General features: G+C 28.0%; 53 protein-coding genes. 35 read left to right on the forward strand and 18 right to left on the reverse strand.

Annotation, left to right across the window (positions count from 1 at the left end):
• The 6 genes from ABY298_RS01245 to ABY298_RS01270 all read right to left on the reverse strand — a co-directional run.
• A partial coding sequence (locus ABY298_RS01245; RefSeq protein WP_372744166.1) for an adenylosuccinate synthetase occupies positions 1-659 on the reverse strand: 659 nt, incomplete at its 3' end.
• 19 nt (positions 660-678) lie between these two features.
• Positions 679-1,119, reverse strand: a complete 441-nt coding sequence (locus tag ABY298_RS01250) for a Fur family transcriptional regulator (protein ID WP_372744167.1) — start codon at positions 1,117-1,119, stop codon at positions 679-681.
• Positions 1,120-1,223: 104 nt separating this feature from the next.
• Positions 1,224-3,443 carry a bifunctional (p)ppGpp synthetase/guanosine-3',5'-bis(diphosphate) 3'-pyrophosphohydrolase gene (locus tag ABY298_RS01255; RefSeq protein ID WP_372744168.1) on the reverse strand — a complete coding sequence of 740 codons (2,220 nt, stop codon included), beginning with the start codon at positions 3,441-3,443 and terminating at the stop codon, positions 1,224-1,226.
• 44 nt (positions 3,444-3,487) lie between these two features.
• On the reverse strand, positions 3,488-4,720 hold the full coding sequence (locus tag ABY298_RS01260; RefSeq protein ID WP_372744169.1) for a M48 family metallopeptidase: 1,233 nt from the start codon (positions 4,718-4,720) through the stop codon (positions 3,488-3,490).
• A gap of 106 nt (positions 4,721-4,826) precedes the next feature.
• Positions 4,827-5,621: a TrmH family RNA methyltransferase gene (locus ABY298_RS01265; protein WP_372744170.1), complete on the reverse strand. Its 795-nt coding sequence runs from the start codon at positions 5,619-5,621 to the stop codon at positions 4,827-4,829.
• A 25-nt stretch (positions 5,622-5,646) separates the two neighbouring features.
• Positions 5,647-6,720 (reverse strand): DUF3810 domain-containing protein, encoded by a 1,074-nt coding sequence (locus ABY298_RS01270; protein WP_372744171.1) that lies wholly within the window; start codon positions 6,718-6,720, stop codon positions 5,647-5,649.
• A gap of 237 nt (positions 6,721-6,957) precedes the next feature.
• Between ABY298_RS01270 and dnaB the strand changes: the two genes are divergently transcribed.
• The 4 genes from dnaB (at position 6,958) to bshA (ending at position 12,003) form a co-directional block, all read left to right on the forward strand.
• Entirely contained in the window at positions 6,958-8,481 is a 1,524-nt protein-coding gene (dnaB, locus tag ABY298_RS01275; RefSeq protein ID WP_372744172.1) for a replicative DNA helicase, read from the forward strand.
• Between the two features lie 52 nt (positions 8,482-8,533).
• Entirely contained in the window at positions 8,534-9,778 is a 1,245-nt protein-coding gene (locus ABY298_RS01280; protein ID WP_372744218.1) for an asparagine synthetase B, read from the forward strand.
• Positions 9,779-9,873: 95 nt separating this feature from the next.
• Complete coding sequence (locus tag ABY298_RS01285) at positions 9,874-10,719, forward strand: transketolase (RefSeq protein WP_372744173.1); 846 nt, start codon at positions 9,874-9,876, stop codon at positions 10,717-10,719.
• A gap of 156 nt (positions 10,720-10,875) precedes the next feature.
• Positions 10,876-12,003, forward strand: a complete 1,128-nt coding sequence (gene bshA, locus ABY298_RS01290) for an N-acetyl-alpha-D-glucosaminyl L-malate synthase BshA (RefSeq protein ID WP_372744174.1) — start codon at positions 10,876-10,878, stop codon at positions 12,001-12,003.
• Positions 12,004-12,012: 9 nt separating this feature from the next.
• Here the strand turns inward: bshA and aroB are convergent, their stop codons facing one another.
• Positions 12,013-13,080 carry a 3-dehydroquinate synthase gene (aroB, locus tag ABY298_RS01295; protein WP_372744175.1) on the reverse strand — a complete coding sequence of 356 codons (1,068 nt, stop codon included), beginning with the start codon at positions 13,078-13,080 and terminating at the stop codon, positions 12,013-12,015.
• An 87-nt stretch (positions 13,081-13,167) separates the two neighbouring features.
• On the opposite strand from aroB, the gene ABY298_RS01300 reads away from it, so the two are divergent.
• The 7 genes from ABY298_RS01300 (at position 13,168) to ABY298_RS01330 (ending at position 19,682) form a co-directional block, all read left to right on the forward strand.
• Positions 13,168-14,334 (forward strand): proline dehydrogenase family protein, encoded by a 1,167-nt coding sequence (locus ABY298_RS01300; RefSeq protein ID WP_372744176.1) that lies wholly within the window; start codon positions 13,168-13,170, stop codon positions 14,332-14,334.
• A 150-nt stretch (positions 14,335-14,484) separates the two neighbouring features.
• The gene (gene typA, locus ABY298_RS01305; RefSeq protein ID WP_372744178.1) at positions 14,485-16,254 is read left to right on the forward strand and encodes a translational GTPase TypA; all 1,770 of its coding nucleotides are present in this window, start codon (positions 14,485-14,487) and stop codon (positions 16,252-16,254) included.
• 321 nt (positions 16,255-16,575) lie between these two features.
• On the forward strand, positions 16,576-17,094 hold the full coding sequence (locus ABY298_RS01310; RefSeq protein ID WP_372744179.1) for a hypothetical protein: 519 nt from the start codon (positions 16,576-16,578) through the stop codon (positions 17,092-17,094).
• 347 nt (positions 17,095-17,441) lie between these two features.
• On the forward strand, positions 17,442-17,888 hold the full coding sequence (locus tag ABY298_RS01315; protein ID WP_372744180.1) for a MarR family winged helix-turn-helix transcriptional regulator: 447 nt from the start codon (positions 17,442-17,444) through the stop codon (positions 17,886-17,888).
• A gap of 284 nt (positions 17,889-18,172) precedes the next feature.
• Entirely contained in the window at positions 18,173-18,415 is a 243-nt protein-coding gene (locus tag ABY298_RS01320; protein ID WP_372744181.1) for a hypothetical protein, read from the forward strand.
• 23 nt (positions 18,416-18,438) lie between these two features.
• Entirely contained in the window at positions 18,439-18,579 is a 141-nt protein-coding gene (locus tag ABY298_RS01325; RefSeq protein ID WP_372744182.1) for a hypothetical protein, read from the forward strand.
• 701 nt (positions 18,580-19,280) lie between these two features.
• Positions 19,281-19,682 carry an acyl-CoA thioesterase gene (locus tag ABY298_RS01330; protein WP_372744183.1) on the forward strand — a complete coding sequence of 134 codons (402 nt, stop codon included), beginning with the start codon at positions 19,281-19,283 and terminating at the stop codon, positions 19,680-19,682.
• On the opposite strand, the gene ABY298_RS01335 is transcribed toward ABY298_RS01330, so the two are convergent.
• Positions 19,683-20,915 carry a glycosyltransferase gene (locus ABY298_RS01335; protein ID WP_372744184.1) on the reverse strand — a complete coding sequence of 411 codons (1,233 nt, stop codon included), beginning with the start codon at positions 20,913-20,915 and terminating at the stop codon, positions 19,683-19,685.
• 98 nt (positions 20,916-21,013) lie between these two features.
• A complete protein-coding gene (locus ABY298_RS01340; protein WP_372744185.1) occupies positions 21,014-21,448 on the reverse strand; it encodes a hypothetical protein in 435 nt (144 codons plus the stop codon).
• A 260-nt stretch (positions 21,449-21,708) separates the two neighbouring features.
• Between ABY298_RS01340 and ABY298_RS01345 the strand changes: the two genes are divergently transcribed.
• Complete coding sequence (locus ABY298_RS01345) at positions 21,709-22,149, forward strand: cold-shock protein (protein ID WP_372744186.1); 441 nt, start codon at positions 21,709-21,711, stop codon at positions 22,147-22,149.
• A gap of 72 nt (positions 22,150-22,221) precedes the next feature.
• Here the strand turns inward: ABY298_RS01345 and ABY298_RS01350 are convergent, their stop codons facing one another.
• Positions 22,222-23,721 carry a S41 family peptidase gene (locus ABY298_RS01350; protein ID WP_372744187.1) on the reverse strand — a complete coding sequence of 500 codons (1,500 nt, stop codon included), beginning with the start codon at positions 23,719-23,721 and terminating at the stop codon, positions 22,222-22,224.
• 138 nt (positions 23,722-23,859) lie between these two features.
• Between ABY298_RS01350 and ABY298_RS01355 the strand changes: the two genes are divergently transcribed.
• From ABY298_RS01355 to ABY298_RS01375, 5 genes are all read left to right on the forward strand, one after another.
• The gene (locus ABY298_RS01355) at positions 23,860-24,369 is read left to right on the forward strand and encodes an RNA polymerase sigma factor (protein WP_372744188.1); all 510 of its coding nucleotides are present in this window, start codon (positions 23,860-23,862) and stop codon (positions 24,367-24,369) included.
• A complete protein-coding gene (locus ABY298_RS01360; RefSeq protein ID WP_372744189.1) occupies positions 24,356-24,778 on the forward strand; it encodes a hypothetical protein in 423 nt (140 codons plus the stop codon). Before ABY298_RS01355 ends, ABY298_RS01360 begins: the two co-directional genes overlap by 14 nt.
• 7 nt (positions 24,779-24,785) lie before the next feature.
• Positions 24,786-25,304 (forward strand): DUF4252 domain-containing protein, encoded by a 519-nt coding sequence (locus ABY298_RS01365; RefSeq protein WP_372744190.1) that lies wholly within the window; start codon positions 24,786-24,788, stop codon positions 25,302-25,304.
• A 1-nt stretch (position 25,305) separates the two neighbouring features.
• Entirely contained in the window at positions 25,306-25,851 is a 546-nt protein-coding gene (locus ABY298_RS01370; RefSeq protein WP_372744191.1) for a DUF4252 domain-containing protein, read from the forward strand.
• Between the two features lie 121 nt (positions 25,852-25,972).
• Positions 25,973-28,408, forward strand: coding sequence for a M1 family metallopeptidase (locus ABY298_RS01375; protein WP_372744192.1), 2,436 nt, complete (start codon positions 25,973-25,975; stop codon positions 28,406-28,408).
• A gap of 207 nt (positions 28,409-28,615) precedes the next feature.
• Here ABY298_RS01375 and ABY298_RS01380 read toward each other — a convergent pair whose 3' ends face one another.
• Entirely contained in the window at positions 28,616-29,023 is a 408-nt protein-coding gene (locus tag ABY298_RS01380; RefSeq protein WP_372744193.1) for a helix-turn-helix domain-containing protein, read from the reverse strand.
• 315 nt (positions 29,024-29,338) lie between these two features.
• Here ABY298_RS01380 and ABY298_RS01385 point away from each other — a divergent pair, with 315 nt between their 5' ends.
• The 7 genes from ABY298_RS01385 to ABY298_RS01415 all read left to right on the forward strand — a co-directional run bounded on the left by ABY298_RS01385 (position 29,339) and on the right by ABY298_RS01415 (position 36,478).
• Positions 29,339-30,451 carry a M14 family zinc carboxypeptidase gene (locus ABY298_RS01385; protein WP_372744194.1) on the forward strand — a complete coding sequence of 371 codons (1,113 nt, stop codon included), beginning with the start codon at positions 29,339-29,341 and terminating at the stop codon, positions 30,449-30,451.
• 69 nt (positions 30,452-30,520) lie between these two features.
• The gene (locus ABY298_RS01390) at positions 30,521-31,000 is read left to right on the forward strand and encodes an Lrp/AsnC family transcriptional regulator (protein ID WP_372744195.1); all 480 of its coding nucleotides are present in this window, start codon (positions 30,521-30,523) and stop codon (positions 30,998-31,000) included.
• Between the two features lie 101 nt (positions 31,001-31,101).
• Positions 31,102-33,105 carry a thiamine pyrophosphate-dependent enzyme gene (locus tag ABY298_RS01395; protein WP_372744196.1) on the forward strand — a complete coding sequence of 668 codons (2,004 nt, stop codon included), beginning with the start codon at positions 31,102-31,104 and terminating at the stop codon, positions 33,103-33,105.
• Positions 33,106-33,181: 76 nt separating this feature from the next.
• Positions 33,182-34,351 (forward strand): sensor histidine kinase, encoded by a 1,170-nt coding sequence (locus ABY298_RS01400; RefSeq protein ID WP_372744197.1) that lies wholly within the window; start codon positions 33,182-33,184, stop codon positions 34,349-34,351.
• Positions 34,344-35,405 carry a response regulator gene (locus tag ABY298_RS01405; RefSeq protein WP_372744198.1) on the forward strand — a complete coding sequence of 354 codons (1,062 nt, stop codon included), beginning with the start codon at positions 34,344-34,346 and terminating at the stop codon, positions 35,403-35,405. The genes ABY298_RS01400 and ABY298_RS01405 overlap by 8 nt, the downstream gene beginning before the upstream one ends.
• 110 nt (positions 35,406-35,515) lie before the next feature.
• On the forward strand, positions 35,516-35,959 hold the full coding sequence (locus tag ABY298_RS01410) for an Hsp20/alpha crystallin family protein (protein WP_372744199.1): 444 nt from the start codon (positions 35,516-35,518) through the stop codon (positions 35,957-35,959).
• Between the two features lie 69 nt (positions 35,960-36,028).
• Complete coding sequence (locus ABY298_RS01415; RefSeq protein WP_372744200.1) at positions 36,029-36,478, forward strand: hypothetical protein; 450 nt, start codon at positions 36,029-36,031, stop codon at positions 36,476-36,478.
• A gap of 396 nt (positions 36,479-36,874) precedes the next feature.
• Here ABY298_RS01415 and ABY298_RS01420 read toward each other — a convergent pair whose 3' ends face one another.
• Complete coding sequence (locus ABY298_RS01420) at positions 36,875-37,567, reverse strand: pseudouridine synthase (protein ID WP_372744201.1); 693 nt, start codon at positions 37,565-37,567, stop codon at positions 36,875-36,877.
• Positions 37,568-37,732: 165 nt separating this feature from the next.
• Here ABY298_RS01420 and ABY298_RS01425 point away from each other — a divergent pair, with 165 nt between their 5' ends.
• From ABY298_RS01425 to ABY298_RS01445, 5 genes are all read left to right on the forward strand, one after another.
• Positions 37,733-38,212: a lipocalin family protein gene (locus ABY298_RS01425; RefSeq protein ID WP_372744202.1), complete on the forward strand. Its 480-nt coding sequence runs from the start codon at positions 37,733-37,735 to the stop codon at positions 38,210-38,212.
• Positions 38,212-38,919, forward strand: coding sequence for an OmpA family protein (locus tag ABY298_RS01430; RefSeq protein WP_372744203.1), 708 nt, complete (start codon positions 38,212-38,214; stop codon positions 38,917-38,919). Before ABY298_RS01425 ends, ABY298_RS01430 begins: the two co-directional genes overlap by 1 nt.
• 212 nt (positions 38,920-39,131) lie before the next feature.
• Entirely contained in the window at positions 39,132-39,899 is a 768-nt protein-coding gene (locus ABY298_RS01435) for a sulfite exporter TauE/SafE family protein (protein ID WP_372744204.1), read from the forward strand.
• Between the two features lie 4 nt (positions 39,900-39,903).
• Entirely contained in the window at positions 39,904-40,083 is a 180-nt protein-coding gene (locus ABY298_RS01440) for a CPXCG motif-containing cysteine-rich protein (RefSeq protein ID WP_372744205.1), read from the forward strand.
• A 22-nt stretch (positions 40,084-40,105) separates the two neighbouring features.
• Positions 40,106-40,441 carry a Dabb family protein gene (locus tag ABY298_RS01445; RefSeq protein ID WP_372744206.1) on the forward strand — a complete coding sequence of 112 codons (336 nt, stop codon included), beginning with the start codon at positions 40,106-40,108 and terminating at the stop codon, positions 40,439-40,441.
• A gap of 3 nt (positions 40,442-40,444) precedes the next feature.
• On the opposite strand, the gene trxA is transcribed toward ABY298_RS01445, so the two are convergent.
• Complete coding sequence (gene trxA / locus ABY298_RS01450) at positions 40,445-40,735, reverse strand: thioredoxin (RefSeq protein ID WP_372744207.1); 291 nt, start codon at positions 40,733-40,735, stop codon at positions 40,445-40,447.
• A gap of 64 nt (positions 40,736-40,799) precedes the next feature.
• The gene (locus tag ABY298_RS01455; RefSeq protein WP_372744208.1) at positions 40,800-42,023 is read right to left on the reverse strand and encodes a multidrug effflux MFS transporter; all 1,224 of its coding nucleotides are present in this window, start codon (positions 42,021-42,023) and stop codon (positions 40,800-40,802) included.
• A gap of 103 nt (positions 42,024-42,126) precedes the next feature.
• Between ABY298_RS01455 and ABY298_RS01460 the strand changes: the two genes are divergently transcribed.
• Complete coding sequence (locus tag ABY298_RS01460; protein WP_372744209.1) at positions 42,127-42,735, forward strand: class I SAM-dependent methyltransferase; 609 nt, start codon at positions 42,127-42,129, stop codon at positions 42,733-42,735.
• A gap of 385 nt (positions 42,736-43,120) precedes the next feature.
• On the opposite strand, the gene ABY298_RS01465 is transcribed toward ABY298_RS01460, so the two are convergent.
• Complete coding sequence (locus ABY298_RS01465; protein ID WP_372744210.1) at positions 43,121-43,795, reverse strand: NAD(P)H-dependent oxidoreductase; 675 nt, start codon at positions 43,793-43,795, stop codon at positions 43,121-43,123.
• A gap of 236 nt (positions 43,796-44,031) precedes the next feature.
• Between ABY298_RS01465 and ABY298_RS01470 the strand changes: the two genes are divergently transcribed.
• Both ABY298_RS01470 and ABY298_RS01475 read left to right on the forward strand, forming a co-directional pair.
• Positions 44,032-44,376, forward strand: coding sequence for a winged helix-turn-helix transcriptional regulator (locus ABY298_RS01470; RefSeq protein ID WP_372744211.1), 345 nt, complete (start codon positions 44,032-44,034; stop codon positions 44,374-44,376).
• Positions 44,377-44,438: 62 nt separating this feature from the next.
• The gene (locus ABY298_RS01475; protein ID WP_372744212.1) at positions 44,439-45,164 is read left to right on the forward strand and encodes a class I SAM-dependent methyltransferase; all 726 of its coding nucleotides are present in this window, start codon (positions 44,439-44,441) and stop codon (positions 45,162-45,164) included.
• 21 nt (positions 45,165-45,185) lie between these two features.
• On the opposite strand, the gene ABY298_RS01480 is transcribed toward ABY298_RS01475, so the two are convergent.
• Positions 45,186-46,409, reverse strand: a complete 1,224-nt coding sequence (locus ABY298_RS01480) for a MalY/PatB family protein (protein WP_372744213.1) — start codon at positions 46,407-46,409, stop codon at positions 45,186-45,188.
• Between the two features lie 244 nt (positions 46,410-46,653).
• On the opposite strand from ABY298_RS01480, the gene ABY298_RS01485 reads away from it, so the two are divergent.
• Positions 46,654-47,268, forward strand: a complete 615-nt coding sequence (locus ABY298_RS01485) for a DEAD/DEAH box helicase (RefSeq protein ID WP_372744214.1) — start codon at positions 46,654-46,656, stop codon at positions 47,266-47,268.
• A gap of 35 nt (positions 47,269-47,303) precedes the next feature.
• Positions 47,304-47,939, forward strand: a complete 636-nt coding sequence (locus ABY298_RS01490) for a thiamine phosphate synthase (protein WP_372744215.1) — start codon at positions 47,304-47,306, stop codon at positions 47,937-47,939.
• Positions 47,940-47,964: 25 nt separating this feature from the next.
• Here the strand turns inward: ABY298_RS01490 and ABY298_RS01495 are convergent, their stop codons facing one another.
• Positions 47,965-50,460 (reverse strand): ABC transporter permease, encoded by a 2,496-nt coding sequence (locus tag ABY298_RS01495; protein ID WP_372744219.1) that lies wholly within the window; start codon positions 50,458-50,460, stop codon positions 47,965-47,967.
• A gap of 44 nt (positions 50,461-50,504) precedes the next feature.
• A complete protein-coding gene (locus ABY298_RS01500; RefSeq protein ID WP_372744216.1) occupies positions 50,505-51,194 on the reverse strand; it encodes an ABC transporter ATP-binding protein in 690 nt (229 codons plus the stop codon).
• Between the two features lie 32 nt (positions 51,195-51,226).
• Here ABY298_RS01500 and ABY298_RS01505 point away from each other — a divergent pair, with 32 nt between their 5' ends.
• Positions 51,227-51,958 (forward strand): arylesterase, encoded by a 732-nt coding sequence (locus ABY298_RS01505; protein WP_372744217.1) that lies wholly within the window; start codon positions 51,227-51,229, stop codon positions 51,956-51,958.
• Positions 51,959-52,098 lie beyond the last annotated feature (140 nt).

Below are 52,098 nucleotides of genomic sequence, written 5' to 3' on the forward strand. Positions count from 1 at the left end.
GCTAAAATAGTTTTATTGTTTTTTAAAGCGTTGTTTAAATATTCTTCACTATCAATAAAAGTTAATTGTTTTAAAACGTCAATAGCTTCGCAGAATTCAGCTTCTAATTCTTCTAAATTATATTGAACATCTACATCAAAAAAGTCAATCATTTTAATATGCTTTTCGGTTAGAGCTGCATATTTATCTTTCCAATCTTCTAATTCTAAATCACCAACACGCATTCCGTTTCTACCTGTTTTGTCCATATAAGTTGGACCAATTCCTTTTAAAGTAGAACCAATTTTGGCTTTTCCTTTAGCAGCTTCACTTGCAGCATCTAATAAACGATGTGTTGGTAAAATTAAATGTGCTTTTCTAGAAATAAGTAGTTTAGATTTAAAATCTAAATTAAATACAGATAGGTTTTCTAATTCTTTTTTAAAAATTACAGGATCAATTACAACACCATTTCCTACAACGTTTACTGCGTTTTTATGAAATATTCCTGATGGAATAGTGTGTAAAACGTGTTTGTGCCCATCAAAAATTAATGTGTGTCCTGCATTTGGTCCACCTTGAAAACGAGCAATAATGTCATAATCTTTGGTAAGAACATCTACAATTTTCCCTTTTCCTTCATCTCCCCATTGTAGTCCTAATAATAAATTTACAGCCATGATTGGTTTTTATAATATGTTAGTTGTTTTGTTTTTTTGTTCCGTAGAAATAAAGCGAATGATTTTGAATATCGATATTAAAAGTTTCTTCAATTGTTTTTTTAATAATTTGAATTCGCGGATCACAAAATTCAATAACTTCTCCGGTATCAGTTAGTATTACGTGGTCATGTTGTTTATCAAAATACGATTTTTCGTAATGTGCTTGATTTTGACCAAATTGATGCTTTCTAACTAAACCAGATTCTAGTAATAATTCAATTGTATTGTACAAAGTAGCTCTACTAACTCGGTAGTTTTTATTTTTCATTTGGATATATAAAGATTCTATATCAAAATGATGATTTAGGTCGTAAATTTCTTGTAATATAGCAAAACGTTCGGGTGTTTTTCTATGGCTATTTGCTTCTAAAAAATTAACAAAAACGTTTTTTACAATTTTTTGATTATCATTACTCATAAATTCAACTTTTTACGTTGTAGAACTAAACAACAAATTTACTTCTTATTTTTTAAAATTAGGTGACAAATAACCATATTTATTAACTTATAATTGTTTATAAATTAATGTTTGTAAATTCTATCTACAGTATCAACACCATCAATTTTTTTAAGACTATCACTTAATTTTTCTAATTGGCTTTTGTTTATAACACTTACAGTGATTTTTCCATCAAAAACTCCATCCAATCCAGAAATATTTAAACTTAAAATATTTACGTGCATATTTTTTGAAATAACTTGGGTAATTTCATTTACCATTCCAACGTGATCTACACCATGAATTTTTAAAATTGCTTTAAATTCTTGTTTAGAAGAATCTATCCATTTTGCTGGAATTATTCTATATGCGTAATTAGCTTGTAAACTTATGGCGTTTGGACAATCCTTTTTATGAACCTTAATTCCTTCATTTATAGTAACAAAACCAAAAACTTTATCACCAGGAATTGGATTACAGCATTGCGACATTTTATAATCTAATCGTTCTTCTTCATTTCCAAAAACTAATAAATCATATTTATCTTCAACTTCATTGGTTTCAACAAGTTCTGGATTTTTTGCACTTCTTTTAATTTTATTTTTAAAGAAATTTACAAATGCATTATTTCTATGCGAAATAAAATCTTTTAGTTCATTATTATCTATAGAGCCATTACCCATTCTATAAAATAAATCTAAACTAGTTTTTAATTTAAAATAAACCACCAACTCATTTACTACTTTTTCATTTAAGGTGATTTTTAAATGACGTAGTTTTCTTGTTAGAATTTCTTTTCCTTCTTCTGCTATATTTTTTTGACCTTCTTTTAAAGCGCTTTTTATTCGGGTTCTTGCTCTGGCAGTTACTACAAAATCTAACCAACCAATATTTGGTTTTTGATTTTTTGATGTAATTATTTCTACTTGGTCACCACTAAATAACTCTTGGCTAATTGGTTTTAATTTTCCATTAATTTTAGCACCTCTACAATTCATACCAACTTGAGTATGAATAGAAAAAGCAAAATCTAATGCTGTAGCATTTTTTGGAAGCGCCTTTAATTCTCCATTTGGTGTAAATACAAAAATTTCTTTTGAATATAAATTTAGCTTAAAGTCTTCCACAAAGTCAATAGCGCTACCATCTTGATTTTCAAAAGTTTCTTTAATTTTATTTAACCAATTGTCTAAACCGCTTTCACGTTCATTTTGGTTTTTATATTTATAATGTGCTGCATATCCTTTTTCTGCAATTTCATCCATTCTTGATGAACGAATTTGAACTTCAACCCATTTTCCTTGTGGTCCCATTACTGTAATATGTAAGGATTCGTAACCGGTAGATTTTGGTTGACTAATCCAATCGCGCATTCTACTAGGATTTGGCCTAAAGAAATCAGTTACAATAGAATATATTTTCCAAGCATCAAATTTTTCATTTTTTTCAGTTGATTTGTAAATAATTCTAATGGCAAACTTGTCGTAAATTTCATCGTATGAAACTCCTTGTGAAAGCATTTTTTTACGAATAGAATAAATAGATTTACGTCTACCTTTTATAAAATAGTCAAAACCTTCGGCATCTAATGCTTCTTTTATAATGCTTGAAAAACCTTCTATATATTGATCTTGAGAATCTTTATTCTGACGAATTTTATCTTGTATCTCATTATAAACTTCTGGTTCTGTATATTTTAAGCCTAAATTTTCTAATTCAGTTTTAATATTATACAAGCCTAATCTATGCGCTAATGGTGCATAAATATATAAGGTTTCCGAAGCTATTTTTAACTGTTTATCTGCAGGCATTGCATCCATTGTTTGCATATTGTGCAATCTGTCTGCAATTTTTATTAAAATAACACGAACATCATCATTTAAAGTAAGCAGCATTTTTCTAAAATTTTCTGCTTGTATTGAAGCGTCTTGCTCTTTATTTAAATAGGATATTTTTGTTAACCCATCTACAATTTTAGCTACATTTTCACCAAATAATCGTTCTATATCTTCAGTTGTATAATCGGTATCTTCAACAACATCATGCAATAATGCGGCAATTATAGAAGTTGTATCTAACCCAATTTCATAAGCTACAATTTTTGCAACAGAAATTGGATGATAGATATAAGGTTCACCAGTTTTTCTTCTTTGACTGCTGTGTGCTTCCACAGCAATATCAAAGGCTTTTCTAATTTCCTTTTTATCTTCATCAGTAAAAGTTTGATAAGCACCTTTTAAAAGGTCTTTATAACGCCTAGCAATCTCTTTATTTTCTTCTTCTGTACTGATATTGTATGCCATATTTTAAAAATAATACTTTAAAGTAATTAAACAAAAGTTAAATCCTATTTTTTTAAATTTAAAATTCGTTGTAATAATGTTGGGTGAGAATAATGAAATTTTACGTAAAAATTGTTAGGTGTTAAATTACTTAAGTTGTTTTTTGATAATTTTTTTAATGCTGAAATTAATGACGTGGCATTATAAAATTCTTTTGCATAATTATCTGCCTGATATTCAAATTTTCTTGATAAAATATTCATAAAAAAACCAGTGATTTCGGAAATTGGACTGTATAGAATAGAAAAAGCTATTAATCCAATATGAAAACTTGCTTGTTCAACACCTAAAGCTTGAGATAATAAGTTGTTACCTATTAATAAGGATAAAATATACAATGTAAAACCCATTAAAAGTAACGATAGAATAAGGTTATAAATTATATGTTTCTTTTTGTAATGACCAACTTCGTGTGCTAAAACCGCAACAATTTCATCTGTTTCTAAATCATTTATTAAGGTGTCATATAATGTAATTCTTTTTTGAGCTCCAAATCCAGAGAAATAGGCATTAGCCTTTGTAGATCTTTTAGAACCATCTATAACAAAAATATTATCAATTTTAAAATTTACTTTGTTAGAAAACTTCTCAATAGCAGTTTTTAAATCTCCAGGTTCTAAAGGTGTTTGTTTGTTAAAAATTGGCACAATTAATTTAGAATAAAACAAATTCATAAAAATGGAAAAAACAGCAATTAAAGCCCAAGCATATAACCAAAAATTTGTAGTTGTAATTAAATAAAACCAAGTGATTAATGCAAAAATGCCTCCACCAATAATAGCCATCATAAACCAACCTTTTATTTTATCAAGTATAAAAGTTTTTAAGGTAGATTTATTAAAACCGTATTTTTCTTCAATTACAAATGTTTTATAATATGAAAAAGGCAGCGAAATTATATCACTTGCAAAAACAATAATTCCAAAGAAAACTAATGTAATAATTATTAAGTTGTTGGAGATGTTTCTTGCAATAGTATCAACAAAAGCAAAGCCATCAAAAACAAAAAACAATACAGTTGTTAAAATAGAAAACCCACTAGAAATAGTTGAAAAATTATGGTTTTCTTTTTTGTATGCTTGCGATTTTAAGTACTCATCTTCGTTGTAAATTCCTTCTAATTCTTTTGGTATAGCATCGTTAAAATGTTTTGCATTTAGAGCATCTAAATACGTATCAAATAAATATTTTGCAATTATTATTCCTAATAAGATGTAAAATAGAGTAGTAGGATTCATTAATTTATTTTAAAAGTTTAGTTGATAGAGTTATAAAGGTTAAAAGTTTTAAAGGTACTATATATAATGAACTGACAACTATTAACAATTCTTCTTTAATCTTAATTTATAATATTTGTCGTTGTCTTACAGCTTCAAAAACAATAATTGCTGCACTTACAGACACATTCATAGAATCTATAGCTCCACGCATTGGAATTATAATGTTTTTTGTAGTGTTATCCAACCAATTATCGGTTAAGCCAGTAGCTTCTGTTCCAACTACAATGGCACTTGATTTTGTGTAATCTATTGTTTGATATTCAACTGAAGCTGTTAAAGCAGCACCGTAAATAGCAATGTTTTTTTCTTTTAGATACTCAATAATTTCATTTGTAGAGCCAGTTGCAATATTAGTTGTAAAAACGCAACCAACACTTGATCTAATAATATTTGGATTGTACATATCCGTTTTAGGATTAGCAATAAGTACAGCATCAACTCCTGCAGCATCTGCAGTTCTTAATAAAGCACCAATATTTCCTGGTTTTTCAGGGGCTTCTGCAACTAAAATTAAAGGACTTTTAGAATTAATTATTAAGCTATTTAAATCTAAATTTTTAGTTTTTGCAATGGCTAAAATTCCTTCTGTTGTTTCGCGTAGCGCTATTTTTTTATAAACATCGTTAGAAATTTCAATAATTTCAATGTCGTCACTAAAATTAACTAATTGTTTATGGTCAAAAATAGAGGGATCAAATAAAATGGTTTTCAATTGGTAATTACCTTGTAAAGCCAAATGTATCTCACGAAAACCTTCAATTAAAAAGGTTTCTGTTTTTTTTCGAACACGCGATTTATCTTTTAGTTGCACTAATTCTTTAACAAACGAATTTTGCGTGCTTGTAATCACTTTTTTCATAAGTGCAAAAGTAAATTTAAAATTTTTATAATTGATTAGTTTTATAGTAATTTACAAGCAACACTACCATTTTACTATAACTTTTAATACCATCTTCTTGATTGTTTGCTTTCAGAAAGTTATCATAAAAAATTTTAAAATATTTTTCCGACCAGTTTTGATAGGTTTCCCAAAAATCTTGTTGCAGTTGTAAATCTTTTAAAATACCTTGGTTTAAAGTAGATTTTAACGCTTCAAATGCAGCCGGATTTGTGTGAAAAATCTCGTTTAAACAATAGCGTAAAGCATTAAAATACGCACCGTATTGAAAATAAAGATCAGAAGAATTTATACCAGCTAAGTACCCAACAAAATTAGCTTCGCTTTCAGGTCCAATACCAATTTGATGTGCCAATTCATGACAAACGGTAGATGTATAGGTGTTTTTTGGAATTAAATAATTTACTTGCGCTTCATTTGTAAACGGATTTAAATAACCGGCAAAACCCATGTACGCTAAAGGAACACTAAATAATGAATTTTTAACATGCAATTGATGATGCTGAAATTCAGGAAATTTTTGTTGAAACTCATTATAAACTAGGTACGATTTTTCTCTAATTTGCTTTTTATTTAAAGGGTTTTCAACTAAAATTGTATCGTTTTTTGTAATTAAAATATGGGTTTCATTTATTTTTAAAATTAAACGTTTTGTAAAAAGTTCAAGATCATTGGTTGAATAAGAATCTATTTTAATATTTAATTTTTCAGAAACACCTATTCTATAATAATTTAGTCCCCAATTAAAATGAAATACAAAGAAAAGCACTGAAATAAAAGCACCTAATTTTAATACAACATTTTTAAAATTGAAGGATTTATTTTTTATAAAAAATATTACTTCCTTAATAAGGTAAATAATAAGTAAAAGGTATAAAATATCACCAAAAGAAAAAGGAATCCAACCTAATAAAAACTGATAAATTTTATTTAAAAAAACATATAATCCATTGGAGTAAAATTGTTCAATAAAACTTGGGTATAAGGCAATTAGTTGAATAAAAGCCCATTGCATGATTAATAAAACCACCAAAATTTTAGTTATTTTTTTTTCTTTCATAAGTCAAAAATAATGAATTAAAAAAGAGTTTTACCTAAAAATAGTTATTAACAATTAACGTACTTGTCAACAAAATCTGTTTAAAAAATATTGAAAAATCAGCCTATATTCACCTATTAAAAATTACATTTGCCATTGTGTTAGAAGTATTGAAAAATTTATAGAAAGTTTTAAAATAATTCGGTTCATTTTTTGTATATTCTAACATAAAAATTAAATTTAAAATAAAAATAACTAGTGAAAAATTTACAACCTGTTCCATCAAAAATTATAAAGAAAAGTCCTGTTATAAGCCTTGAAAAAGGTAAAATTCCACCACAAGCACTAGAGCTTGAAGAGGCGGTTTTAGGTGCTATGATGATTGATAAAAAAGGAGTAGATGATGTTATTGATATTTTACATCCAGAAGCTTTTTATAAAGAAGCACATCAATTTATATATGAAGCCATTTATGCCTTATTTCAAAATAGTGAACCAACAGATTTATTAACTGTCGCAAATCAGTTAAGAAAAACCGGTCATTTAGAGTTGGCTGGTGGCGATTTTTATTTGGTGGGTTTAACTCAAAAAGTTTCATCTTCTGCGCATATTGAATTTCACGCGCGTATTATTCTTCAAAAATATATTCAACGTAAATTAATTTCAATTTCTTCGGAAATTATTGAAGAATCGTATGATGAAACTGTTGATGTTTTTGATTTATTAGATTCTGCCGAAACCAAATTATTTGAAGTTACCCAAGGAAATTTAAAAAAGGGTTCTGAAGACGCACAAGGTTTAGTAACTCAGGCAATTAAGAAAATTCAAGAAATATCTAACAAGCAAGGAATGAGTGGTATAGCTACTGGTTTTACGCGTTTAGATGAATTAACGTCTGGTTGGCAACCATCCGATTTGGTTATTTTGGCTGCGCGTCCTGGTATGGGAAAAACGGCCTTTGTAATGTCTATGGCAAAAAATATGGCCATAGATTTTGACCAACCTGTTGCTATATTTTCATTAGAGATGTCATCTGTTCAGTTAATTACCCGTATGATATCAAGTGAAACAGGAATTTCTTCAGGAAAATTAAGAAAAGGAAATTTAGAACCACACGAATGGGAGCAATTGAACGTAAAAGTTAAAAATTTATCAAAAGCACCAATGTTTATTGATGATACTCCGTCGTTGTCTATTTTTGATTTACGTGCAAAAGCACGTCGTTTAGCCTCACAACACGGAATTAAAATTATAATTATTGACTATTTACAGTTGATGACTGCCGGAACCTCTCAAAAAGGAGGAGGGAATAGAGAACAAGAAATTTCTACAATTTCTCGAAATTTAAAAGCATTGGCAAAAGAATTAAGTATTCCGGTAATTGCACTTTCTCAGTTGTCGCGTGCTGTTGAAACACGTGGTGGAAGTAAAAGACCTTTATTATCAGATTTACGTGAATCTGGAGCAATTGAGCAAGATGCGGATATTGTTTCGTTTATTTATCGTCCTGAGTATTATGGACTTACAGAGTGGGATGATGAAGAAAGAACACCGTGCGAAGGACAAGCTGAATTTATTGTTGCAAAACACAGAAATGGTGGTTTAGATAATATTCGATTGAAATTTACAGGTCATTTAGCACAATTTAGTAATTTAGATGAGGATTATGGAAATGAATTTCATTCAAAAATGAATAGTGCCATTTCTCAAAGCCAAATGCCTTCGGCAGAAGATGCTTTTGGAGCTCCTGATAATTTTGATGACAATGATGTACCATTTTAAACTTAAAGTAAAAATAAAAAATATTTTAAAAACAGTGTCAAACGTAAAGTTGATGCTGTTTTTTGCAATTATATGTTCTCAAAATATAATAGCTTCATTTATTTTAATTCCTATGGATGAAGTTTCTCAAACCAATCATTTAAAAGCTTACGGAATTACCTATTGGTCTTTAAATAAAGGAAATAAAGCTAAATGGTTGTTAAATTATGAAGGAGGATCTTTTTTATTGGAAGACAACGAAGCAACCAGAAAAGAATGTAAAATAAGAGGCGTTACTTTTCAAATTATTTCTGATTCTCAGGCTGCATCTATATTAGAGGAAATTAGCAGTCCTTCAAAAAATATGGACGCTATAGATCTTGAAAAAGCACCAAAAATAGCAGTGTATTCACCTAAAGATAAAATGCCTTGGGATGATGCAGTAACTATGGTATTAAGTTATGCAGAAATTCCTTTTGATGTTGTTTATGATGTAGAAGTACTAGAAGATAAATTATTATTATATGAGTGGTTGCATTTACACCACGAAGATTTTACCGGACAATATGGAAAGTTTTATGGAGCATATAAAACCACACCTTGGTATATAGAACAAAAGAAAAGTGCTGAAGAATTAGCTGAAAAATTAGGGTTCAAAAAAGTTTCAGAAGAAAAATTAGCAGTTTCTTTAAAAATTAGAGATTTTGTAATTGGTGGTGGTTTTATGTTTGCAATGTGTTCAGCTACAGATAGTTTTGATATTTCTTTAGCTGCAGAAGGTGTAGATATTTGCGAAACTATGTTTGATGGTGATCCTTCTGAGGCTAATTATCAAGAAAAAATGGATTTCAATAAAACTTTTGCTTTTAAGGATTTTACCTTGGTTAAAAATCCATTAGAATATGAATTTTCTTCTATTGATATGACCTCAAAAAGAACCATTCAGGTAACTTCAGATTATTTTTCACTGCAAGAATATTCTGCCAAATGGGATCCAATTCCAACTATGTTATGCCAAAATCATACACAATTAGTAAAAGGTTTTATGGGGCAAACAACAAGTTTTGATAGCAATGAAATAAAGTCTAATGTGTTGATTATGGGTGAAATAAAATCAAATAAAGAGGCCAGATACATTCACGGAACTAAAGGAAAAGGAATGTTTACATTTTATGGCGGTCACGATCCAGAAGATTATCAGCATAGAGTAGGCGATGCTAAAACAGAGTTAGATTTATTTCCAAATTCTCCAGGCTACAGATTAATTTTAAATAATGTGTTATTTCCTGCTGCAAAAAAGAAAAAACAGAAAACATAACTATTGTTAATAACACAAAAATAAGTTTCTTAAAATATTTTAGTTAAACCAACATCAAAAATGCTATTTTTGCGTTTTTAATTTAAATTATAAAAATGTCAACTACACAACAATTGCAAGATTTTGCGCAACAAGTACGAAGAGATATTGTGAGAATGGTTCACGCAGTAAATTCTGGTCATCCAGGAGGTTCATTAGGATGTAATGAGTTTTTAACGGTACTGTACCAAGATGTAATGGAATATTCAACAGATTTTACAATGGATGGAATAAATGAAGATTTATTTTTCTTATCTAATGGTCATATTTCACCAGTAATGTATAGTGTTTTGGCTAGAAGTGGGTTTTTTCCAGTAGCTGAATTAGCAACATTTAGATTGTTAAATTCACGTTTACAAGGGCATCCAACAACTCATGATGGTTTACCAGGAATTAGAATTGCATCTGGTTCTTTAGGTCAAGGAATGAGTGTTGCTTTAGGTGCTGCACAAGCTAAAAAACTAAATGGAGATACTAAATTAGTGTATTCTTTACACGGAGATGGTGAATTACAAGAAGGTCAGAACTGGGAAGCAATTATGTATGCTGCTGGTAAAAATGTAGACAATTATATTGCAACAATAGATTATAACGGTCAGCAAATAGATGGTTCTACAGATCAAGTTTTACCATTAGGTGATTTAAAAGCTAAATTTGAAGCTTTTGGATGGATTGTGTTAGAAGTTGAAAAAGGAAATGATATTGACAGTATAAAAGCTGGTTTAGCAAAAGCAAAATCACTAACAGGAAACGGAAAACCTGTATGTATTTTATTAAAAACAGTAATGGGTAATGGTGTTGATTTTATGATGCACACACACGCTTGGCACGGAAAAGCACCAAATGATGAGCAATTAGAAGTTGCGTTAAATCAAAATCCTGAAACTTTAGGAGATTATTAATATTCTTGTTATAACACAAGTTAAACTATAAAAGCCTCTTTCATACCTGTTTATGAAAGAGGCTTTAATTTTTAAGCTATTTATAACGCATCTTTTTAAGTTATTTGTAAGATTACAGTTATATTTACGTCTGTTCATAAAATTTTAATTTATTACATGAAAATAGGTATTGTTTGTTATCCAACATTTGGAGGAAGTGGAGTAGTAGCAACTGAATTAGGAATGGCTTTGGCTCAAAAAGGTCATCATGTTCATTTTATAACATATAAGCAGCCAGTTAGGTTAGATTTTATATCCAATGATATTCATTTTCATGAAGTTTTTGTTGAAGAATATCCATTATTTCAATTTCAACCATACGAATTGGCTTTATCTAGCAAAATGGTTGAAGTGGTTTTAGCACATGACTTAGAAATTTTGCACGTTCATTATGCTATTCCACACGCGTATGCAGCATATATGGCAAAACAAATGCTAAAAGAAAAAGGTGTTGATATTAAAGTAGTTACAACCTTGCATGGAACAGATATAACTTTAGTTGGAAGTCATCCAAATTATAAAACAGCAGTAGAATTTAGCATTAATAATTCTGATGTTGTTACCACAGTTTCGGAAAGCTTAAAAAGAGATACTTTACGTTTGTTTAAAATAACAAAAGAAATTAAAGTTATTCATAATTTTATTGATTTTGAAAAATATCCACAAATTTCAGATTCAGAGTGTCAACGAAGTAATATAGCAAGTGAAAATGAGCGTATTATTACTCATATTAGTAATTTACGCCCTGTAAAAAGAGCGAAAGATGTTATTGAAATTTTCTATAAAATTCAAAAAGAAATACCTTCTAAATTATTGTTAGTTGGTGAAGGACCAGATAGAGAAAATATTGAAAATTTAGCAAAAGACTTAGGAATTCTAAATAAAATTTTATTTTTAGGAAATAGCAACGAGGTAAATAAATTATTGTGTTATTCCGATTTGTTTTTATTGCCGTCAGAAACCGAGAGTTTTGGATTGGCAGCCTTAGAAGCTATGGCAGCTAAAACTCCGGTAATTTCAACAAATTCAGGAGGTTTGCCCGAAGTTAATATTCAGGGAGTTACAGGTTTTTTAAGTAATGTTGGTGATACAGATGAGATGGCTAAAAATGGTATTTTTATATTAAAAGATAACACAACTTTACAGCAATTTAAACACAATGCCTTTGAACAGGCAAAGAAATTTAGTATGCAAAATGTATTACCTGGATATAAAGAAATTTATAAAGAGGTTATGGAAAACTAATTTGAGATATTATTTATTGTAAAAGTCTAATGCCGCAATTAAAAGTTCTTTTTCAACTTTACAATCTAACTTAAACTTTTCAAAATCAGAAAGTAATACAAAGTTAACTTTTCCACCCACATTCTTTTTATCATGAATTAACAAATCTAAAATAGGTTGGTAATCGGTAGTTTCAATTGTTACTTTTCCATAAATTTTAAGCAACACCTCTTTAATTTCTATTAATTTACTTTCTGGAAAATTTAATAATTTTTGAGAAATAAAAGTTTCGGTTATCATACCTATAACTATAGCTTCACCATGCGTTAATTTTTCTTTAGATTCTGTTTCTAAAAAATACGATTCAATAGCGTGTCCTAATGTATGTCCAAAGTTTAATATTTTACGCAATCCAGCTTCTTTAGGATCTTCGGTTACAACTTCATTTTTAATTTCTATAGAGCGATGAATTAACTTAGTTATATTTTTGATTGTTAAATCATTATATGCTTTTATCTCATCCCATAATTTAGCATCATAAGAAATGCCATATTTTATAATTTCAGCCAATCCAGAACGCAATTCTCTCTCGGTAATTGTTTCTAAATATGCAGTGTCAATTAGTACCATTTCAGGGTCAGAAAACAACCCTATTTGGTTTTTTAAAACACCTAAATCAACACCTGTTTTTCCACCAACAGATGCATCAACCATACTTAATAAGGTAGTTGGAATATTAATAAAAGCAATACCGCGTTTAAAACATGAAGCAACAAATCCACCTAAATCTGTAATTACACCACCACCTAAATTTATAAGCAAACTTTTTCTATCAGCACCCAATTCAGTAAGTGCATGCCAAACACCAGAACAGGTTTCTAAGTTTTTATTTTCCTCTCCAGATTCTATTTCAATAATTTCAATAGTAGTTTCACATTCAAGTAGTTGCATTAAGTTAGGTAAGCAATTTTCATTTGTGTTTTCGTCTACTAAAACAAAAATAATAGAAGGTTTGTATGATGCTACAAAACTGTTTAATTTTTTGTATCCTTCTTCTTGAAAGTTTACATAATAATTATTGGATAATATCGGTGTCATTTTAGATAAAATTTGCGCAAAATTAAAGATAAAAATTTAAAAATATGAACTCTTTGGTAAGTATCTTTGTGTATATATACTTTTATAATGGAAAAAATATTTAATAATACTGAAGTAGCTTTTGCTTTAAAAACTAATTCAGAGCTAGATAGGGCTTTTTATTTGTTTGAAATGATAAAAAGAGAACCTTTAGTTAAAATTGGATCTGCATTAGCAAAATTTGCATTAAAAACGCACCTTCCTGTTGAAGGTATTATTAGAGTTACCGTTTTTGATCATTTTTGTGGTGGTGTAACTGAGGAAGATTGTATGCCAACTATTGATAAAATGTACACTAAAAATGTGCATTCTGTGTTAGATTACTCATCCGAAGGAAAAGAAATTGAAGGTCAGTTTGATTTGGCAATGGAAAAAACATTAAATACCATAAAATTTGGTACTGAACGTAAAAGTATTCCGTTTGCTGTTTTTAAACCAACCGGATTTGGAAAATTAAGTATTTATCAAAAAGTTACTGAAGGAACTCCGTTAACTGCTCACGAAGAAGTGGAATGGAGACGAATAAAAGAACGCTATGAAATTGTAAGTAAAGCCGCATTTGAAAGAGATGTTCCTTTATTAATTGATGCTGAAGAAACTTGGATGCAAGGCGCTGCAGATGATTTAATTGAAGAAATGATGAAAAAATACAATAAAAAGAAAGTTATTGTATTTGGAACTTTACAATTATATCGTTGGGATAGGTTAGATTATTTAAAAGACTTACATGCAAGAGCCAAAGAACAAGGATTTAAAATTGGTATGAAATTAGTGCGTGGCGCTTATATGGAAAAAGAACGTGAACGTGCCGAAGAGTATGGTTACAAAGATCCTATTTGTGAAAATAAAGCCGCAACAGATAAAATGTTTGATGATGTGTTAACCTACATGTTTAAAAATATTGATGATATGGCCATTTTTGCAGGAACTCATAACGAGGAAAGTTCATATCTTTTAATGGATTTAATTGCAAAATCTGGATTAGATAAAAATGATAAAAGAATATGGTTTGGGCAATTATATGGTATGAGTGATCATATTAGCTATAATCTTGCAAATGAAGGGTATAATGTAGCAAAATATCTTCCTTTTGGTCCGGTAAGAGATGTTTTACCGTATTTAATTAGAAGAGCAGAAGAAAATACATCGGTAGCTGGACAAACTTCCAGAGAACTAAATTTGTTAAAAACAGAACGAGAAAGAAGGAAAATTTAATTTAAAAATTAAAACAAAAAAGAAGAGCTATTTAAGGCTCTTTTTTTATGCTATTGTAAATCAGTATATTAAATTAAAATTAATATTTAAAAATTCATAGTAAAAAACAAAATAAATCAACTACTTTTGCAGCTGCTTAAAAAATCATATATGCAATCTATTAGAAACATAGCCATTATAGCTCACGTTGACCACGGTAAAACTACTTTGGTTGATAAAATTATTGACCAAGCTCACATTTTAGATGAGCGTAAAGTTAGAACCGATTTATTACTAGATAATAATGATTTAGAAAGAGAAAGAGGTATTACAATTCTTTCAAAAAACGTTTCTATCATTTATAAAGATGTAAAAATCAACATTATAGATACTCCTGGTCACGCTGATTTTGGTGGAGAAGTAGAACGTGTATTAAAAATGGCCGATGGTGTTTTATTGTTGGTAGATGCTTTTGAAGGTCCAATGCCACAAACTCGTTTTGTACTTGGTAAAGCGTTAGAACTTGGTTTAACTCCAATTGTAGTAGTTAATAAAGTTGATAAACCTAACTGTACACCAGATATTGTACACGAAAAAGTTTTCGACTTAATGTTTGCTTTAGATGCAACCGAAGAACAATTAGAGTTTAAAACTATTTATGGCTCTGCTAAAAATGGTTGGATGAACGATGATTGGAAAGAAGAAACAGATAATATTGTTCCTTTATTAGATGCTATTATTAAATACATTCCAGAAGCTCCATATTTTGAAGGAACTCCTCAAATGCAAATTACATCGCTAGATTTTACATCATTTGTGGGTAGAATTGCCATTGGACGTGTATTTAGAGGCGATTTAATGGAAGGTAAAGATTACATGCTTTGTAAAGCAGATGGATCAACTAAAAAAGTGCGTATTAAAGAATTACATACTTTTGAAGGTTTAGGAAAAGATAGAGCTGAAAAAGTAAGAAGTGGTGATATTTGTGCAATTACAGGAATTGAAGGTTTTGATATTGGAGATACTATTGCAGATGTAGAAAACCCAGAAGCATTACCAAGATTAAAAGTAGATGAACCTACAATGAGTATGTTGTTTACTATTAACAATTCTCCATTCTACGGAAAAGAAGGTAAATATGTAACTTCTAGACACTTAAGAGATAGATTATTTAAAGAAATTGAAAAGAATTTAGCTTTAAGAGTTGAAGAAACCGATAGTGAAGATAAATTTAACGTTTTTGGACGTGGAATTTTACATTTATCAGTTCTTATTGAAACAATGAGAAGAGAAGGGTACGAATTACAAGTAGGAAGACCAAAAGTAATTATAAAAGAAATTGATGGCGTTAAATGTGAACCTTATGAAACATTAGTAATTAATGTTCCAGAAGAGTCTGCAAGTAAAGCTATTAACTTAGTTACCTTAAGAAAAGGAGATTTATTAGTAATGGAGCCAAAAGGCGACTTACAGCATTTAGAGTTCGATATTCCATCACGTGGTTTAATTGGTTTACGTAATAAAATATTAACGGCAACTCAAGGTGAAGCTATTATTAACCACAGATTAAGAGGTTTTGATGCTTTTAAAGGTGAAATTACTACATCAAATAATGGTGCTATTATTTCTTCTGAAACCGGAAAAGCTACAGCGTATTCAATAGATAAATTACAAGATAGAGGTAAGTTTTTTATAGACCCTAACCAAGAAATTTATGCAGGTCAAGTTGTTGGAGAAAACAACAAACAAGAAGATATGGCTGTAAACCTTATTAAAGGTAAAAAATTAACAAACGTTCGTGCTTCTGGTACTGATGATGGTGTTAAAATTGCACCAAAAACAGATTTCTCTTTAGAAGAATGTATGGAATATATTAAAGATGACGAATATTTAGAAGTAACGCCACAAAGTTTACGTATGCGTAAAATTTCTTTTAAATAGAAAATAATACAATCAAAAAGTGAAGAGCTCTCAAATTAAATTTGAGAGTTTTTTTTTTGTCTAAATTTCAAAATAAAATGCGGAAACTTTTGTTACAATTTAAAAATTAAACCATTTGTAAATAAAATAGTCAAATGTAGTAACAGATTAGTTTTAAAATTTTACAATAAAAATTAATAGTTATAGAATTGGAGATTTATTATTTTTAAGAAAAAAAGGAAAATTAACCATTGATGATTACATTTTCTATAATGAAAAATATAATTTTAATACCTTTAAATATAATTTCTCTATTAAACAATATAATTAAAAAAATGCCAAATGAAATTTTTACAAATTAGTTTAGTAATGTTTATACTTTTATTTAGTAGCTGTACTAATGAAAAAAAAGAAGTAAAGTCAACAGAATTAGAAGTTGCGCACAATAATACTACAGAAGAAGGATTAATTTTAATGAAACAAAATTGTTACGCTTGTCATTCTGTAACATCAAAATCTCACGATGAAATAATTGCACCTCCAATGGCAGCAGTAAAAAGAAGATATTTAATGACTTATTCTGCAAAACCAGAATTTGTTGAAGCTTTTACAAATTGGGTTTTAAATCCAACCCATGAGAATGCTTTAATGAGGGGTGCGGTAACAAGTTTTAAAGTAATGCCTCAAATGAATTTTAAAAAAGATGATGTTATAGAAATTGCAGAATATATTTTTGATAATGAAATTGAAAAACCAGTTTGGTTTCAATCTCAATTTAATTCAATGCATCAAAATGGAGGTTTTGGAAACGGAAATGGAAACGGAAAAGGGAAGGGAAGAGGAAGAAATCTCAACTTTTAACAAATTTAATAACCTAAAATATTACATAAATTTGTGATTTTGATATGTTTTTAAGTAAAAACATTGAAAATAATATCATATTTTCAATAATATTTAAAAATATGATAATTATCAGGAATCGTAAAACTTCAGCTGTTATAAAAATGTGGAACCCCTTTATTTTATTAGGGATTTTGTTTTTTACACATTTTACTGCATAGTGTTATAATCAATGTAAAAACTTTCTTTGCTAATTTTTTTTAGAAAATATGTTAAAATTTTAACAAAAAAACTTGTTTAATATTATAATTGTATATACATTTGATGTCTATACAATAAATGTATAGAAAATTGTTGTCCCCCTGAAGTTGAATAAATATGAAAAAAAGGATAAGTTAAACTTACCTGGTTATACAATTGATAACATATTACAAACAGGTAACTGGATGACTGAAAGCTACTCAGAACATCTAAAACAATATTCTTTATCTATTCAACAATATCAAGTGTTACGTTCTTTGAGAGAATTAAATGGCGAACCTACAGATTTATTAACCTTATCAGAACAAATGGTTAGTAAAAACAGTAATACTACACGCTTGGTTGAAAAATTGAGATTAAAAAAATTAATTTCAAGGGTTCAAAATGAAGAAAATAGAAGGAAAGTAGATATAACTATAACAGACAAAGGTTTAGCCTTGTTATCGGAAATAGATGGCATTCAAACAGAGTTTGAAAATAGAGTAGTAGCTAATTTATCCGAAACTGAAATAAAAACATTTAATTTATTATTAGAGAAAATTAGAAGTAAATAAATCACCCCAGAGATTCCTATTTATTAAGTTTATTGTAAACCCCAAATGAGTTTAATAAATAGGGAAAATATTAGTAAGAATAGTAAGAATGAAAAAAAACATGAAAAAGTAAATTAACTACTTAAGAGGTAGTCACACTGTAGTCACATACTTTATAAAGTGATCCGAAAATGCTTTAAAAAGTTAGATGGTTAGTAAGAACTTTGTTTCTACCTCTTTTATTAAAAAATTAATTAGTGTAAGAATAAGTCAACCCCAAACAACTGCCAAAACCCCGAAAAATTATGAGATTATTTATTTTAAATAATTTAAAAGTAACATCTCAAATTAGAAATGTAATTTATCGTTTCTACTTATCACAATCATTTATCACATCATTTAAAACTTTAATTTACAGTGCATTTGTAAAAATGTATATGTTTATTGAAGTTACACGTATTTTAAAATCAGCCACAGTATTTGTATCAAACACACCGTCCCCACAATGGTTAAGAAGATACTATTGTGGCTGCATTTTAACAGTTTAAATAAAAAATAAAACGTTAAATAAATGAAATTTTTAAAATTATCCATAATTATCATAGTAGTTAGTGCTGTTTTTTTAAACTCTTGTACATCAGAAGATGATGGAATATATTTTGAGCAATTAGAAAATGAAAATACATTACATTCAAGTATAGAAATGCAATAGATGTGTTTTGAAAAGGTGAAAGGTATAATGTATTTTGGTTTTGTAGTTAACAAGTTAAAATCTATACTAAAATATGGTTTTAATTATTTTGAAATTTTAATTGCTTTAAGATTAGCTAATTATGATAATTAAAGGATTAATATTTATTAAGAAATTAAAATTAAGGATTATGTTTTTACTGCAAGAAAAAGTTCAGAATCAACTTGATATTAAAAAGGCAAATAATGTAAAACGTTATTATATTAACACACTTATGCCACATTTCAATTTTAAAAATAAATCATCAAAAAAAATAAATACTGATAAATATTGTTCGGAATTGTAAAAAGCTGTGGTTAAAAAATATAAAACAGTTGTGAAAAAATCATAAGAGTGTCGTCCCCACAACTGAAGTATAAGATTCTACCACACAACTGTTTTTATATTTTTCAAAAAAACAGTCGCAAACTTGGAAAAAACTGTCGTCCCCACGATAATTTTTTTAATATACAAGAATTACGACTGTAATATTTTTTTAATATAATTAAAATTATACTTAAAAAATTTAAGGTTCTTGAACTTTTTAGGTATTGTAAATTTATATTTTATATTTAAAAAATCCAATTAATTTTTGTTTATAATATGTTGATAGAAATTTTAGGATTTATTAGTCGTTTTATTTTGTTCCATTTATAAATTTTTTTAGAAGTAAAAATTAGAATATGAGTGATTTAACTTATGAATTTAAACTTGAAGTAAAGGCAAGTGAAATAGATGATTTAAACCATGTAAATAATATAAATTATTTAAATTGGGTTCAATTAGCGGCAAATAAGCACTGGAAAGAGCTAAGTAATTCTAAAATTGATGAGAAATATGTTTGGGTTGTATTAAGGCACGAGATTGATTATTTTCAACCTGCTTTTATAAATGAAACTATTTTAGTGAAAACGTGGGTAGGATCTTCGTATGGTGTAAAATCTGAAAGATTTGTTGAAATTAGAAGAAATGATGAGCTTTTAGCCAAAGCAAAAACCATTTGGTGTTTGTTAGATAAAGTTTTAATGAAACCAGTTAGAATTCCATCTGAAATTTTACAAATTTTAAAGGTTAAAGAAGTATAACTATTTTTTATTTTTTTCTTCAATCCATTTAGACATAAATTTTGTGCTTTTTAAGGTATGATGTTTTAACATAGTTCCCATAAAATTGTTAGTTCTATGTAATTGAAAGTTTAATTCTATTCTTTTTATATATGATAGAAATTCTTTTGAGTATTTTTCTTTTGAATAACAAGCTTTTAAAATTGTGTAACCGTGTTGTTGTGATTCTTTCCAAACACCTTCATTAGTGTATAATTCTATAGCTTTTTCAGCAAATATTTTATTAGAATCTTCAATAAAACCATTCCAAGGCAAGTTATTGTGCATACTTTCTGCTCCAATAGAGGTTGTTACACTTGGTGTACCAAAAACCATAGCATCGAATAATTTTCCTTTTAATCCAGCTCCAAATTGAATAGGAGCTAAGCAAACTCTACTATTTTCAAAAGCCGTTTTAGCGCTCTCAATCCATCCTTTTATATAAAAACCATCCTTTTTATTTTGTAATTGCAATACTTTTTCTGTTACATAAGAGCCATAAACGTGCATTTCTGCTGATGGAATTTTGGCTTTTATTAATGGCCAAATATTGTTTTTTAAATTAATAACTGCTTGGTAATTAGGTTCATGTTTAAAATTTCCAATAGTCATAAAATTTTTTCTTTCAGTAAAAGAAGGACTTTTTATATTTATAAAAAAATCATTGGTATCTATTAAAAATGGAAGATAAATTAAAATAGCTGCATTAATATTAAATTTTTCAAGCAGTAATTTTTCTTCATATTTAGAAATAATTAAGGTTAAATCGCATCTATAAATACTTGCAATTTCTCTTAAAGTAATATCATTTATTAAATATTTTTCTAAATTATTGGTGTTCTTTTTTATTGCTAATTGGCGTGCATATCTTAAAAAGTGTAAATCTTCTGTATCCAAAATTTTAATTGCATTTGGACAAAAATCATCAACTCTCCATCCAAACTGTTCTTCAGTTAAATATCTATCAAATAAAACAATAGATGGATTTATTTCAAGTAATAGTTTATCAAAGTTTGAATTGTTTAATTCAATATTTATCGATTTAATTCCTAAATTATCAAGATTATAAGATTGATTGTTTTTTGCTGCTGTGCTAACAAAAGTAATGGTATATTTTGCTTCAATAAAAATATTTATAAGTTGTAACATTCTACTTCCTGCAGCAGTTGAAGTTGGTTCTGGCCAAACAAATCCAATAATTAAAAGTTGTTTCATAATAATCAAAAGTATAAAAGTTACATTTGTTTTTGGAAATTTTAAACATAAAAAAACCTGAATACTATATTCAGGTTATATATTTTAAGTATTGTTTATTAATAAAGTAGTTGTTTTTTTAATGCATTTTTTGAAAACCATACCAAAAATGCAGCTATAACTATAACTAAAAGTGGCATTATAGCATTATTTATACTAATTACAATAAACTTTTGAATAAAAAATGTGTAAACAGATTGTGCTATAACGGTTATAAATGATAATATAAATATTGGATTTGCCCATTTTTTTCTTAACAACAATCCTAAACAGCCTAAAGTGCCAGCAAAAACAGCAATTGCAAAAGCTGCAGTAACCCACATTGGTAGGTTATTATAATAAGCTTGTTCACTTTCTGGAAGCATTGCTTTAGCTTCATCTGTTAAATAAGCTTGTCTTAAATAAGCAAAAACACCTAAAAGATTCCATAATAATGCAATACTGCTAACTATCCAAAATGATAATTTTGGTTTAGACTTTGATAAATTGGACATAATATAAAGATTTGATTAATTTTTTGAAGTTAATAAATTCTCTGAAAATTAGCAACTTACAAATTTTGATAAATTGCTCTAAAAGTTATATTAAAATATAAAAATTATTTTTATGTGAAAATACATTTCAAAATGTCAAAACTTAGTTTTATATTTGTGCAATTCAAATTTTTTTAATATTATTAATCAAATACAACACTATTAATAGTATTAGTAGTAAAACATAAATATAAATTCATTTAAAACATTTAAAAACATTAATGGCTGGATCACAAGAAACCTTTGGTAAAAAAGAAAGAGAAAAAAAACGTTTAAAGAAGAAACAAGATAAACTTCTTAAAAAAGAGGAGCGCAAAGCTAGTGGTCAGGAGAGCGAGTTTGTATATGTAGATGAATTTGGACAGTTAACAGATACACCGCCAGATCCTTCAAGAAAAATAAAGGTTGATGCGGCAAGTATAGAAATTGGAATTCCTAAAAAAGAGGATAGAGAAGAAGAACCAGAATTACCAAAAGAAGGTAAAGTTTCATTTTTTGATACTTCAAAAGGATTCGGATTTATTTTAGATTTAAATACACAGGAAAAATATTTTGTTCACGTTAGCGGATTATTAGAAGAAATTAAAGAAAACGACAAGGTAACATATGATCTTGAAAAAGGTTTAAAAGGTTTAAATGCTGTTAGAGTTAAGAAAATTTAATTGCTTACATACAATAAAAGAAAAACCCGTAAATTTAAATTTACGGGTTTTTCTTTTTAAATAAGTTCTTTATTAATTAAATCTATTTAATAAACCATCTGGAAGTTTTTTATCAATATGCATTCCAGTATTATATTTTGATTCTCCTGTATATTCTTTAAAATCATTTAGGAAAATAGAAGGTTTCTTACTTGTTGCCGCTTTTCCACTTGGAGAAATTTGCTCAATTGCTTTGGCTAATAAAGGCTCTGTTTCTAGTCCTAACTCTTGAAAATCAGAAACATACTCAATAATTTCTATTGTTGGATCAAAACCATCTTTATCATTTACTCCTAATTTATTTACAGTTTCTAAAACAATTGGCTGTAATGCCCAAGTATGATTAGCATTTAAATTACTTCCACTTCTTCCAAAAGTATCAGAATCATATAATGTAATTGATCCGGTATATTTTCCTGATGTTGTTGTTCCAACAGTTACCACATCAATATAAGGGTTTAAGCCATTGATAATTAACTCGCTAGCTGATGCGGAGCTTCCTGTAGTAATTACATATACTTTAGTTAAATTTAAACTATTTATTGGGTATTCTACTGAAACATCAGAATCATCGGTTACAACTAATGTATTTGTAAAATTGTTTTCAACCCAATCTGGATGATTTGTTTCAAACCAACTTTGTAATTCTGTATTCCATTTTTCTTTTGCAAATAATTGACCATTAAACTGACCAGTAATCATACTTGCTAAATAAACAGATGTTTGCACAGAACCACCACTGTTATAGCGTAAATCTAGTACTAATTCTGTTGCTCCTTCAGCTTTTAATTGTGCAAAAGCATCGTTTAACTCCTTATCAAAAGAACTTGTAAACGCATTATACATTAAATAACCTATTTTTTTTCCACCAACTTCTAATGTTTTTGTAATATAAACAGGATTTTCTTGATATTCGCTTTTTGTTAATGATACAGATTTTCCGTTAGAAATTGGGTTTCCACTGTTTAAATCAGCAAAATTCATAGTATAAGTGTCTTGAGCAAGTAAAGTACTGTAATTGTCTATTGTTAATTGCACGCCGTCAATAGCATTAAATACATAACCTCTTTTTACATCTTTTGTAGAAGCATCAGAATTTGGTAAAATATAACGTACGTAGCCTAAAATATTGTAATCACTGCCAGACTCATAAGATAATCTATATTCTACACCATTACTAGTGCTAATTCCATCAAATGAATTTTCTAACGCAACATAATCATCAACAATCCAAGACCATTTATCTACAGAAGATCTATTATAAATTAAACTTTCAAAAAATTCTTCAGGATCTGGATACGATGATAAATAAGTATAATAACTATTTGTATAATCATCTTTAGAATCTGCTAAATTTGCAATATTATCTTTCCATAAGTAATAACTATTCATTGCTTCCCAAATAAAATCCTGAATTTCAATTTCAGAATAATCAATGCTTGTTGTTATTGTAGGGGAATCATTACTTTTAGTACACCCAATAATAAATAAAAGAGATACAAATAATGATAGTTTTAAACTAACTTTTTTCATGTGAATTATTTTAATTTTATGTTATATGTCGCAATATATTAATTATTATTACATTTTTTTAATGTTATTGTTACAAAAACGAATGTTATTCGTCATAATTGTGTAATCGACTTAAAAAAGTAAATCCAAACTTAAAAAATGAAGCAGTCAGATTTTTTAAAAACTGTAATGCCTTTTAAAGATAAGGTATTTCGCTTGGCAAAACGGTTGTTAGTTTCTACCGAAGAAGCAGAAGATGCTACACAAGAGCTATATTTTAAACTTTGGAAAAACAGAACTAAGTTAAAAGATTACAATAGTGTTGAAGCATTTGCTATGACTATGACAAAAAATTATTGTTTTGACAGGTTAAAATCTAAACAAGCTAGTAATTTAAAATTGGTGCATAGTAATTATCAAGAAAACGGAACACCTTTACAAACACAAGTAGAATTAAATGATAGTGTAAGTTTGGTTCAAAAATTGATTGAGAACTTACCAGAGCAACAAAAAATTATAATACAATTAAGAGATATTGAAGAATACGAGTTTGAGGAAATAGCAGAAATGCTACAAATAAATCCAACAGCAGTAAGAGTTTCACTATCAAGAGCAAGAAAAACAATAAGAGAACAATTAACAAAGCAACATAATTATGGAATTAGCTAACATAGAAAAGTTGTTGGAAAAATATTTAAATGCAGAAACTACCATTGCAGAAGAAAAAGAGTTGAAAAACTATTTTTTAAAAGGTAATGTAGCGCCACATTTAAAAGAATATGAAACACTATTCGGATATTTATCAACTAGTAAAAATGAACGATTTACAAAAACCATTCAATTAAAAACTAAGAAAACGAATTGGAAATGGTTATCTGTAGCCGCATCAATAGTTTTACTAGTAAGTGTTTACATTGGATATCAAAAAAACCAAGAGCGAAAAGCTGAAAAAATTATGGCCGAAACACAAATGGCTTTAGAATTACTTTCAGTTAATTTAAACAAAGGAACTGTTGCAGTAACACATTTACAACAGTTCGAAACCACAAAAAACAAAGTATTTAAACAACCTAAATAAGTAAAAAATGAAAAAAATAATAATAGGAATAGCAATTGTAGCCTTTTCAATTTCAAATTATGCACAAACCTCTGTTTTTGATAAATTTGAAGAAATGAATGATGTTACTACAGTTGTAGTAACTAAGGAAGCTTTTAAAATGGCAAGTAAATTTGGTGGAAATAGTCCGGAAGCCAAAGATTATATGGATATGGTAAAAGGATTAAATAATTTAAAAGTTTACACTACAGAAAGTACATCTATTGCTAAACAAATGAACGATGTAGTAAATGGATATTTAAAATCTTCAAAACTGATAGAATTAATGCGTGTAAAAGATAAAGATGCCAATGTTAAAATTTACGTTAAACCAGGAAAAGATGATGATCACGTTAGCGAATTATTAATGTTTGTAAGTGATATGACAAATAGAGCAAACCAAGAATCTGTAATTTTATCTTTAACCGGAGATATTGATTTGAATAAAATTGCAAAATTAACAGAAGGATATATTCCAAACAGTGGAAAACAATTAAAAAGGCATTAAAATGAAAATATTTTTTAAAAGTATAGGGTTATTTTTAATTGCAATTGCCACTTTTAGCTGCAACTCCAGTCCATCATTACAACAGTATTATGTAGATAGTAAGGAGAATAATGAATTTATTTCAATTGATTTACCTTCAAGTATTTTACAATTAAAAGAAGAAGAAGTTTCTGAAGAAGTAACAAATACATTAAAAACAATTAAAAAAGTAAATTTTTTAGCATTGCAATTAACCGATTTAAATAAAGAACTGTTTGCATCGGAAAAAGAAAAAGTAAAACAAATTTTAAAAAATCCAAAATACAAGCAATTAATGCGAATGAATGGAGGAAAAGGAAATGTAAGTATTAATTATTTAGGAGATGAAGAAGCAATTGATGAAGTTGTAATATTTGGAGCAGATAATACTAAAGGTTTTGCATTGGTAAGAGTTATTGGAGAAAACATGAATCCAGCTGATATTTTAAAAATTTCTCAGCAAATTAAACTAGATGGAAATTCCAATCAGTTACAACAACTAGAGGGATTGATGAAAAGCATCAATTAAAATTGTAGTATAACAAAAATAATATAAAAGCCATACTGTAAAGTGTGGCTTTTTAACTATCTATTAACTTCAAAAAGCAATAAATATGTTATTTTTGAACCTTTAAATTTAATAGTATAACATGAAAAAAATAATAATAGCATTAATTTTATTATTGACCTTACAAATAACAGCTCAAAATAAAATTTATCAAGCTGAACGAGAAAAAATTAACAGTTTAGTTCATACAAAATTAAAGGTTGATTTTAACTTTCAAAAAAGCCAATTAAATGGAGAAGCGTGGATAACTTTAGAGCCATATTTTTACCCAACAAACAAAGTTGTTTTAGACGCAAAATCATTTGAAGTTAAAGAGGTTAAGGTGAATAATGTAAAGGCAAGCTTTAATTATTCTGATAACGAAATTACTATAGATTTAGGGAAAACGTATAAAAAAGGAGAACAATATCTTGTGTACATAAAATACATTGCAAAACCAGAAGAAGTTACTCAAAAGGGTAGCGCTAATATTACGGAAGCAAAAGGGTTGTATTTTATAGATCCAAAAGAGGAAGATCCAAATAAACCAACGCAAATTTGGACACAAGGAGAAACAGAATCTAATAGTTGTTGGTTTCCAACAATAGATTCGCCAAATCAAAAAACTACTCAAGAAATTTACATGACTGTTCCAAATAAGTTTGTAACACTCTCTAACGGAACCTTAAAAAGTCAAACCAACAATGCTAACGGAACACGAACTGATTATTGGAAAATGGATCAGAAACATGCGCCATATTTAGTTTTTATGGGTGTTGGAGAGTTTAGTGTTGTAAAAGATAGTTGGAAAAATATTCCTGTAGATTATTATGTAGAGAAAGAATATGAAAATGTAGCGAAAGATATTTTTGGCAAAACGCCAGAAATGTTAACTTTTTTCTCTGATTTAACAGGTATTGAATATCCTTGGGATAAATACAGTCAAATGGTTGTGCGCGATTATGTAAGTGGAGCTATGGAAAATACAACGGCAGTAATTCATGCAGAAGATGCGCAACAAAGAAAAGGACAGTTAATTGATAATAATGAATGGGAAGGAACCATTGCTCATGAGTTATTTCATCATTGGTTTGGAGATTTAGTAACTACAGAAAGTTGGGCTAATTTAACAGTAAATGAATCTTTTGCAACCTATAGTGTTTATTTATGGTTTGAGCATAAATACGGTAAAGATAGAGCTGCAGCACATATGTATGAAGATGTACAAACGTATTTACAAAGTGAAAGTGAAGACAAAAATTTAGTTCGTTTTTATTATCATGATAGAGAAGATATGTTTGATACGGTAAGTTACCATAAAGGAAATGCTATTCTTCATATGTTACGAGATATTTTAGGTGATGATGCATTTTTTCAGGGAATGAATACTTATTTAACCGAGCATAAATTTGGAACAGCAGAGGCACAAGATCTTCGTTTAGCTATGGAAAAAGTGAGTGGTAAAGATTTAAATTGGTTTTTTAATCAATGGTATTATGGTAATGGACATATAAAAATGAATGTTACTTATGATGTAAACACCATTAACAAAAAAGTTACCGTAAACATTCACCAACCAGGAAAAGTATTTAAATTTCCTATAACAATTGATGTTTATGAAACTACCGGAAAAAACAGCTATAATGTTTGGGTAGATAGCGAGCAAAATTCATTTACATTTCCTTTTACAAAACTACCTGAACTAATTAATGTTGATGCAAAACACGTACTTTTAGCAGAGATTTCTGATAAAAAAACAATAGATAATTATATCTATCAGTTTAATAACGCGCCGCATTATTTAGATAGAAGATTAGCTTTAGAAGAGATTGTAAAAGAGCAATCTACAAAAGAAGCTTATGAAACGGTTTTAAAAGCCTTAAATGATCCGTATTATGAAATTAGAGTAATAGCTTTAGAAAACATTGACTTGTTTCAAAAATACAATAAAAAAGATGCCATTTTAAAAATAGAAAATTTAGCTCAAAAAGATAACAGCACTTTGGTACAAGCTGCAGCTTTAAAGGTTTTAGGAAAATTATTAGATCCTATTTATAAACCTTTATTTGAAAAAGGAATAAACAATCCTTCATTTGCAATTACAGGAAGCTCATTAATCTCGTTGTATCAGTTAGATAAAACAAGTGCTTTAAATAAATTAAAATCTTTAGATAAAGATACAAAAGAAAGTTTATCAGATGCTATTACAACTATTTACATCAATGAAAAAGATAAAAGCAACTTGCCATTTATTGCAAATCATGTGTTAAAGGGAATGTTTTTATCACAAGATGCCAGAACTCAATCATTATATGGTGAGGCTTTTAAATGGATTGCAGAAAGTGACAACAAAGAAGCTATTAGTAATTTAACTAATGATTTTGTGAAATTAGGATTACAATATAAAAAGTATAATTTTGATAAAATGGCTGTTAATATGCTAAATCAAATGGTACAAAAGCAATTGTTATCTTCTAACAAAAATAAAGACGAACTTATTTTAATATTAAAAACAGGAATGGCTAAACTTATTGAGTAGTTATATTCTTAAATAATAAAAAAGGCTTCTAATATAAATTAGAAGCCTTTTTTTTATGTTAAAAAATCTGGTAATTATTTTTAGAATGCAATTTAATTATATCAGTATTTTTTCATTTTTAAAAACAGAATTTATTATAAAGTAAAATTTAACTCTTCAAATTAATTAATACCTAAGCAATGGTATTTAATTTTTTAAACAAACATATTAACCTGGTTTATAATTTTTAAAAGTTCCGTTTTTATAAAAAATTACAATTCTATCAATCTCTTCATTTTTAGAATAATTATCAGATGCAATTTTTTCATTCACTATTTCAATTGGTTCTTGTGTTTTTTCTTCCTCTTCAGAAAATAGTGTTGGAGTAGGTTTAAATGTTTGATTTTTAATTTTTGGAAAATTACCAATACCATTTAAAAGCCAGTATAATTCTACTTCAGGAAATTCTTTTAATATTTTAAGAACAAAATCTAAACTAGGTTTATTTCGCCCCGATAGGATATGAGATATACTTGAGCGTTGTACATCAATTTTTTCAGAAAATTGAGCAGCAGATAATTCATAATAATCCATCACTTTATTCAATCGTTCCGCAAATTTTTCAACATTTACCATTGTTTACAAATGTAATTTAATTCCTTGTCACAAATGTAATCATTTCCAGTGAATTAATCAATAAAGTGCCATAAAAAAGATTTTAAAACCCTCAATATACCTATATTTCAACTTTATATGAATGTATATAAAGTATTAAATAACAGTACTATACAATATTTACATAAAATATATCTATACACTTAAATATTCAGTTGTTTTAGTAGAATTTATGAATTAAAATTACAATTACATTTGTAAAAAGAGTGTGAAAAAAGACTTGTTACAATTGTAAACTATCTTATATTTACATTTGTAACCAGATAAAAACAGAGAATGAATTTAATAAATAGCAAACAGTTAGATAATTGGTATAAAATCAATTTTGAATCGGAATTAAAAGGACGTAGAATTTTATTTGAAGATATAGAACCATTTATAAATAAATTATCTTCAAAATTTAAAAAGGAAATAATTGGTTATTCAGAAAATAATATTCCTATTTATAAAATATTTATAGGAACTGGAGCTATTAAAGTGTTAACATGGTCGCAAATGCATGGTAACGAAAGTACAGGAACAAAAGCATTATTCGACTTATTTAACTTTTTTGAATATCCAACAGCGGAGTTTGAAACCATCTCAACTACTATTTTAGACTCTTGTACGCTACAATTTATTGTAATGTTAAATCCAGATGGAGCCATTAAATTTACAAGAGAAAATGCCAATGATATTGATTTAAACAGAGATGCTGTTGATAAAAAAGCGGTTGAAAGCAAGCTATTGCGCAAGCATTTGGACAAATTTAAGCCTAAATTTTGCTTTAATTTACACGATCAACGCTCAATATTTAATGTTGATGGAACTGGAAACCCAGCAACAATATCGTTTTTAGCGCCATCTGAAGACTTAGAACGAACAATTACCAAAGGAAGAACCGAAACAATGAGCGTTATAGTAGCAATGAATGCTTTGTTGCAGCAAATAATACCTAATTGCGTTGGTAGATATACAGATGAATTTTATCCAACGGCTACCGGTGATAACTTTCAAAAGTTAGGTTACAACACCGTTTTAATTGAAGCAGGCCATTATAAAAACGATTACGAAAGGGAAATAACACGTAAATTCAATTTCTATGCTCTTTTGCAAGGAATCTATTTTATTGCAACAGATAAGGCATATAATAATTATGAACCTTACTTTAAAATTCCTAATAACAATAAAATGTTTTTAGATAAAATTTATAAAAACATAGAAATTATTGAAAATAATGAAACCGTAAAAAGAGATATAGGAATTCAGTATAAGTTTAAAGTAATTAACGGAAAATTAGAAAGATACGAAGCTATTGAACAAATTTCAGACTTATCTAAATACTATAGCGATAACGTTGTAAATGCGGAAAATTTAAAATTTGATGAATTAAAATTATCAAATTCGTAAATATTTTGTTTAATTATCCGATTTTTTTAATATTTTTGCTAAATATTTTATATTTAACAATAACAAAGTATGAAAAAATTTATGTTAGATGAGATTGATCATCAAATTCTAGATATTCTTATAGAAAATGCAAGAACCCCTTTTACAGATATCGCAAAAAGTTTAGTTGTATCAGCCGGAACTATTCATGTGCGCGTTAAGAAAATGGAAGATGAAGGTATTATTAAAGGTTCAACCCTTACATTAGATTATGAAAAAATGGGTTATTCTTTTATTTCTCATGTGGGTATTTACTTAGATAAAACATCAAAAACAATGCAAGTTGTGAACGATTTAAAGAAAATACCAAACATAACTGTTGCGTATATTACTGCAGGAAAGTTTAATGTTTTCTGTAAAATTAGAGCAAAAGACACAACTCATGCAAAAGAAATTATTTTTGAAATTGATGATATAGATGGTGTTTCAAGAACTGAAACAATGATTTCTTTAGAAGAAAGTATAAATGATAAAACACGTTTAATGCATTCTATTTTTAGAGAGCTTTAAATACTTATATACAAATATTTATAAATACCTTATCATTTTTTATGATAAGGTATTTTTTTTTACCACAAAAGTGTAAATTTGATAAGTAACTATAACTACTAATGAGAACACACTTAGGCTCAGTAACTAAACTTGTTTATTCAATTGGAGATTATTCAAATTCCCAATTATTAGATTTGTATAAATCAATGTTAAAACCTCGTTTAATTGAGGAAAAAATGCTCATTTTATTACGCCAGGGAAAAATTTCAAAATGGTTTTCAGGAATTGGACAAGAAGCCATTGCTGTAGGTGTTACAAAAGCATTAAGCTTTGATGAATATATTTTGCCAATGCACAGAAATTTAGGTGTTTTTACCGAAAGAAATGTGCCATTATTCAGGCTTTTTGCACAGTGGCAAGGAAAAGCAAGTGGATTTACAAAGGGCAGAGATCGTTCTTTTCATTTTGGAACTCAGGATTATAAAATAATTGGAATGATTTCGCATTTAGGACCGCAATTAGGTATTGCAAATGGAATTTCATTAGCCGATTTGTTAAAAAATCAACCAAAAGTTTGTGCTGTTTTTTCTGGTGAAGGCGGAACAAGTGAAGGAGATTTTCATGAAGCATTAAACGTAGCTTCGGTTTGGAATTTACCTGTGTTATTTTGTATTGAGAACAATGGTTACGGTTTGTCTACTCCTGTAAAAGAGCAATTTAAATGCGAAAATATTGCCGATAAAGGAATTGGATATGGAATGGAAAGCTACATAATTGATGGGAATAACATTTTAGAAGTCTATTCTAAAGTTACAGAAATTGCTGAAAGTGTTCGTGAAAATCCACGTCCAATATTATTAGAATTTAAAACCTTTAGAATGCGCGGACATGAAGAGGCTAGTGGTACTAAGTATGTTCCAAATGAGTTAATTGAAAACTGGGCACAAAGAGATCCTATAGATAATTTTCAACATTTTTTAATGATAAACAATATACTTACGCCAGAAATGGAAGTTTCTATGAAGGAAGAAATATTGTTTGAAATACAAGAAAATTTAGAACTAGCTTTTGATGAAGATCCGATAGAATCTTCTATTGAAAATGAATTAAATGATGTTTATAAAAAGTTTAATTTTAAAGAAATTGTAAGTTCATCTAAACCTTTAAATATACGGTTTGTAGATGCTATTTCTCAAGGGTTAAAGCAAAGTATGGAGCGCTATAATAATTTAATTATTATGGGACAAGATATTGCAGAATATGGTGGTGTTTTTAAAATTACTGAAGGGTTTTTAGAGCAGTTTGGTAAAAATAGAGTTAGAAATACACCAATTTGCGAATCGTCTATTATAGAAACTGCTTTTGGACTTTCTATCAACGGAATTAAATCTGTTGTGGAATTACAGTTTTCTGATTTTGTTTCGTCAGGTTTTAATCCGGTAATTAATTTGTTGGCAAAATCCTATTACAGATGGGGACAAAATTCTGATATTGTATTAAGAATGCCTTGTGGTGCTGGAGTAGGCGCAGGACCTTTTCATAGCCAAACAAATGAAGCTTGGTTTACAAAAACTCCAGGTTTAAAAGTTGTGTATCCTGCTTTTCCATATGATGCAAAAGGTTTACTGGCAACAGCTATTGAAGATCCAAATCCGGTATTATTTTTTGAACACAAAGCATTATATCGTTCTATATATCAAGAGGTTCCAGAAGAGTATTACACAATTCCTTTAGGGAAAGCATCCGTTATTAAAGAAGGAAATGATTTTACACTAATAACCTACGGAGCTGGCGTTCATTGGGCAATTGAAGTTGTTGAAAAGTATCAGTTTTCGGCGGATATTATAGATTTAAGAACCTTACAACCTTTAGATGAAACTACAATAATTGAATCTACCAAAAAAACAGGAAGAGTATTGGTTTTGCATGAAGATACTTTATTTGGCGGTATTGGTTCAGATATTGCTGCGCTTATATCAGAGAAATGTTTTAACTATTTAGATGCTCCTGTAATGCGCTTAGGTAGTTTGGAAACTCCAATTCCATTTGCAAAAAACTTAGAAAATAATTATCTGCCAAAAAATCGGTTACATTCAAGTATTATAAGTTTGTTGAAATTTTAATTTTTTTGAACTATTTGATTTTTATCATACTATAAGAATCCTTTAACCTTTAACTTTAACTTAAATTGTTAAAGCTATGGAATTAAAAGAAAAAATTGGATTTTACAAAGTTTGCTTCGATTCTATGCAAGCAGGTATTTTGGTATTTAATGATTTTGGCGAAATTGTTATAGCAAATACGCCAATTTCTATTTATTTTGAATATTCTACTTATGAACTTCAAAACTTAAAAGTTTGTACATTATTTAAAGATTGTAGTGTTTTTAAAAATTTTCAGCAAAATCCAGAAAAGAAAAAATTTAAATCGCTGGTAGAATTAACTGGAGTTAAAAAAAGCGGTGCAAAATTAATTGTTGAAGCTAGTTTTGGTAAAATTTCTTATGAAGGAAACAACTACTTTAAACTGTTATTAACAGATATTACAAGAAGAAAAAAGAAAGAAATTAAAATTCAATCTTTAAATGTTCAATTAGAAGAAGAAGTTAAATTACGAAATATAGAACTGGAAAGTGTTGTTCAAAAATTAAGAAAATCACTTAGTAAAGAAAAGGAATTAAATTTTTTAAAAACCAAATTTATAGCATTAGCATCGCACGAATTTAAAACGCCATTAGCGGCAATTTTAAGTTCAACAGAATTGATGGCAAAGTATAGCGATTTAGATAATGTTGAAAAGCGAAATGAGCATTTAAAGAAAATAAAATCTATGATAAGTCATTTAAACCACATGTTAGATGACTTGTTAACACTTGAAAACATTGAGGCTGGTGAAATAAACTTAAGTTTATCTAATTTTAAATTGAGTGATTTAATAAAAAATATTTCAGCAAACACAAAACCTTTTTTAAAGAAAAAACAGCAATTAATTTTTGAAAATGAGCAGGATTGTGAAATTTATCATGACAATAAAATAATTACAATTATTCTTAAAAATTTAATTTATAACGCCATTAAATATTCTAATGAAAAAGAAACAATAAAGGTTTGTGTATTAACTAATAAAAGAAATATTTATTTTACAATTGAAGATCACGGAATAGGAATTCCTATAAGTGAACAAAACTTAATTTTTAACCGGTTTTTTAGAGCTAAAAATGCTTTGTACTATCCCGGAACAGGAATTGGTTTAAACATTGTAAAAGGATATGTGCAAAATTTAAATGGTACAATTTCATTTGAAAGTGTTGAAAATAAAGGAACAATTTTTAAAGTTCAATTACCAAAAATGAATAATAATCATGGCTAAAAAGGTACTTTTAATTGAAGATGATAGAATTGTAAGAGAAAACACCTCTGAAATTTTAGAACTAGCAAACTATAAAGTTAAAACTGCTGAAAATGGTAAGTTGGGTATTTCATTGGCAAAATCTTTTTTACCAGATATAATTGTATGTGATATTTTAATGCCCGAACTAGATGGTTATGGTGTTTTGCAAATTATTTCTAAAATACCAGAACTAGATCAAATTCCGTTTATTTTTTTATCTGCAAAAACACATCATCAAGATTTAAGAAAAGGAATGGAATTAGGAGCAGATGATTATATAAACAAACCTTTTGAAGAATCTGAATTATTAAGAGCGCTAGAAACACGTTTAAAAAGGGTAGAAGCTTTTGATAATAAATCAAAAACAACCAAAAATAAACCACTGTTAAATCAATCTGAAACAACGTCTGCCATAAATATTAAAGATTTAGATCAGTTTTTAAGTCATAAACAACTATTTAAATACAAAAAAGGAGAAACCATTTATTGCCAAGGAAATAAAAGCAATCATATATTTTTTATAAAAAAAGGAAGCGTTAAAACCTATAAAATTAATGAATTTAGTAAAGAGCTAATTACAGGGTTTTATTCTGAAAATCAATACTTTGGATATGCTTCATTTATTGCTCGTCAACCACATGCAGAATATTCAAAAGCTATTATAAATACAGAATTGTATAAAATAACTTATGATGAAATTTCAGCAATTATAAATAACAACCATAATATGTTATTTGAATTTATCGATTTTATGGTTAGTAAAAACGTTTCTTATAAAGATAAAATGTTATTGTTTGCGTATGGTTCTGTTCGTAAAAAAACGGCAGAAGTATTACTTAATTTACATAAGGACTTAAATTTAAATGCCAAAAAAGAAATAAGTATTAGCAGAAGCGATTTGGCTGATTATATTGGTATAGCTAAAGAAACTTTAGCAAGAACACTGCACGATTTTAAAGAGGAAAAACTGGTAAAATTCACCTCTAAAACTATTACTATTTTAGATACTAAATTGCTTAAAAAAGTACAGTAAAAAAATGTAATAATTGACAACAATCATTTTTTGTATTGATTTCAATCATTGTAATTTTTGAATTCTGGTAGTACTTTAGACCTACTAAACTGAAACTAAATATATTTATTATGTCACTAATAAGATTTAACCGACGTTTTCCTATGTTCGATGCTATGTTTCCTGAAATATTGGATACAGATAGTTTATTTAACGAGGATTTAGTTTTAAGTAATAACTGGGTACCTGCAATAAATGTAAAGGAAAACAAAAAAGACTTCGAGATTGAAGTAGCTGCACCAGGTTTTTCAAAAAAAGATTTTGAAGTGACCATTAAAGATGAGATTATAACAATTTCAGCTGAAAACAAAAATTTAAAGGAAGAAAAAGAAAAAGATTATTCACGTAAAGAGTTTTATTACAATTCATTTAAACGCTCATTTACATTACCAAAAGTAATTGATTTCACAAAGAAGATTGATGCTAAGTATGAAAATGGTGTTTTAAAAATTCATTTAGAAAAATTGGATGTTTTAAAAAATGAAGAACACAAAAAAGTGATTGAAATAAATTAATCTTCTTTTATGGAACCCAAGAAGATGCAAAATTCTCTTGGGTTCTTTAAAAAATAAAAATAAAATAATATGAAAACGCTTAATTCAACAAGACAAAGAACACCTTATTTAAAAGCAGGTATAGAAGAATTACATCAAAAAACAACCAAATGGATTTCTGAAATTGAATTTATAAAAATTGAACAAGATTTTTTAAAGGAAATGTTATCAGAACATATTATTAGTTTGTGTGAAATGGAAAATTTTAAAACTGCTAAGTTGTTTTTAAATGGTATAGAACACGAAGGAAAATTGGGCGCAAAGTTATTGTTAGATATTAAAGATCATAAAATGAATTTAGCATTGCTAATGGAAAACATTTATATGAAAAAAGAAGATGACTTTAGAAAAAAACATACTGAATTAAAATTAGAATTAGACAATTATATTCAAAACTTTAAGTATATAAAAGAACAAGTGTTTAAATTAGTTTTGCAAATTATGAAAAAGGAAAAACAACAAAAGTTACTTCCTCATTAGCAAATGAATTTAAATATTCAACCGTTTTCAAATTTTAGGTTCTTTGAAATTTTAACTAATTTAATACCCGTTATAACTAAAAACAAGAAGATATTGGGAATTAAAAATTCAATTAATAAGTCAAATTAATTATTGGGGTGAGATTTATTTGGTTAGTAAAAGTTGGATTCGTAAAATTTTGAAGTAGTAAAATATGTAGAACATAAATTTGAAAACGGTTTTTTTAAATAAGAGTACTTACCGTTTTTAAGTTTAAATTTTAAAAACAAATTATTTAGATAAAAGTTTTAGCCATACATTGTGGACGTGACAATTAAAAAAGCTAAAACCTACATTATGTAGTTCTTAAATTAATTTTGTTAAACAATAAGTTTAAACTTGAAAGCGGTTTGTATTTTATATTTTCCAACTAAATTTTTCCATAATTAATTTCCAGTCGTTTGGTAAAGTGGCAGAAATTTCAATATTTTCAGATGTAAACGGGTGCTTAAACGCTAAGCAATGTGCGTGTAAAAAAAGGTTGGCACAAGAAAATTCAGTTTCAAACATTCTATTATGAAACCTGTCGCCATATTTATAATCACCAACAATTGGATGGCTAATTTTATTCATATGAATACGCAGTTGATGCATTCTTCCTGTAGACGGCGTTAATTTTACCAAACTATACCTAGAATTTTCATACGGATGCACAGCTATATTACATAAAGCTGTATTTAACGGTTCGCATAACGTTTCTGCGTTTTTATATACTTTTGTATCTGCATTTTTTACAGGAGAATCAATTAAAAGAGTTTCAGTAAAAAAACCTCTAACAACTCCTAAATATATTTTTTTTATTTCATTAGAGTTAAACAACGCTTGAAAAATAGCAACGTTTTCTTTCTGTTTTGCCAAAACCAATACGCCTGATGTTTTTCTATCTAATCTATGCACAGGATAAAAAGGCATATTTAGTTGTTCTTCTAAAAGTTCCAACAAAGTAGCATCTTTTATATTGCGGGCATAATAAGAATTGTGTATTAAAACATTATTTGGTTTATTAATTACAATAATATATGTATCTTCAAAAAGAATTTCAATTTTCATGAGGCAAATATAGTTGTAAAATATGGAGTTTAATTCATAATTTATTCAAATAAAACATTAAAAAAGTTCTATTATTTTAATATTTCTAATCAGTTTTATTTATAAATTTGCTTTGTGTTAAAATGTAATAAACACATCAAAAAAAAAATTAAAAACAGAATACTTATGAAAAAATTAATTGTAGCAGTTTTACTGATAGCGTCTGTAATTTCTTGCGGAACTAGTAAAACAGTTAGAACATCAAAAAAAGTTATTAAAGGGGAGTGGGTTTTAAACTCCGTTACACATAACAAGGTTGGCACATATAATATATCCTTATTAAATGATGCTACTAAAGAATGCTTTGAGGGTAGTTCCTGGAAATTTATACCAAACAACAATACTGGAACATATATAATTAATGGAGCAAATTGTAATGAAGGTGAACGTAATTTTATTTTTACCATTCAAGAAATTGATCCAGCAACTGGTTTGTATGATTTTTTACTAAAACCAACCAATGAAAAAAATAAATCTGAAGATAATAAAGGATTTAGATTGGAACTAGCTCAATTATCAGATACAAATATGACTTGGGTGCAAACATTAAACGTAAACGGAAACCCTTTTATAATTACTATGAATTTTACTAAAACTATTGAATAATGAAAACTATAATAAAAAAAATTACAATTAGTATTTTATCGTTAACTGTACTAATAAATTTAGGGGCTTGTAGCGCTACGCAAAATGCAAACAACTCTCAAAAAGGTGCTGTAATTGGTGCTGCTGGAGGTGCTATTTTGGGTGCTATTATTGGAAATAATACAGGAAAAAAAGGTAGCGGCGGAGAATTAGGTGCTGTTATTGGTGGTGTTGTAGGTGGAACTGCAGGGGTTTTAATTGGTAAAAAAATGGATAAACAAGCACAACAAATAGAAGAAGAAATTCCTGGTGCAACTGTAGAAAGAATTGATGATGGAATTGTGGTAACGTTTGATGAAAATAGTGGAGTGTTTTTTGAAACTAATAAATACAATATTAATTCAGCTTCAGATGCATTACTTACAAAATTAGCAAATATTTTAAAAGAATATCCTGATACAAATGTTTTGGTTGTAGGACATACAGATAGTTCTGGAGCAGATGCATATAATATGACACTTTCTAAAAATAGAGCAGAATCTGTAACTAATTTTTTTACAAGTAAAGGTTTAGCAGCAAGCAGATTTACTACTAATTGGTACGGAGAAGAGCAACCAGTTGCAGATAATTCAACGCCAGAAGGTAGAGCAAAAAACCGTAGAGTTAATTTAGCAATTATTCCTAATGAAAAAATGAAGGAAGATGCTAAAAACGAAACTGGAAATTAATTCTTTTTAAAGAATTTTATAAAAAAAGGCTAGTTAAAAAGTTAAATTTTCGTCAACTTGAACTTTATTCAGGTTCTCATATTAATTATTAATTTGTTAATGAGACTCTGAAATAAATTAGAATGACAAGGTTAGCTATTTTTTAACTAGCCTTTTTTTGTTTTATTAAATCAATATTAAGTACCTTTGAACACTTCAAAAATTATAGCATATTGCAGTCTTTAACACATTTATTAGAACCATACCAATTATCCTTATTTAGCTTTTTAATGGCTTTTTTAGCAGCCATACTTTTAGGCGTTGGAAAAGCAGGAGTAAAGGGACTGGGAGTATTAATTGTATTATTAATGGCATTTGTTTTTGGAGGAAAAGCTTCTACAGGAGTGTTAATTCCTTTAATGGTTTTGGCAGATTTATTTGCTGTAATTTATTACCACAGAGATACACAATGGCATTATTTAAAAAAATTATTGCCAACTATGTTTTTAGGTGTTTTAATTGGTGTTTGGGTTGGTAATGATATTTCAGAAGAATTGTTTAAACAAGTAATGGCTGTTTTTATTTTAATAGCAGTAGCTGTTATGATTTATATGGAGAAAAAGAAAGCAAATGATATTCCTAGCCATTGGGCATTTTCAAGCGGAACAGGATTATTGTCTGGAATTTCATCAATGATTGGTAATTTAGCTGGTTCTTTTTCTGATATTTATTTTTTAGCAATGCGCTTACCAAAAAATGAATTTATAGGTACAGCTGCTTGGTTATTTTTTATAATAAATGTTTTTAAATTACCATTTCATATTTTTGTATGGAAAACGGTTACGTGGAGCACTTTAAGCTTAAATTTATTAATGATTCCTGGAATTGTTATAGGTTTTTATGCAGGAGTAAGTGTTTTAAAAAGAATTAATAATCAATTGTATAGAAAGTTAATTTTTGTGGCAACCGCAGTTGGAGCCTTATTAATTTTGATTAATTAATTCTATGGAAGAACATTTTTTTCAATGTCCATATTGTTGGGAACAAATTTCTATGTTGTTGGATTCTTCTATAAAAAGTCAAACCTATGTTGAAGATTGCGAGGTTTGTTGCAATCCAATTGAACTTAAAGTAATATTTGAAGAGAACACTCTTACTGAATTAAATATCAATAGTATAGAATAATAATAAAGTGTAAAAAATAATTATGATACGTGCAGAAAATAAATCAGAAAAAAGCATTCAACACATGGTGTTTTTTTGGTTGAAAAATCCTTTAGATGAAAAAAGTAGAGCTATTTTTGAGAATTCTATGCGAACACTTTTAAGTACTTCTAAATTTACAAAAAATGCGTATTTTGGCATTCCTTCAAGTATAAATCGTGCTGTTGTAGATACAAGTTATACGTATTGTTTAACAATTAATTTTAAGAATTTAGAGGAGCATAATAACTATCAAATAGATTCAGCACATAAATTATTTATAGCCGAATGCTCTAATTTATGGGATAAAGTACAAATTTACGATTCTGAATCTTTGTAAATTTTATAAAATAGCTTGTTTTAACTGACTTACGGTTTGCATTCCAGATTGTCGCCAAGTTTGCTGTCCATTTTTAAAAACCATAAAGGTTGGTACTCCTTGAACTTGGTATTTTGCAGCTAATGTTTGATTGGTATCTACATTTATTTTTATAATACTCACACCATCTTTTAATTCCGATTTTAATTGTTTTAAAATAGGCGCCATATTTTTACAAGGACCACACCAATCTGCATAAAAATCAACCAATACTGGTACTTTTTGATTTATTATTTCGTTAAAGGACTTTTTCATTTTAAAATAAAATTAATTGTATTTTAAATTTACAAAATTTGCTATAAATAGAGTAGTGGTTATGCTATTTTTTTATAGCAGAATATTTCATTTTTCTTCTTTTAAGTATTTTTAAATAACTGAGTATTAGTATAGATAAAAAACTACAAATTGTAAATCCGATAAAAAGTGGGAGTGCAGTGTTTGCAGTATATTTTCCAATAAATGTACTAATTGGAACCGCCATCATAGTAGAAATAAAACCTGTAATTGCAGCTCCAATTCCAGCAATATGTCCAATTGGTTGCATTGCCAATGCTCTTAAATTTCCAAATAAAAATCCGATTGAAATAAATTGAAGAAAGAAGAAAATCAATAAAAATGTAATTGGTGGATTTGTGGAACCAAAAAATAATAGTACATATAAAAAAGATACACTAAAAAAGGTAAAAAGCGCAATTGTTACTAATTTTTCCATCCCAAATTTTAAAACAAGTGTTCCGTTTAAAAAAGTAGAAGTTCCAATAGCAACAGCTAAACCAGCAAAAATGTATGGAAACTCATTTTGCAAATTGTATTGTTCTTGAAAAACATGTTGTGAAGTACTTAAATAAACCATAAAAGACCCTGTAATAAACCCTGAAATTATGGTAAATCCAATGGTTTCTTTAGATTTATAAATTTCTTTTAAACCATTTACAAAAACATATTTTGAAAATTTTACCCTATGTTCTTTTGCAAGGGTTTCTGGTTGTCGTTTCCAAAACCAAAAAGATATTAATATACTAAATATCAGTTGAATATAAAATATAGCTTGCCAATTATAATGGTTTAAAACAAATTGTCCCATAGCAGGTGCAACAATAGGAACTAAAAGGAAAACAACGGTTATAAACGACATAATTCGAGCCATATAATCGCCGCTAAAAGTATCTCTAACCATAGCAATGCTTATAGTTCTTGGAGCAGAAAGTCCAATTCCCTGAAGAATTCTTCCTGCTATCATAACTTCTAAATTTGTAGCATGAACACAAATAAAACTGGCTAGTATAAAAATAGTAAATCCTAAATATACAATAGGTTTACGTCCAAAAGTATCAGAAATAGGTCCAAATAATAAAGGTCCAATACCTAAACCTAAAAAAATCATTGTTATTAAAAGTTGATGATCAGCAGATTGAGTAGTTCCAATAGAAAAACCAATAAAATTTAATGCAGGTAGTAAAGCATCTATTGCCAAGGCTACAATAGACATTAAAGAAGCCATTAAGGCAATAAATTCAAATTGAGATGGTATTTTTTTTAACATTTTGGCAAATGTACAGTAATTGTTGAATTTGAAAACTATAATTGAAGGGTTAAAAAAATTATGCTATCAATTTTTGTAATTTGCAGACTCTAAAAACAGTTTTATGAATTTGAAAACATTAAAAGAAAATATAGATAAGATTGATATTTATATTTTAGATCAAATTTTAAAAGGTAGCTACCAAAAAGAAGATATAATATTAGATGCAGGATGTGGATCCGGAAGAAATTTAAAGTGGTTTTACAATACTGATATTAAAGTATTTGGAGTTGATATTGAAAGTGAAGCTTTAAATAATTGTAAAGAATTGTATCCTAAGCAAAAAGATAATTTTATCCAATGTACTATAGATAAAATTCCTTTTAATGCTAATACGTTTAATCATATAATTTGTAATGCTGTATTACATTTTGCCAAAGATGAAAATGAATTTTTAAAAATGTATAGCGAATTGCTTAGAGTTTTAAAACCTAACGGAAGTTTATTTATAAGAATGGCTTCAAATTTTGGAATTAAAAATGATGTAGAGTATGTTTCTCATGGAAATTACAAATTACCTGATGGTTCAACGAGGTTTTTATTAACTAAAGAAGTATTGCAATTAATTTTAGAAATAGAAAATACTAAACTAGTAGAAGATATAAAAACAACCATTGTACATAACAAAAGGAGTATGACGACTATTATTATTAAAAAGGAAGGAAGCATATGATTTTTGATTAATTAAATATTCTATTTAACATAATGTAAATTATAATACATTTTATATTGTTGGTTTAGCCAGTGGCTGAAGCAATAATTAAGAATGATGGCGCGCTGGCGAATTGCTGTATAGCTGTATTTCAAACTATTTAAACATAATTGTAGATATAGTGCCTTTAGGTCTATATCGTTAGACAAATCGACTTTAGGAGATTCGAGAACTCCTATTTATCAAATAAAAATGCACGTGATTAATTATGTTAAAAGTAATTACATCTTATAAAGTTCTAATTTTATATGATTGTTATAATTACAAATTATGCTAAATATCCGAAACACTTTGTATTTCTTTAGGATATTTAGCATTTGTTATAATATTTAAAAAATTTTTTAAATTACATAAAAGTAACAATATCTTCAAAGTTTCTTCTTGATTTCCCAAATTCAGGATCTGTTTTTCTGTATCCAAAAGCAACCATAAAAGATAAACCATATTTATTGGTATCTACACCAAATTTTTCTTTTAACAACTCCTCTGCTTTTTCTTGATGAAACCCTTCAATTGGACAGCTATCAATACCTATTAATGCCGCAGAAGTCATCATATTTCCTAATGTTATATAGGTTTGTTTTGATGACCAATCGAATAATTTTTTATCTGTATCTAAATTAAAATCACGTTCTTGAAATTCTCTATAAAATTTAGAATACACCTCAATCACATCTGCTGGAAATTGTTTTACATCTTTCATCATATGCATAATGTACTCTGAATTATGTTTTACCATTGGAGCCTTCATACTTAACCCTAAAACAAAATGACTTGCAGTATCTAATTTTAAAGGAGCTCCCCAAGCAACTGGCTTTAATAATTCGCGTAATTCTTTATTTTGAACTACAATAAAATGCCAAGGTTCAAAACCGAACGAACTTGGAGATAAATTAGCTGTTTTAAGGATAAAATTAATATCCTCATTGGAAATTGTTTTTGAAGCATCAAATTCTTTAGTCGCATGTCTAAATTGAAATGCGTTTAAAATGTCTTCTCTTGCTATGTTTGGTGTATTCATAATTTCTATTCAATTTATTTAACTATCATTTTTATAGTGACAAAAGTATGTATAGTAATTCAATTACACAATAACGGTCAAAAATGATAGTATAAAAAAAAATATTTAAAAACCTGTAATACAGCTATATAAATAATTATTATTTTACTATAAAAAGTATAGTTGTATAATTAAATATAGTAGTATATCTTTGCCCTTCGGAATATAAGAATATTATAATTTTTAACAGTTTTGTTATGTATAAATTTAATGGGAAAGAGTACCCATGTTGTGCAAGTTTAACTATGGGTGTTATTGGGGGAAAATGGAAGACAGTTATATTATATCATTTGATTGATGGAACCCTTAGATATAACGAATTGAGAAAAGAAATGCCTTCTGTTACTGAAAGAACTTTAAGCCTGCAATTAAAGACTTTGGAAGAAGATGGAATAATTAAAAGAAAGGTATATGCTTCAAAACCACCTTTAAAAGTTGAGTATTCGCTAACAGATTTAGGTAAAACATTAATACCTGTTATTCAATCAATTGCTGATTGGGGCTTTTTAGTTGTTCAAGAAAAAAGTGAAATTGTAATATAAAAATTAATAGTAGTTTTTAAAAAATGTAAAAGGTATCTTTAAATTTTAAATAACTATCTATTATGAGTTTTTACCAGCAAATAGCAATGTATTATCATCATATTTTTAAAATCAATATTCAACAAATAGATTTTATCAAATCAAAAATACCTGAAAATTACGCTAAACTTATTGATATTGGCTGTGGTATTGGAACGCTTTCTTTTGAGTTAATTAAATATTATAACAGCGTACTTGGAATTGATATGGATGCAGAAATGATAAAAACAGCTTTAAAAGAAAATAAAGAGAAATTAAAACCTGCTCATTTTCAACAAAATAGTATGCTTGAGTTAAACTCTTTTATAGGTAAAAATACTATTGACGGAATTGTATGTTTTGGAAATACTTTAGTTCATTTAAATTCTTTAGATGAAATAGCTGATTTTTTAAAGCAATCAAAAAGAGTTCTTAAAAAAGACGGGAAATTATTGCTACAAATAGTAAATTATGATAAAATTCTTTCGCAAAATATAAAGCAATTACCACTTATTGAAAACGATGAAATTATTTTTGAACGAAATTATCATTATCAAAAATCTGAAAATAAAATTGAGTTTAATACACGGTTAACGGTAAAATCTACCCAACAAATAATTGAAAACAGTATTTTATTAGTACCAATTTTAAAAAAGGAACTTTCGGTTTTACTAAAAAATGCAGGTTTTATTAATTGTAATTTATACGGAAATTTCAATCAAAATTTATATTCAATAGATAGCCCAGCATTAATTGTAGAGGCTTGGTAATTTTTTAAATTATATAAAAAACTAAAAAGGCTTAAAATTATTACTGTTTTCAGCTTCATTAAAAGCACTATCTAAACCACTATCAATAGCTTCTTTTAATTGATAAAAACTTTGTTGAATTTTTGCTAATGGGGTTGCTATATTCATTCTCATAAATTGCGGTCCACTTGCTTTAAACCAATCTCCAGGAGCTAAACCTAATTTTGCTTGTTTCATAATTAAATATTTTAGAGCTGTTTCCGATAAATTTAACTTACTAAAATCTAACCAAATTTGGTAAGTGCCTTCGGGTTTACACATGGTAACTTCTGGTAATTCTTTTTCAAGAAAATTAACTATCCAATTAACTGTATTTTCAAGGTAAACCAATAAATCCTTTAACCACTCCTCTCCTTCTGAATATGCTGCTATTGTTGCGTTTGTAGTAAGTATAGTTCCGTGATTTATATACAAAGATTCTACCGTACTTTTAACTTTTTCATGCATTTCTTTATTTGGAATATATAAATATCCATTAGAAATACTTTGCAAGCCAAATGTTTTTGCCGGAGATCCAATAACTGTAATATGATTTTCACTATTTATTAAGGAAGTTATACTGTTAAATTTTGATTTTGAGTATACAATTTCCGAATGAATTTCATCACTAATAATAGTAACATTATGTTCGTTTGCAATATCAACTAACTCTTGTAATTCTTTTTTAGTCCATACTCTACCAACTGGATTGTGTGGGTTGCAAAGTAAAATTACTTTAATATTTAATGTTTTAATTTGATTTTTTACAGCTTCAAAATCCATTTTATAATGACCGTTTACAACTTTTAATTTATTGCAAACTACTTTTCTCCCAGCAGATTCTATAATTTTAAAAAATTGATGATATACAGGCGTTTGTACCATTATATTATCACCTTTTTCAGTTAATTCTCTAATTAAAACACCTATTCCTGTTAACACTCCAAGTACTTGTATAAATGATTTTGGGTTTAATTTTAATTGGTGACGTTTAAAATTCCAATCAGAAATAACTTTAAAAACACTATCCGTATCAAATTCATACGAATATATATTACGTGAAACCAATTCTTGTAAGGCTTTTTGTATTGGTTTTGCAACTTCAAAATCCATATCAGCAATCCATAGTGGAATTACATCTGTAGTACCAAACATGGCTTTTAATAAATTAGGATTGCTTTTAGTAAACTTGTTTTTTACGGAATGTATTTTATCAAAATTGTTCATTATTATTTAATTTTGTAGTGCAAAAATTTAGTTTTTTAATGTTTTTTTTTAAAGTAAAATTAGCTGTAAAGTTAGTAGTTGTTGCAATTAAAAGCAATCTTTTTTAAGGTTGTTTTTCCTTTAAAATAGTATACTTCCCTCCTTTTTCACTCTAACAAAACAATAGTTTTTAACACAAATAAATTTCCGTTAATTTAATTGTACCTTTGCACCTTTAATAAAAAATAGTAAAACTGTTAATTCAATGCCTTTTAAAAAATTACATTCCAATATAAAAGAAAAGTTAGAATCTCTAGAAATTACAACTCCTACTCCTTTTCAAATTGCTAGTATTCCTGTAATAAAAAGCGGATCTAATGTATATTGTTTGGCTTCAAAAGATAGTGGAAAAACAACAACTTTAATACTTACAACTTTACAAAAATTAAAATGTGAAGAAGTTGGAAATGTTCCAAGAGCTATGGTTTTAGTAGAAAATAATGAAAGAGCATCGGAATTATATAATACCTTTTTAACCTTTACAAAACATACATCATTACGTGTTTATTTTGGAGATGAAAAAGTTCATATTGATACGTTAAAATCTGAAATATTTGAAGGAATTGATATTCTTATTTCTACTCCTAAAACAATGAGGGAGTTATTTTTATTAAACGGTATAAATTCTTCTCAATTAAAGATATTTAGTATAGACGATGCAGAATTTTTAGCTCAAAAAACTGCTTATACAGAATCACTTATGACAATTACTCAAAGTATAGATAAATGTCAGTTTGTTATTTATGCAGAAAAAATGCATCCAATTTTAAAACGATTTGAGTCTAATTTTATGGAGCGTTCTATGCTTGTTTCTGTTTAAAAAAATACTAATTCACATTTTATTACACCTATTTAATGATACCTAAACTACATTATATATCTCAAGGAAATACGCCAAAAGAGCATTTAGAGAACATTCAAAAAGTTTGTACATCTGGAGCAGAATTAGTGCAATTACGTTTAAAAAACATTTCTGATAAAAAATTTTTAAAATGTGCTGAAGAAGCTAGAGAAATTACGGCTCATTTTCAAACCAGATTAATTATTAACGATGATTACAAAATAGCAAAAACCATTAAAGCAGATGGCGTACATTTAGGAAAAACAGATGTCTGCCCTACTATTTCCAGAAAACATTTATTTACCTGGCAAATGATTGGTGGAACTGCAAATACCATACAAGATTGCCAAGTATTAATTGGTAAAAATGTAGATTATATATATTTAAGTCCTTTTAAATTAGTATCTGAAAAAAGTAATTTAATTCCTTTAGGATTAAATGGTTATACGTTAATTATGGAAGCGTTAAAAACAAATACACCTATTATTGGATTTGGAAATATTACAACAAATGATGTTGAAGCTATTTTAAAAACAGGTGTTTCTGGAATTGCAGTTTCTGATGAAATTACGCGTGATTTTAATACCATAAGAACATTTAACCAATTGTTAAATGCTTCTTCCACAAAAGAACAGCGTTATACATTTTAATAAAAAATCTATTATAAATCCCAAATTAACCTTCTCTTCTTAAAACTTCTAATGGTGGACTTTTTAGTACGCTTCTAATATTGCTTAAGCCTATAATTAATACCAACAACGTAATTCCTGGTAAAAAAACTAAAAACGGAATTAAGGAAGGAATAAACGGTTCTTTAAATAAAAAAACCGCTAATAATTGACTACTGATAAGTGATAATACTATTCCAACTAAACTACCAATAATTCCTAAATACATATATTCTAAGGCTGTAATTTGTAAAATATGTTTACTTTTTGCACCTAAGGTTCTTAACAATACGCTTTCTTTAATTCGTTGATATTTACTGTTTCTAACCGATCCAATTAAAACAATAACTCCAGTTAAAATACTAAAGAAAGCCATAAAATTAATAATCCAAGAAATTTTATTTAATATATCTTCAATTATGGTGTAAACTTGTTGTAAATCTAGCACGGAAATATTTGGAAATTTTTTAACTAAATCTCTTTGTAAGTCAGCAGAACTTTCTTCATTTGGCACATATGTAGTTAAAACGTTAAACTGAGGTGCATTTTCTAAAACACCTGTTGGAAATAATACCGAAAAATTCAATTGCATTCGTCCCCAATCTACTTTTCTAATACTTCCTACAGTAGTTTTCATTAAAACTCCTTGAACATTAAAAATTAATTGATCTCCAATTTCTAAAGCAGCATCTCTGGCAATATTGTCGGATATTGAAATTAAAATTGGTTTATTTGACTCTACTGTTGATGACCAAGTTCCTTCAATAATTTCTTCCGATTCTAATAAGGAATCTCTGTAAGTAACTCTAAATTCGTGGTTTAAAATCCATTGATTCATTGTTGAAGTTGAATCTTTTCTAATATCATTTACCAAAGCATCTTTAATTTGATGCAATCGCATAGTTACAATTGGAATGTTATCTATAATTTTTAACCCTTTTGGAATAACCGTATTTATAACAGCTTCTTTTTGATTGTTTTGAACATCCATTAAAATAACATTGGCATTCTCAGAATTATTTTCAATAGCTGTTTTTGCAAGTAAAATATCTTTGGTAAAATACAACGTACTTATTAAAAAAGTACCTAAGCCAATAGCTAAAATTAACACCATTGTTTGATTATTTGGCCGAAATAAATTTAATAAACTCTGACGGCTAGTAAATCCCCAATTGGTTGGAAAGTATTTTTTAATGGCATTCATAAAAACACTTGCCACACCAGCCATTATGGAAAAAGTAATTAAAATACCAACCATAAATATCAAGCCAAATAAAGCATCTTTAAGTAACCAAAATGAAAATAGAAATATAAAAACTAAAATAGCTGTTAAAGTTAAAAGCCGTGCTTTTCTTGGTTTTACTATGTTTTCATCGGTACCTCTTAAAACTTCTAACGGAGAAACATACCAAGTACCTAACAAGGGTAACAAAGCAAATAATACCGACATTAAAACTCCTAAAGATATTCCCATTACCAATGGTTGTAGCGTAATAGAGATTTGTACATCAAATGGTAAAAACTCTTGAAAAAAATATGGAAATGCATATTGCAATGCAATACCAATAGTAGCGCCTAAAACTCCTCCAATAAACCCAATACCAACTACTTGCAATAAATAAATTAAAAATGTTTGTTTTCTGGTGGCTCCAATACATTTTAGTACTGCCACATTTTTTAATTTTTCTTTAATATAAATATGTACAGAGCTGGCAATGCCAATGCAACCAAGTAAAAGTGCAATAAAAGCAGCCAAATTTAAAAACTTACTTACGTTATCGTACCTTCTACCCAAGCGTTCACTTGTGCTAGTATGTGTATCTAAATCAGCATTTTCATTATCTAAAATAGGATCTATTTTTTTATCTAATTCCTCCAAATCCATAGTTGAAGGTGCTTTAAAAAAGTATTGATATTCTTTTCTACTACCTTGCTGTAATAATTCAGTATCATCAATAAATTTAAAAGGAATTAAAACAGTTGGGGCGACTGACGAAGAAAAAGCTGTACTACCCGGAATAGATTTTAAAATTCCGGAGATTGGAAATGTAAGTTTTCCTAATTTAATAGAATCTCCTATTTTTAAATTGTATTGCAACATTAACGTAGCATCTACCAAAGCGGATCCTAATTGTTGATAGTCTTTAGCAGCACTAATTGGTTCTGTATCTAAACTACCATAAAATGGAAAATTTCCTTCTATGGCGCGTACTTTAACTAGTTTTGTGCCATCATTTTTTGGAAATGCAGCCATAGAAACAAAATTAACTTCAGAAGCTAATACATTTAAAGAATCTATAATTGCTTGAACCTTTTTTGATGGAAGTTGTTTGCTATCTATTATAAAATCAGCGCCCATTAAAGCTTTGCTCTGATTTTTAATATTTTGTTTTAAATTTTCACTAAATAGTTGAATAGATACAACTGCAGCAATTCCTAATATAATAGATGCCATAAACAACATTAATCTGGAAAGGCTTGCTTTTCCATCTCGCCAAGCCATTTTAAACAGCCATTGTACGGAGGTTTTTGAAGATAAATTGCTCATTAACCTGCAATTGTTTTTTCATTGGACATAATTTTACCTCCTTTTAAACGCAGTATTTGTTGCGTTCTATTGGCTAAATCTAAATCGTGGGTTATTATAACTAAAGTTGTTCCGGCATCTTTGTTTAATTGCAATAGTAATTGAATTACTTTTTCACCAGTTTCTTCATCTAAATTTCCCGTAGGTTCATCGGCAAATAAAATACTTGGTTTGTTAGAAAATGCTCTAGCTAAAGCAACACGTTGTTGCTCACCACCAGATAATTGCGATGGATAATGGTGAAAACGATCGGCCAAACCTACTTTTTGTAATAATTCCATTCCAACCTTTGCGGCATTTTTATCTCCTTGCAATTCTAAAGGAACAATTACGTTTTCTAAAGCTGTTAATGTTGGTAATAATTGAAAATTTTGAAAAATAAATCCTACTTCTTTATTTCGTAATTGAGCACGTTCGTCTTCATTTAAAATTTCTAAATTACTTCCGCATAATTCAATTGTACCGCTACTTGGATAATCTAAACCTGCACATAAGCCAAGCAATGTAGTTTTACCGCTTCCAGAAGGACCAACAATTGAAAAGGTACTACCCTTTTCTACTTCAAAAGAAATATTAGACAGTACAGTAAGTTTTTTGGAACCGCTAGTATAAGTTTTCTCTAGTTCATGAATCTTTAATATCTTTGTCATAGTACTTATTTAATATATGATCTATCTAAATTATGATGAATTTGAAAAATAAACATTTGGTTTTAAATATGAATACTATTGGAATAAAGATTTTCTTAAAATTTTGTTATTTTTCATTAGTGTTAATTGTACTTTCTTGTAAATCAGATGTTTCTAAACAAGAAGCAACAACCGAAAAAGCGACCGTTGAAACTGAAAATAGCAGTACTAAAACTATTTTGGTTTTTGGCGATAGTTTAACTGCAGGTTATGGTTTAGATGATGTAAATGATGCGTTTCCTGCCATTATTCAAACTAAAATAGACTCACTTAAATTAGAATATACTGTTATAAATTCTGGATTAAGTGGTGAAACTTCGGCCGGCGGAAAAAACAGAATAAATTGGGTGCTAAATCAAAAAATAGATATTTTTATTTTAGAATTAGGAGCAAATGATGGATTGCGTGGCGTTCCTTTATCAGAAACAAGAAAAAATTTACAAGCCATTATAGATGCTGTGTTAGAAAAAAATTCGGAAACTAAAATAATATTGGCCGGAATGCAATTACCTCCAAATATGGGAGAAGATTATACTACAGAGTTTAAAACTATATTTCCTGAATTAGCTACAAAAAATAAGCTTTACTTAATTCCTTTTTTATTAAAAGATGTAGGTGGAATTGCTGAGTTAAATCAGGCTGATGGTATTCATCCAACGGTTGAAGGTCAAAAAATACTAGCAAAAAATGTTTGGACTGTTTTAGAGCCATTATTAAAATCATAAAATTTTAAAATGAAAAAAATAACTATTTCTGTAGTGTTCAGTTTAATGTGTTTTGTTAATGTAAAAGCAGTTTCAAATCCGTTTATACATTTAGATTCGCTTAGTTTGGCAAAAACTAAAATAATGATTGAGAATGGTAC

The sequence above is a fragment of the Lutibacter sp. genome, assembly GCF_041596795.1.
In the GTDB taxonomy this organism is placed as follows: domain Bacteria; phylum Bacteroidota; class Bacteroidia; order Flavobacteriales; family Flavobacteriaceae; genus Lutibacter.

What these genes read in the sequence shown, in the direction of transcription:
- ABY298_RS01250 (WP_372744167.1), bottom strand. Translation starts at nt 1,119, where the DNA reads ATGAGTAATGATAATCAAAAAATTGTAAAAAACGTTTTTGTTAATTTT.
- ABY298_RS01255 (WP_372744168.1), bottom strand. Translation starts at nt 3,443, where the DNA reads ATGGCATACAATATCAGTACAGAAGAAGAAAATAAAGAGATTGCTAGG.
- ABY298_RS01260 (WP_372744169.1), bottom strand. Translation starts at nt 4,720, where the DNA reads ATGAATCCTACTACTCTATTTTACATCTTATTAGGAATAATAATTGCA.
- ABY298_RS01265 (WP_372744170.1), bottom strand. Translation starts at nt 5,621, where the DNA reads ATGAAAAAAGTGATTACAAGCACGCAAAATTCGTTTGTTAAAGAATTA.
- ABY298_RS01270 (WP_372744171.1), bottom strand. Translation starts at nt 6,720, where the DNA reads ATGAAAGAAAAAAAAATAACTAAAATTTTGGTGGTTTTATTAATCATG.
- ABY298_RS01280 (WP_372744218.1), top strand. Translation starts at nt 8,534, where the DNA reads ATGCTGTTTTTTGCAATTATATGTTCTCAAAATATAATAGCTTCATTT.
- ABY298_RS01285 (WP_372744173.1), top strand. Translation starts at nt 9,874, where the DNA reads ATGTCAACTACACAACAATTGCAAGATTTTGCGCAACAAGTACGAAGA.
- bshA (WP_372744174.1), top strand. Translation starts at nt 10,876, where the DNA reads ATGAAAATAGGTATTGTTTGTTATCCAACATTTGGAGGAAGTGGAGTA.
- aroB (WP_372744175.1), bottom strand. Translation starts at nt 13,080, where the DNA reads ATGACACCGATATTATCCAATAATTATTATGTAAACTTTCAAGAAGAA.
- ABY298_RS01300 (WP_372744176.1), top strand. Translation starts at nt 13,168, where the DNA reads ATGGAAAAAATATTTAATAATACTGAAGTAGCTTTTGCTTTAAAAACT.
- typA (WP_372744178.1), top strand. Translation starts at nt 14,485, where the DNA reads ATGCAATCTATTAGAAACATAGCCATTATAGCTCACGTTGACCACGGT.
- ABY298_RS01310 (WP_372744179.1), top strand. Translation starts at nt 16,576, where the DNA reads ATGAAATTTTTACAAATTAGTTTAGTAATGTTTATACTTTTATTTAGT.
- ABY298_RS01320 (WP_372744181.1), top strand. Translation starts at nt 18,173, where the DNA reads ATGAGATTATTTATTTTAAATAATTTAAAAGTAACATCTCAAATTAGA.
- ABY298_RS01325 (WP_372744182.1), top strand. Translation starts at nt 18,439, where the DNA reads ATGAAATTTTTAAAATTATCCATAATTATCATAGTAGTTAGTGCTGTT.
- ABY298_RS01330 (WP_372744183.1), top strand. Translation starts at nt 19,281, where the DNA reads ATGAGTGATTTAACTTATGAATTTAAACTTGAAGTAAAGGCAAGTGAA.
- ABY298_RS01335 (WP_372744184.1), bottom strand. Translation starts at nt 20,915, where the DNA reads ATGAAACAACTTTTAATTATTGGATTTGTTTGGCCAGAACCAACTTCA.
- ABY298_RS01340 (WP_372744185.1), bottom strand. Translation starts at nt 21,448, where the DNA reads ATGTCCAATTTATCAAAGTCTAAACCAAAATTATCATTTTGGATAGTT.
- ABY298_RS01345 (WP_372744186.1), top strand. Translation starts at nt 21,709, where the DNA reads ATGGCTGGATCACAAGAAACCTTTGGTAAAAAAGAAAGAGAAAAAAAA.
- ABY298_RS01350 (WP_372744187.1), bottom strand. Translation starts at nt 23,721, where the DNA reads ATGAAAAAAGTTAGTTTAAAACTATCATTATTTGTATCTCTTTTATTT.
- ABY298_RS01355 (WP_372744188.1), top strand. Translation starts at nt 23,860, where the DNA reads ATGAAGCAGTCAGATTTTTTAAAAACTGTAATGCCTTTTAAAGATAAG.
- ABY298_RS01360 (WP_372744189.1), top strand. Translation starts at nt 24,356, where the DNA reads ATGGAATTAGCTAACATAGAAAAGTTGTTGGAAAAATATTTAAATGCA.
- ABY298_RS01365 (WP_372744190.1), top strand. Translation starts at nt 24,786, where the DNA reads ATGAAAAAAATAATAATAGGAATAGCAATTGTAGCCTTTTCAATTTCA.
- ABY298_RS01370 (WP_372744191.1), top strand. Translation starts at nt 25,306, where the DNA reads ATGAAAATATTTTTTAAAAGTATAGGGTTATTTTTAATTGCAATTGCC.
- ABY298_RS01375 (WP_372744192.1), top strand. Translation starts at nt 25,973, where the DNA reads ATGAAAAAAATAATAATAGCATTAATTTTATTATTGACCTTACAAATA.
- ABY298_RS01380 (WP_372744193.1), bottom strand. Translation starts at nt 29,023, where the DNA reads ATGGTAAATGTTGAAAAATTTGCGGAACGATTGAATAAAGTGATGGAT.
- ABY298_RS01385 (WP_372744194.1), top strand. Translation starts at nt 29,339, where the DNA reads ATGAATTTAATAAATAGCAAACAGTTAGATAATTGGTATAAAATCAAT.
- ABY298_RS01390 (WP_372744195.1), top strand. Translation starts at nt 30,521, where the DNA reads ATGAAAAAATTTATGTTAGATGAGATTGATCATCAAATTCTAGATATT.
- ABY298_RS01395 (WP_372744196.1), top strand. Translation starts at nt 31,102, where the DNA reads ATGAGAACACACTTAGGCTCAGTAACTAAACTTGTTTATTCAATTGGA.
- ABY298_RS01400 (WP_372744197.1), top strand. Translation starts at nt 33,182, where the DNA reads ATGGAATTAAAAGAAAAAATTGGATTTTACAAAGTTTGCTTCGATTCT.
- ABY298_RS01405 (WP_372744198.1), top strand. Translation starts at nt 34,344, where the DNA reads ATGGCTAAAAAGGTACTTTTAATTGAAGATGATAGAATTGTAAGAGAA.
- ABY298_RS01410 (WP_372744199.1), top strand. Translation starts at nt 35,516, where the DNA reads ATGTCACTAATAAGATTTAACCGACGTTTTCCTATGTTCGATGCTATG.
- ABY298_RS01415 (WP_372744200.1), top strand. Translation starts at nt 36,029, where the DNA reads ATGAAAACGCTTAATTCAACAAGACAAAGAACACCTTATTTAAAAGCA.
- ABY298_RS01420 (WP_372744201.1), bottom strand. Translation starts at nt 37,567, where the DNA reads ATGAAAATTGAAATTCTTTTTGAAGATACATATATTATTGTAATTAAT.
- ABY298_RS01425 (WP_372744202.1), top strand. Translation starts at nt 37,733, where the DNA reads ATGAAAAAATTAATTGTAGCAGTTTTACTGATAGCGTCTGTAATTTCT.
- ABY298_RS01430 (WP_372744203.1), top strand. Translation starts at nt 38,212, where the DNA reads ATGAAAACTATAATAAAAAAAATTACAATTAGTATTTTATCGTTAACT.
- ABY298_RS01440 (WP_372744205.1), top strand. Translation starts at nt 39,904, where the DNA reads ATGGAAGAACATTTTTTTCAATGTCCATATTGTTGGGAACAAATTTCT.
- ABY298_RS01445 (WP_372744206.1), top strand. Translation starts at nt 40,106, where the DNA reads ATGATACGTGCAGAAAATAAATCAGAAAAAAGCATTCAACACATGGTG.
- trxA (WP_372744207.1), bottom strand. Translation starts at nt 40,735, where the DNA reads ATGAAAAAGTCCTTTAACGAAATAATAAATCAAAAAGTACCAGTATTG.
- ABY298_RS01455 (WP_372744208.1), bottom strand. Translation starts at nt 42,023, where the DNA reads ATGTTAAAAAAAATACCATCTCAATTTGAATTTATTGCCTTAATGGCT.
- ABY298_RS01460 (WP_372744209.1), top strand. Translation starts at nt 42,127, where the DNA reads ATGAATTTGAAAACATTAAAAGAAAATATAGATAAGATTGATATTTAT.
- ABY298_RS01465 (WP_372744210.1), bottom strand. Translation starts at nt 43,795, where the DNA reads ATGAATACACCAAACATAGCAAGAGAAGACATTTTAAACGCATTTCAA.
- ABY298_RS01470 (WP_372744211.1), top strand. Translation starts at nt 44,032, where the DNA reads ATGTATAAATTTAATGGGAAAGAGTACCCATGTTGTGCAAGTTTAACT.
- ABY298_RS01475 (WP_372744212.1), top strand. Translation starts at nt 44,439, where the DNA reads ATGAGTTTTTACCAGCAAATAGCAATGTATTATCATCATATTTTTAAA.
- ABY298_RS01480 (WP_372744213.1), bottom strand. Translation starts at nt 46,409, where the DNA reads ATGAACAATTTTGATAAAATACATTCCGTAAAAAACAAGTTTACTAAA.
- ABY298_RS01485 (WP_372744214.1), top strand. Translation starts at nt 46,654, where the DNA reads ATGCCTTTTAAAAAATTACATTCCAATATAAAAGAAAAGTTAGAATCT.
- ABY298_RS01490 (WP_372744215.1), top strand. Translation starts at nt 47,304, where the DNA reads ATGATACCTAAACTACATTATATATCTCAAGGAAATACGCCAAAAGAG.
- ABY298_RS01495 (WP_372744219.1), bottom strand. Translation starts at nt 50,460, where the DNA reads ATGGCTTGGCGAGATGGAAAAGCAAGCCTTTCCAGATTAATGTTGTTT.
- ABY298_RS01500 (WP_372744216.1), bottom strand. Translation starts at nt 51,194, where the DNA reads ATGACAAAGATATTAAAGATTCATGAACTAGAGAAAACTTATACTAGC.
- ABY298_RS01505 (WP_372744217.1), top strand. Translation starts at nt 51,227, where the DNA reads ATGATGAATTTGAAAAATAAACATTTGGTTTTAAATATGAATACTATT.